General features: G+C 69.3%; 52 protein-coding genes and 1 other RNA gene (2 of these 53 cut by a window edge). 29 read left to right on the forward strand and 24 right to left on the reverse strand.

Features of this window, described 5'->3' with window-relative positions:
• From murC to AC1PZ7_RS06570, 11 genes are all read left to right on the forward strand, one after another.
• Positions 1-30, forward strand: the 3' portion of a protein-coding gene (murC, locus tag AC1PZ7_RS06520; protein WP_482358681.1) for a UDP-N-acetylmuramate--L-alanine ligase. 1,380 nt of this gene lie to the left of the window's left edge; 30 of the gene's 1,410 nt are visible here — the last part of the coding sequence; the start codon falls outside the window, past its left edge; the stop codon is at positions 28-30.
• The gene (gene murB / locus AC1PZ7_RS06525; protein WP_482358682.1) at positions 27-947 is read left to right on the forward strand and encodes a UDP-N-acetylmuramate dehydrogenase; all 921 of its coding nucleotides are present in this window, start codon (positions 27-29) and stop codon (positions 945-947) included. The genes murC and murB overlap by 4 nt, the downstream gene beginning before the upstream one ends.
• A 34-nt stretch (positions 948-981) precedes the next feature.
• Positions 982-1,902: a D-alanine--D-alanine ligase gene (locus tag AC1PZ7_RS06530; RefSeq protein ID WP_482358683.1), complete on the forward strand. Its 921-nt coding sequence runs from the start codon at positions 982-984 to the stop codon at positions 1,900-1,902.
• A complete protein-coding gene (locus tag AC1PZ7_RS06535; RefSeq protein ID WP_482358684.1) occupies positions 1,869-2,882 on the forward strand; it encodes a cell division protein FtsQ/DivIB in 1,014 nt (337 codons plus the stop codon). The genes AC1PZ7_RS06530 and AC1PZ7_RS06535 overlap by 34 nt, the downstream gene beginning before the upstream one ends.
• Positions 2,879-4,204 carry a cell division protein FtsA gene (gene ftsA, locus AC1PZ7_RS06540; RefSeq protein WP_482358685.1) on the forward strand — a complete coding sequence of 442 codons (1,326 nt, stop codon included), beginning with the start codon at positions 2,879-2,881 and terminating at the stop codon, positions 4,202-4,204. The genes AC1PZ7_RS06535 and ftsA overlap by 4 nt, the downstream gene beginning before the upstream one ends.
• An 87-nt stretch (positions 4,205-4,291) precedes the next feature.
• Entirely contained in the window at positions 4,292-5,986 is a 1,695-nt protein-coding gene (ftsZ, locus tag AC1PZ7_RS06545; protein ID WP_482358686.1) for a cell division protein FtsZ, read from the forward strand.
• Between the two features lie 312 nt (positions 5,987-6,298).
• Positions 6,299-7,237, forward strand: a complete 939-nt coding sequence (gene lpxC / locus AC1PZ7_RS06550) for a UDP-3-O-acyl-N-acetylglucosamine deacetylase (protein ID WP_482358687.1) — start codon at positions 6,299-6,301, stop codon at positions 7,235-7,237.
• A gap of 264 nt (positions 7,238-7,501) precedes the next feature.
• On the forward strand, positions 7,502-8,329 hold the full coding sequence (locus tag AC1PZ7_RS06555) for an outer membrane protein assembly factor BamD (protein ID WP_482359583.1): 828 nt from the start codon (positions 7,502-7,504) through the stop codon (positions 8,327-8,329).
• Positions 8,330-8,478: 149 nt separating this feature from the next.
• Complete coding sequence (recN, locus tag AC1PZ7_RS06560; protein ID WP_482358688.1) at positions 8,479-10,155, forward strand: DNA repair protein RecN; 1,677 nt, start codon at positions 8,479-8,481, stop codon at positions 10,153-10,155.
• Between the two features lie 5 nt (positions 10,156-10,160).
• Positions 10,161-12,338 carry an NAD-dependent DNA ligase LigA gene (gene ligA / locus AC1PZ7_RS06565; RefSeq protein ID WP_482358689.1) on the forward strand — a complete coding sequence of 726 codons (2,178 nt, stop codon included), beginning with the start codon at positions 10,161-10,163 and terminating at the stop codon, positions 12,336-12,338.
• A 59-nt stretch (positions 12,339-12,397) separates the two neighbouring features.
• Positions 12,398-12,949 carry a cysteine hydrolase family protein gene (locus AC1PZ7_RS06570; RefSeq protein WP_482358690.1) on the forward strand — a complete coding sequence of 184 codons (552 nt, stop codon included), beginning with the start codon at positions 12,398-12,400 and terminating at the stop codon, positions 12,947-12,949.
• A 63-nt stretch (positions 12,950-13,012) separates the two neighbouring features.
• On the opposite strand, the gene AC1PZ7_RS06575 is transcribed toward AC1PZ7_RS06570, so the two are convergent.
• From AC1PZ7_RS06575 to AC1PZ7_RS06585, 3 genes are all read right to left on the reverse strand, one after another.
• Positions 13,013-13,165: a DUF3309 domain-containing protein gene (locus tag AC1PZ7_RS06575; RefSeq protein WP_482358691.1), complete on the reverse strand. Its 153-nt coding sequence runs from the start codon at positions 13,163-13,165 to the stop codon at positions 13,013-13,015.
• 126 nt (positions 13,166-13,291) lie between these two features.
• Positions 13,292-15,124, reverse strand: coding sequence for an aminopeptidase P family protein (locus AC1PZ7_RS06580; protein WP_482358692.1), 1,833 nt, complete (start codon positions 15,122-15,124; stop codon positions 13,292-13,294).
• Positions 15,125-15,158: 34 nt separating this feature from the next.
• A complete protein-coding gene (locus AC1PZ7_RS06585; RefSeq protein WP_482358693.1) occupies positions 15,159-15,767 on the reverse strand; it encodes a LysE family translocator in 609 nt (202 codons plus the stop codon).
• Between the two features lie 110 nt (positions 15,768-15,877).
• Between AC1PZ7_RS06585 and AC1PZ7_RS06590 the strand changes: the two genes are divergently transcribed.
• The 3 genes from AC1PZ7_RS06590 (at position 15,878) to AC1PZ7_RS06600 (ending at position 20,271) form a co-directional block, all read left to right on the forward strand.
• Positions 15,878-16,684, forward strand: a complete 807-nt coding sequence (locus tag AC1PZ7_RS06590) for an ABC transporter substrate-binding protein (RefSeq protein ID WP_482358694.1) — start codon at positions 15,878-15,880, stop codon at positions 16,682-16,684.
• Between the two features lie 88 nt (positions 16,685-16,772).
• Positions 16,773-19,256 (forward strand): ATP-dependent helicase, encoded by a 2,484-nt coding sequence (locus tag AC1PZ7_RS06595; RefSeq protein WP_482358695.1) that lies wholly within the window; start codon positions 16,773-16,775, stop codon positions 19,254-19,256.
• Positions 19,257-19,332: 76 nt separating this feature from the next.
• Positions 19,333-20,271, forward strand: coding sequence for a 50S ribosomal protein L11 methyltransferase (locus AC1PZ7_RS06600; RefSeq protein ID WP_482358696.1), 939 nt, complete (start codon positions 19,333-19,335; stop codon positions 20,269-20,271).
• Positions 20,272-20,294: 23 nt separating this feature from the next.
• Here AC1PZ7_RS06600 and AC1PZ7_RS06605 read toward each other — a convergent pair whose 3' ends face one another.
• A complete protein-coding gene (locus AC1PZ7_RS06605) occupies positions 20,295-20,807 on the reverse strand; it encodes a thioesterase family protein (RefSeq protein WP_482358697.1) in 513 nt (170 codons plus the stop codon).
• Positions 20,808-21,048: 241 nt separating this feature from the next.
• Between AC1PZ7_RS06605 and AC1PZ7_RS06610 the strand changes: the two genes are divergently transcribed.
• Both AC1PZ7_RS06610 and AC1PZ7_RS06615 read left to right on the forward strand, forming a co-directional pair.
• Positions 21,049-22,464: an FAD-binding oxidoreductase gene (locus tag AC1PZ7_RS06610; RefSeq protein WP_482358698.1), complete on the forward strand. Its 1,416-nt coding sequence runs from the start codon at positions 21,049-21,051 to the stop codon at positions 22,462-22,464.
• Between the two features lie 173 nt (positions 22,465-22,637).
• A complete protein-coding gene (locus AC1PZ7_RS06615; protein ID WP_482358699.1) occupies positions 22,638-26,270 on the forward strand; it encodes an AsmA family protein in 3,633 nt (1,210 codons plus the stop codon).
• 6 nt (positions 26,271-26,276) lie between these two features.
• On the opposite strand, the gene serB is transcribed toward AC1PZ7_RS06615, so the two are convergent.
• Complete coding sequence (serB, locus tag AC1PZ7_RS06620) at positions 26,277-27,170, reverse strand: phosphoserine phosphatase SerB (protein ID WP_482358700.1); 894 nt, start codon at positions 27,168-27,170, stop codon at positions 26,277-26,279.
• 77 nt (positions 27,171-27,247) lie between these two features.
• On the opposite strand from serB, the gene miaA reads away from it, so the two are divergent.
• Positions 27,248-28,171, forward strand: a complete 924-nt coding sequence (miaA, locus tag AC1PZ7_RS06625) for a tRNA (adenosine(37)-N6)-dimethylallyltransferase MiaA (protein WP_482358701.1) — start codon at positions 27,248-27,250, stop codon at positions 28,169-28,171.
• 13 nt (positions 28,172-28,184) lie between these two features.
• Here the strand turns inward: miaA and AC1PZ7_RS06630 are convergent, their stop codons facing one another.
• From AC1PZ7_RS06630 to purE, 3 genes are all read right to left on the reverse strand, one after another.
• The gene (locus tag AC1PZ7_RS06630) at positions 28,185-29,144 is read right to left on the reverse strand and encodes a protein-methionine-sulfoxide reductase heme-binding subunit MsrQ (protein ID WP_482358702.1); all 960 of its coding nucleotides are present in this window, start codon (positions 29,142-29,144) and stop codon (positions 28,185-28,187) included.
• Positions 29,145-29,260: 116 nt separating this feature from the next.
• Positions 29,261-30,337 (reverse strand): 5-(carboxyamino)imidazole ribonucleotide synthase, encoded by a 1,077-nt coding sequence (locus AC1PZ7_RS06635; protein ID WP_482359584.1) that lies wholly within the window; start codon positions 30,335-30,337, stop codon positions 29,261-29,263.
• 5 nt (positions 30,338-30,342) lie between these two features.
• Complete coding sequence (gene purE / locus AC1PZ7_RS06640; RefSeq protein WP_482358703.1) at positions 30,343-30,852, reverse strand: 5-(carboxyamino)imidazole ribonucleotide mutase; 510 nt, start codon at positions 30,850-30,852, stop codon at positions 30,343-30,345.
• Positions 30,853-31,156: 304 nt separating this feature from the next.
• Between purE and AC1PZ7_RS06645 the strand changes: the two genes are divergently transcribed.
• On the forward strand, positions 31,157-33,268 hold the full coding sequence (locus AC1PZ7_RS06645) for a L,D-transpeptidase family protein (protein WP_482358704.1): 2,112 nt from the start codon (positions 31,157-31,159) through the stop codon (positions 33,266-33,268).
• A gap of 244 nt (positions 33,269-33,512) precedes the next feature.
• Entirely contained in the window at positions 33,513-35,168 is a 1,656-nt protein-coding gene (mepK, locus tag AC1PZ7_RS06650; protein ID WP_482358705.1) for a peptidoglycan L,D-endopeptidase MepK, read from the forward strand.
• A gap of 72 nt (positions 35,169-35,240) precedes the next feature.
• Here the strand turns inward: mepK and AC1PZ7_RS06655 are convergent, their stop codons facing one another.
• The 3 genes from AC1PZ7_RS06655 to AC1PZ7_RS06665 all read right to left on the reverse strand — a co-directional run bounded on the left by AC1PZ7_RS06655 (position 35,241) and on the right by AC1PZ7_RS06665 (position 36,880).
• The gene (locus tag AC1PZ7_RS06655; RefSeq protein WP_482358706.1) at positions 35,241-35,522 is read right to left on the reverse strand and encodes a DUF2312 domain-containing protein; all 282 of its coding nucleotides are present in this window, start codon (positions 35,520-35,522) and stop codon (positions 35,241-35,243) included.
• A 157-nt stretch (positions 35,523-35,679) separates the two neighbouring features.
• Positions 35,680-35,982, reverse strand: coding sequence for a DUF1244 domain-containing protein (locus tag AC1PZ7_RS06660; protein ID WP_482358707.1), 303 nt, complete (start codon positions 35,980-35,982; stop codon positions 35,680-35,682).
• Positions 35,983-36,031: 49 nt separating this feature from the next.
• Positions 36,032-36,880: an N-formylglutamate amidohydrolase gene (locus tag AC1PZ7_RS06665; RefSeq protein ID WP_482358708.1), complete on the reverse strand. Its 849-nt coding sequence runs from the start codon at positions 36,878-36,880 to the stop codon at positions 36,032-36,034.
• A 176-nt stretch (positions 36,881-37,056) separates the two neighbouring features.
• Between AC1PZ7_RS06665 and AC1PZ7_RS06670 the strand changes: the two genes are divergently transcribed.
• Together AC1PZ7_RS06670 and AC1PZ7_RS06675 are read left to right on the forward strand one after the other, a co-directional pair.
• Positions 37,057-38,349, forward strand: a complete 1,293-nt coding sequence (locus tag AC1PZ7_RS06670; protein WP_482358709.1) for a glycerate kinase type-2 family protein — start codon at positions 37,057-37,059, stop codon at positions 38,347-38,349.
• Positions 38,318-38,860: a DUF1036 domain-containing protein gene (locus AC1PZ7_RS06675; RefSeq protein ID WP_482358710.1), complete on the forward strand. Its 543-nt coding sequence runs from the start codon at positions 38,318-38,320 to the stop codon at positions 38,858-38,860. The genes AC1PZ7_RS06670 and AC1PZ7_RS06675 overlap by 32 nt, the downstream gene beginning before the upstream one ends.
• 120 nt (positions 38,861-38,980) lie before the next feature.
• Here AC1PZ7_RS06675 and AC1PZ7_RS06680 read toward each other — a convergent pair whose 3' ends face one another.
• The 6 genes from AC1PZ7_RS06680 to AC1PZ7_RS06705 form a co-directional block, all read right to left on the reverse strand.
• On the reverse strand, positions 38,981-40,516 hold the full coding sequence (locus AC1PZ7_RS06680; protein WP_482358711.1) for a Do family serine endopeptidase: 1,536 nt from the start codon (positions 40,514-40,516) through the stop codon (positions 38,981-38,983).
• 131 nt (positions 40,517-40,647) lie between these two features.
• On the reverse strand, positions 40,648-40,833 hold the full coding sequence (locus tag AC1PZ7_RS06685) for a DUF2065 domain-containing protein (RefSeq protein ID WP_482358712.1): 186 nt from the start codon (positions 40,831-40,833) through the stop codon (positions 40,648-40,650).
• Between the two features lie 12 nt (positions 40,834-40,845).
• Positions 40,846-41,751, reverse strand: a complete 906-nt coding sequence (hflC, locus tag AC1PZ7_RS06690; protein WP_482358713.1) for a protease modulator HflC — start codon at positions 41,749-41,751, stop codon at positions 40,846-40,848.
• A complete protein-coding gene (hflK, locus tag AC1PZ7_RS06695; RefSeq protein ID WP_482358714.1) occupies positions 41,748-42,902 on the reverse strand; it encodes an FtsH protease activity modulator HflK in 1,155 nt (384 codons plus the stop codon). Before hflK ends, hflC begins: the two co-directional genes overlap by 4 nt.
• A 182-nt stretch (positions 42,903-43,084) precedes the next feature.
• Positions 43,085-43,363: a ribbon-helix-helix domain-containing protein gene (locus AC1PZ7_RS06700; RefSeq protein ID WP_482358715.1), complete on the reverse strand. Its 279-nt coding sequence runs from the start codon at positions 43,361-43,363 to the stop codon at positions 43,085-43,087.
• Positions 43,360-43,548 carry a DUF4169 family protein gene (locus AC1PZ7_RS06705; RefSeq protein ID WP_482358716.1) on the reverse strand — a complete coding sequence of 63 codons (189 nt, stop codon included), beginning with the start codon at positions 43,546-43,548 and terminating at the stop codon, positions 43,360-43,362. The genes AC1PZ7_RS06700 and AC1PZ7_RS06705 overlap by 4 nt, the downstream gene beginning before the upstream one ends.
• Before the next feature lie 420 nt (positions 43,549-43,968).
• Here AC1PZ7_RS06705 and fumC point away from each other — a divergent pair, with 420 nt between their 5' ends.
• Both fumC and AC1PZ7_RS06715 read left to right on the forward strand, forming a co-directional pair.
• Positions 43,969-45,360, forward strand: a complete 1,392-nt coding sequence (gene fumC, locus AC1PZ7_RS06710) for a class II fumarate hydratase (RefSeq protein ID WP_482358717.1) — start codon at positions 43,969-43,971, stop codon at positions 45,358-45,360.
• A gap of 132 nt (positions 45,361-45,492) precedes the next feature.
• Positions 45,493-46,098, forward strand: coding sequence for a Spy/CpxP family protein refolding chaperone (locus AC1PZ7_RS06715; RefSeq protein WP_482358718.1), 606 nt, complete (start codon positions 45,493-45,495; stop codon positions 46,096-46,098).
• A gap of 58 nt (positions 46,099-46,156) precedes the next feature.
• Here the strand turns inward: AC1PZ7_RS06715 and AC1PZ7_RS06720 are convergent, their stop codons facing one another.
• Positions 46,157-46,636 carry a GNAT family N-acetyltransferase gene (locus AC1PZ7_RS06720; RefSeq protein WP_482358719.1) on the reverse strand — a complete coding sequence of 160 codons (480 nt, stop codon included), beginning with the start codon at positions 46,634-46,636 and terminating at the stop codon, positions 46,157-46,159.
• Between the two features lie 123 nt (positions 46,637-46,759).
• Complete coding sequence (locus AC1PZ7_RS06725; protein WP_482358720.1) at positions 46,760-47,554, reverse strand: thymidylate synthase; 795 nt, start codon at positions 47,552-47,554, stop codon at positions 46,760-46,762.
• Between the two features lie 188 nt (positions 47,555-47,742).
• On the opposite strand from AC1PZ7_RS06725, the gene AC1PZ7_RS06730 reads away from it, so the two are divergent.
• The 5 genes from AC1PZ7_RS06730 (at position 47,743) to AC1PZ7_RS06750 (ending at position 51,057) form a co-directional block, all read left to right on the forward strand.
• On the forward strand, positions 47,743-48,060 hold the full coding sequence (locus AC1PZ7_RS06730; protein WP_482358721.1) for a hypothetical protein: 318 nt from the start codon (positions 47,743-47,745) through the stop codon (positions 48,058-48,060).
• Between the two features lie 19 nt (positions 48,061-48,079).
• Positions 48,080-48,435, forward strand: a transfer-messenger RNA (tmRNA) gene (gene ssrA / locus AC1PZ7_RS06735).
• 52 nt (positions 48,436-48,487) lie between these two features.
• A complete protein-coding gene (locus tag AC1PZ7_RS06740; protein WP_482358722.1) occupies positions 48,488-49,240 on the forward strand; it encodes a ClpXP protease specificity-enhancing factor SspB in 753 nt (250 codons plus the stop codon).
• Between the two features lie 21 nt (positions 49,241-49,261).
• On the forward strand, positions 49,262-50,551 hold the full coding sequence (locus AC1PZ7_RS06745) for a flavin monoamine oxidase family protein (protein WP_482358723.1): 1,290 nt from the start codon (positions 49,262-49,264) through the stop codon (positions 50,549-50,551).
• A complete protein-coding gene (locus tag AC1PZ7_RS06750) occupies positions 50,548-51,057 on the forward strand; it encodes a dihydrofolate reductase (protein WP_482358724.1) in 510 nt (169 codons plus the stop codon). The genes AC1PZ7_RS06745 and AC1PZ7_RS06750 overlap by 4 nt, the downstream gene beginning before the upstream one ends.
• A 16-nt stretch (positions 51,058-51,073) precedes the next feature.
• Here AC1PZ7_RS06750 and AC1PZ7_RS06755 read toward each other — a convergent pair whose 3' ends face one another.
• From AC1PZ7_RS06755 to ispH, 5 genes are all read right to left on the reverse strand, one after another.
• A complete protein-coding gene (locus tag AC1PZ7_RS06755) occupies positions 51,074-51,715 on the reverse strand; it encodes a tetratricopeptide repeat protein (RefSeq protein ID WP_482358725.1) in 642 nt (213 codons plus the stop codon).
• Between the two features lie 89 nt (positions 51,716-51,804).
• Positions 51,805-51,930 carry a type B 50S ribosomal protein L36 gene (gene ykgO / locus AC1PZ7_RS06760; protein ID WP_013167868.1) on the reverse strand — a complete coding sequence of 42 codons (126 nt, stop codon included), beginning with the start codon at positions 51,928-51,930 and terminating at the stop codon, positions 51,805-51,807.
• A gap of 151 nt (positions 51,931-52,081) precedes the next feature.
• Entirely contained in the window at positions 52,082-52,594 is a 513-nt protein-coding gene (rnhA, locus tag AC1PZ7_RS06765; protein WP_482358726.1) for a ribonuclease HI, read from the reverse strand.
• A complete protein-coding gene (locus AC1PZ7_RS06770; protein ID WP_482358727.1) occupies positions 52,591-53,583 on the reverse strand; it encodes a homoserine kinase in 993 nt (330 codons plus the stop codon). Before AC1PZ7_RS06770 ends, rnhA begins: the two co-directional genes overlap by 4 nt.
• Before the next feature lie 15 nt (positions 53,584-53,598).
• Positions 53,599-54,570, reverse strand: a complete 972-nt coding sequence (gene ispH / locus AC1PZ7_RS06775) for a 4-hydroxy-3-methylbut-2-enyl diphosphate reductase (RefSeq protein WP_482358728.1) — start codon at positions 54,568-54,570, stop codon at positions 53,599-53,601.
• A 304-nt stretch (positions 54,571-54,874) separates the two neighbouring features.
• Here ispH and AC1PZ7_RS06780 point away from each other — a divergent pair, with 304 nt between their 5' ends.
• On the forward strand, positions 54,875-55,286 hold the 5' portion of the coding sequence (locus AC1PZ7_RS06780) for a DUF1013 domain-containing protein (protein ID WP_482358729.1). 296 nt of this gene lie beyond the right edge of the window; the window shows 412 of its 708 coding nt (coding positions 1-412); it begins with the start codon at positions 54,875-54,877; its stop codon lies off the right edge, out of view.

Consider the following 55,286-nt stretch of genomic DNA (forward strand, 5'->3'; position numbering starts at 1 on the left):
GAGCAGCTCGCCGGGGAGCCGGCGGCGTGAGCTTCCCCGACATCGCGCCCGAGCTTGCCGCCCGCATGCCGGAGCTGCGCGGCCGGCTGATCGCCAACCAGTCGCTGGCCGAGCTGACCTGGTTCCGCGTCGGCGGGCCGGCGCAGCTGCTGTTCACCCCGGCCGACGAGGACGACCTCGCCTATTTCCTCCGGCGGCTGCCGGAGGAGATGCCGGTGACGGTGATCGGCCTCGGCTCCAACCTGATCGTGCGGGACGGCGGCGTGCCGGGCGTGGTGATCCGGCTCGGGCGCGGCTTCAGCGAGATCACGGTCGAGGAGGGCAGCCGCCTGCGGGTCGGCACGGCGGTGCCGGACGTGAAGCTCGCCCGCGCCGCCGCGGATGCGGGGATCGACGGGCTCGCCTTCTATCGCGGCATTCCCGGCGGGATCGGCGGCGCGCTGCGCATGAATGCCGGGGCGCATGGCGGCGAGACCCGCGACTGCCTCGTCGAGGCGCGCGGGGTCGACCGGGCCGGCAATGTCCGCTCCTTCGCCAATGCCGATTTCGGGTTCAGCTACCGCCACTCGCAGGCGCCGGCCGACGTGATCTTCACCAGCGCGCTCTATCAGGGCCGGCCGGGCGACACGGCGTCGATCCTCGCCGAGATGGACCGAATCACCGAGGCGCGCGAGGCCTCGCAGCCGATCCGCGAGAAGACCGGCGGCTCGACCTTCAAGAACCCGCCCGGCCACAAGGCCTGGCAGCTCATCGACGCCGCCGGCTGCCGCGGCCTGCGACAGGGTGGCGCCCAGATGTCGACGATGCACTGCAACTTCATGATCAACACCGGCGGCGCCACCGCCGCCGACATCGAAGGGCTCGGCGAGGACGTCCGCCGCCGCGTGAAGGAGCATTCCGGCGTCGAGCTGGAATGGGAGATCAAGCGAATCGGCATTCCCGGCTGAGCGATGCGGCCTCCGGGCCGCAGAGGAGAACACCATGTCCAAGCATGTGGCCGTCCTGATGGGCGGCTGGTCGGCCGAGCGCGAGGTCTCGCTGCGCTCGGGCGAGGCCTGTGCGACGGCGGCGGAGAGCGTCGGCTACCGCGTCACGCGCGTGGATGTCGGGCGCGACATCGCCCATGTGCTCGAACGGCTCAAGCCCGACGTGGCGCTCAACGTTCTGCACGGCCGGCCCGGCGAGGACGGCACCATCCAGGGCATTCTGGAGATCATGCGCATCCCCTACAGCCATTCCGGCGTGCTCGCCTCGGCGCTCGCCATGGACAAGGTGCAGGCCAAGATCGTCATGGCGGCCCACGGCGTCCCGGTCCCCGAGGGCCGGGTGGTGACGCGCGCCGAGGCGGCGCGCGGGCATGTGCTGCCGCGCCCCTATGTGCTCAAGCCGATTTCGGAGGGATCGTCGGTCGGCGTGTTCATCATTCGCGAGGATCAGGAATACCCGCCGCAGGAGCTGAATCGCACCGACTGGTCGTTCGGCGAACAGCTTCTGGCGGAGCGATTCATCCCCGGACTGGAGCTGACCTGCGCCGTCATGGGCGAAAAGGCGCTCGGCGTGATCGAGATCCAGTCCGACCTAAAGTTCTATGATTACGAGGCAAAATACGCTCCGGGCGGATCCCGCCACATTCTTCCAGCGCAAATTTTACCGAATGTTTACCAAAAGGTGGGGATGTTAGCGGTTAAGGCGCATCGCGCGCTCGGCTGTCGGGGCATCACGAGGGCGGACTTCCGATACGACGATCGGACCGGGGACGAATCCGGTCTGGTCTGTCTGGAAGTTAACACCCAGCCCGGAATGACCGAGACGTCGCTTGTGCCCGAACTGGCTGCCCATGCGGGCCATTCGTTCGGTGAGCTTGTACGATGGATGGTGGAGGACGCTTCGCTCGATCGCTGACCCCGCGGCAGACGCCGGCGGGCAAGCGGACCGGCGCGGCCACAGGCGATTCGCAGCGCGGCGCGCGCGACCGGGTGACGGTGCGTCCGGCACCGGCGCGCGAGCGCACCCGTCTGCTCGACCGCACCATCATCGGCGGTCGTCGCTTCTTCGTCGGTCTTTCCGCGTCCCGCGCCATGAGCTGCGGTGTCGGCACCTGGCTGACGGCGCTGCTGTTCGCCGCCACCGGCGTCTACGGCCTCGAGCGCGGCGGCCACATGCCGGCGGCGACCGAGACCGTCCGCGACATGGGCGACGTGGCCGCCAACCTCGCCGGCTTCCGCATCGCCAACGTCAATCTTTCCGGCCAGAATCACGTGACCCCGGGCGATATCCTCGCCACGGCCGGCGTGAAGCCGACCTCCTCGCTGCTCTTCCTCGACGCCGAGGGCGCACGCACCCGGCTGGAGGAACTCGCCTGGATCAAGCGCGCCACGGTGCAGAAGCTCTATCCCGACCGGCTCGACATCCAGATCGTCGAGCGCGAGGGCTTCGCGCTCTGGCAGCGGGACGGCAAGATCAACGTCATCGCCCGCGACGGGCGGGTGATCGCTCCCTATTCCGACGATCCGCGCTACATCCGCCTGCCCATCGTCGTCGGTGACGGCGCCGAGACCAACGTGGTCGAGATCGTCGAGGCGCTGAGCCTGGTGCCGGGCGTGCGCGACCAGGTGCGCGCGGCGATCCGCGTCGCCGACCGCCGCTGGACGCTGAAGATGCGCAACGGCATCGACGTGCGCCTGCCCGAACATGGTCTTGCCGACGCGCTGCAGCAGCTCGCCGTTCTCGACAAGGAGAAATCGCTGCTGACCCGCGACATCACCATCGTCGACCTTCGCCTGCCCGACCGCGTGTCGGTCCGTCTCTCCGATGCCGCCTATGAGGCGCGCCAGGCCGAGCTGAAGGCTCGGGCCAAGGCGAAGAAGGGAGGCAATACATGAGGCCCCGCGCCCCGTTCGAGGTTGCCCCGAAAATGCGTCCGCTGTCGCCGCGCCGCGCCGGCGTGGTCGGCGTGCTGGAAGTCGGCACCTCCAAGATCGTCTGCATGATCGCCCGGCTGAAGCCGCGCGACGCCTCGTCGAGCCTGCGCAGGCGCACCCATTCGGTCGACGTGCTCGGCATCGGCCACACCAGCGCGCACGGCATCAAGGGCGGCGCGGTCATCGACATGGAGCGCGCCGAGCACGCCATCCGCCGGGCGGTCGACGCCGCCGAGCGCATGGCCGGCGCGCAGATCGCCTCCGTCGTGGTCTCCTTCGCCGGCGGCCGTCTGTCCTCCGAGCATTTCGCCGCCGAGGTCGACCTGCCGGAGCCGGCGGTAGCGGAAGGCGACATTCGCCGCGTGCTCGACGCGGCCTCGACCTTCGCCGTCGGCGAGGGGCGCACCATCCTGCACGCCCTGCCGGTCGGCTACGCGCTCGACGGGGTCGGCGGCATCGGCGAGCCGCGCGGCATGCTCGGGCGCCGGCTCGGCGTCGACCTGCACGTCGTGACCGCCGAGGCCGCGGCGGTGCGCAACCTGCTGCTGTGCATCGAGCGCTGCCATCTCGGCGTCGAGGCGATGGTCGCCGCCCCCTATGCGGCGGCGCTCTCCACGCTGGCCGACGACGAGGCCGAGCTCGGCGTGACGCTGATCGACTTCGGTTCGGGCACCACGACCGTGGCGGTGGTCGAGAACGGCCATTGCGTCCATGTCGACGGCATCGCCATCGGCGGCCAGCACGTCACCAACGACGTGGCGCGGGGGCTCTCCACCCGCCTCGTCGATGCCGAGCGGCTCAAGAGCCTGCATGGCGGTGTCATGGCGATGAACGCCGACGAGCGCGAGATGCTCACCGTGCCGGGCATTTCCGATGACCATCACGACCTGCCGCGGGCGATTCCCAAGGCGCGTCTCGTGCGCATCGTCCGCCCGCGGGTGGAGGAAATCGTCGAACTGGTGCGCGACCGCCTGCTCGCCTCCGGCCATGCCGCCGGCGCCGGCCGGCGCATCGTGCTCACCGGCGGCGCCGCGCAGCTCACCGGCCTCGCCGAGCTGGTCGGCAAGATCATGGGCCCGCAGGTGCGCATCGGCCGCCCGCTGGGCATCTCCAAGCTGCCGGAAGCCGCGCGCGGGGCGCCCTTCGCCGTCGCCACCGGCCTCCTGGTCTATCCGCAGGTCGCGGGCCTCGAACATTTCGAGGCGCGCCGTCGGCGCCACTCCCACGGAGAGGGCGACGGCTATTTTTCGCGCGTCGGAAACTGGCTGAGGGAGGCCTTCTGACGTGTTCCATCAAATCCGCGCCGGCGGAACCGGCACCAAAAATATCATGACGGGCCCTGTGCCCGCCGGCGTTAGGGGACAACAGACATGACGATCAACCTCCAGGTACCGGATATCCGCGAGCTGCGTCCCCGGATCACCGTCTTCGGCGTCGGCGGCGCTGGCGGCAACGCCGTCAACAACATGATCACGGCCGGGCTGACGGGCGTCGATTTCGTCGTCGCCAACACCGACGCACAGGCACTCACCCTCTCCAAGGCCGAGCGCATCGTGCAGATGGGCGTCGCCGTCACCGAGGGGCTCGGCGCCGGCTCGCAGCCGGAAGTCGGCCGCGCCGCCGCCGAGGAGGCACTCGACGAGATCCGCGATCACCTCGCGGGCGCCCACATGGTGTTCATCACCGCCGGCATGGGCGGCGGCACCGGCACCGGCGCCGCCCCGGTCATCGCCCGCGCGGCCCGCGAGCTCGGCATCCTCACCGTCGGCGTCGTGACCAAGCCCTTCCACTTCGAGGGCCAGCGCCGCATGCGCATCGGCGACATGGGCATCGCCGAGCTGCAGAAGGGCGTCGACACGCTCATCGTCATCCCGAACCAGAACCTGTTCCGGGTCGCGAATGAGCGCACGACCTTCGCCGATGCCTTCGCCATGGCGGACCAGGTGCTCTATTCGGGCGTCGCCTGCATCACCGACCTGATGGTGAAGGAAGGCCTGATCAACCTCGACTTCGCCGACGTCCGCGCCGTGATGCGCGAGATGGGCAAGGCGATGATGGGCACCGGCGAAGCCTCCGGCGAGCAGCGCGCCCGTCACGCGGCCGAGGCGGCGATCGCCAATCCGCTGCTCGACGAGGTGTCGATGCGCGGCGCGCGCGGCCTGCTGATCTCGATCACCGGCGGCAAGGACCTGACCCTGTTCGAGGTGGACGAGGCGGCGACCCGCATCCGCGAGGAGGTCGACCCCGACGCCAACATCATTCTCGGCGCCACCTTCGACGAGACTCTGGAAGGCCTGATCCGCGTCTCGGTCGTCGCCACCGGCATCGACCCGGCGGTGATTCCCGAGCAGATCCCGCACAGCCTCAACAACCTCTCCGACGTCAGCGGGCGCCGCGTGTCCAACGCCGGCCGCGCCGCGGTCGAGGCGCGCCGCGACGCGGCGCTGCGCTCGGTCGCTTCGGCGCTGGACGCGGACGACTTCGCCGAGCCGGCCGGCGAGCCGAGCTTCGGCGCCACGGCCACCGACGATCACATCTATGGCGGCGAGCCGAGCTATGCCCCGGCGGACATCGACAACGTGACCATCCGCCAGATGGCGCCCCGGCCCGCCCTCTATGCCGAGCCGGAGCCGGCGCCGGTCAACGAGGCGGCCTATGAGGAGCACTCCATCGAGCCGTTCATCCCGCCGCAGGCCGAGCGTGCCTCGCCGCGCATGCCGCGCGTCGACGAACTGCCGATGCCGGCACAGAACCAGATCCGCGCCGCGCGCGGCGAGATGCCCGATCATCAGCACGCCGAGAAGAAGCGCATGACGCTGCTGCAGCGCCTCGCCAATGTCGGCCTCGGCCGCCATCAGGACGAGGAAGAGGTGGATCCGCCGGCCGAGATGCGGCCGATGGTGCGCCGCGCGCCGCAGCCCGAATCGCGGCCGCTCGCCGAGCTGCGCCCCGAGACCTCCGAATACGCCAAGCGTCCCAGTGCTCGTCCGGCGGAAACCCGCGCCGCCCGTCCGGCCGAGGACGACCATCTCGACATCCCCGCCTTCCTGCGCCGGCAGGGCTGAGGCGACCGGGGCAGGGCGGCACGCGCCGCCCTGTTACACGCCCGATAACGCAATGCAGCACCCGGGCCGCGAGGCCCGGGTGTATTTCGTTGAAATTAAATGAATTTTTAGGATTGTGCGTCAGCGTATCAACGGTAACAGAAGGTAAGCAAGCGTGATTTGGCGCTGACTTGGGGCGCCGCTATCTTGCCAACCAACGACAAGCCGCCGGGCGGGATTCGGTTCCGCTCATCCTGAAAATGGCGGCTGACTTTGTTGGTTTTGGGGAATAGGGGAGAGCGGACCGCTGCGTGCGTCCGCTTCTTGGGCCGAATGAACGCTGTACGGCAGACCACCCTTCGTGACTGCGTGACGCTGTCCGGCGTCGGCGTGCATTCCGGCAAACCGGCGCGGTTGAGCATCGCTCCCGCGGAAGCCGATACCGGCATCGTCTTCCACCGCCTCGATTCGTCCCAGTCCGTGCGTGCCTGCCGCAGCGCCGTGCGCGGCAGCGATCTTGCCACCGTTCTTCGCGATTCGAGCGGCCCGGCGGTTTCGACCGTCGAGCATCTGCTGGCTTGCTTCGCCGGCATCGGCGTCGACAATGCTCATGTCGAGATCGACGGGCCGGAAGTGCCGATCCTGGACGGCAGCGCCGAGGCGTTCGTCGCCGCAGTGGACGAGGTCGGTATCGTCGAGACGGACCGTGCCCGCCGCTATCTGCGCGTGCTCAAGCCGATTCGCATCGAGACCGATTCCGGCTTCGGCGAACTCTCTCCCTACGACATGGGCTTCCGCCTGGAAGTCGAGATCGATTTCGACCACGCCGCGATCGGCCGGCAGCGCTTCGCGGCGACCATGTCGCCCGAAGTGTTCCGCAAGGAACTCGCGGCGGCCCGCACCTTCGGTTTCGTCTGCGACGTCGAGAAGCTCTGGCAGGCCGGCTATGCGCTCGGCGCCTCGCTCGACAACACGATCTGCCTTGGCGAGGACGGCATCGTGAACACGACCGGCCTGCGCTACGCCGACGAGTTCGTGCGCCACAAGGCGCTGGACGCCGTCGGCGATCTCGCCATTGGCGGCCTGCCGGTCATGGGGCGTTACCGTTCCTATCGCGGTGGCCACAAGCTGAACTTCGCCGTGGTCGACGCGCTGCTGTCCGACCGCTCGGCCTACGAGATCGTCGAGGCGCGCCTTCCCGCCCGGCGCAGCGTCAACAGCAATGCCGGGCTCGTCGCGGTCGCCGTCCCGGCCTACGCGCCGGAACTCTGACCGGCCCTCGTCGCCCCTTCGGGCGCGCTCCTGGTGCAACAGTCTGGCATTTAACGGCGTATGGACGCCGCTCTTTGCTCCTGGCATCCCAAGGCGCCATAATCCGGTCGGAAAGCGACCTTAGCGCCTGTTCACGCGGCATGGCGGCGAAGTAGCGACCAGATCGGGATCGAACTTGTGATGCGTCTTCTCAATTCCGGCCAGTCCACCTCCGGCGGTGTCACCGTTCCGGCGGTCCGCCGTCGTCATGCCTGGGCCACCGGCATGTTCGCCGCGCGGTTCGCCGGGCTGGTCCTGGTCGGCGCGTCGCTCGGCGGCTGCGCGAGCTGGTTCGACACCAACAAGGAAGAGACGGTCTTCCCGGACGTTCCCGCCGAGAAGCGGTACAATGAGGGTCTGACCCTCATGAGCAAGAACGAGTACGACGAAGCGATCACGCGCTTCGAGGACGTCGACCGGCAGCACCCCTATTCGGACTGGGCGCGCAAGGCCGTGATCATGATCGCCTATATCAACTACGCGCAGGGCAAGTACGAGGAATGCATCGGCGCGGCGCGGCGCTATCTGGCGCTGCATCCCGGCTCCGAGGACGCGGCCTATGCGCAGTACCTCATCGCCGCCTCCTATTTCGACCAGATCCCCGACATCTCGCGCGATCAGCAGCGCACGCAGCGCGCCATGGAGGCGCTCGACGAGGTGATTCGGAAGTTCCCCAACACCGAATACGCCGTCAGCGCCAAGAAGAAGCTCGAAGTCGCGCGCGACCAGCTCGCCGGCAAGGAGATGATGATCGGGCGCTACTATCTCGAGCAGCGCAACTATGCCGGCGCCATCAACCGCTTCAAGGTGGTGGTGACGCGCTATCAGACGACGCGCCATGTCGAGGAGGCGCTGTACCGCCTGACGGAAGCCTATATGGCGCTCGGCGTGGTCAACGAGGCGCAGACGTCGGCCGCGGTGCTCGGCTATAATTTCCCGGACAGCAGCTGGTACAAGGACGCCTACAAGCTCGTGCAGTCGCGCGGCGTCAATCCGCAGCTCAACGAGCAGTCCTGGATCGCCAAGGCCTTCAAGGGCTTTTCCCTCGGCTAGAGCTTTTCTCCCGGCGGTGGCGCGACACGCCTCTTCCGACCGGGGACGAGTCGTGCGAACATAACAGGAACGACGGTGCGCGCCGCCGCGCGACCTGCTAGAAAGGCGCGTCTCGCCGCTTCGCGCGGAATCGTTCTGGAGCGTCACGCATGCTGGTCGCCCTGTCGATCAGGGATATCGTTCTCATCGAGCGGCTCGACCTTTCCTTCCAGCCCGGCCTCACCGTGCTTACCGGTGAGACCGGCGCGGGCAAATCGATCCTGCTCGATGCCTTCACCCTCGCGCTCGGCGGGCGCGGCGACGGCTCGCTGGTGCGTCAGGGCGCGGCCCAGGGGCAGGTGACGGCCGAGTTCGACATCGCCGCCGACCATCCGGTGCGGGTGCTGCTGGCGGAGGCCGGCATCGACGATGACGGGGCGCTGGTGCTGCGCCGGGTCCAGCATGCCGACGGGCGCACCCGCGCCTTCGTCAACGACCAGTCGGTGAGCGCGCAGATGCTGCGCAGCCTCGGCACGCGGCTGGTCGAGATCCACGGCCAGCACGACGACCGGGCGCTGGTCGATCCGGCCTCGCACCGCACCCTGCTCGACGCCTATGGCGGGCTCGCCGATCTCGCCGACGAGGTCGCCGGGCGCTGGCGCCGCTGGCGCGCGGCCCGTACGGAAGCCGCCGAGGAAAAGGCGCGGCTCGACGAGGCCAGCCTGGAGGCCGATTTCATCCGCCATGCCCTGGAGGAACTGACCGCGCTCGCCGCCGAGCCGGGCGAGGAGGAGCGCCTCGCAAGCCGCCGCACCGAGATGATGCGCTTCGAGAAGATCGCCACCGATCTCAACGACGCGCAGGAAGCCGTGGGCGGTGCCAATTCGCCGATTCCGGGCCTTGCCGCCGCCGTGCGCCGGCTGGAGCGGCGCGCCGGAGAGGTCGAATCGCTGGTGCGGCCGGCGGTCGAGGCGATCGACGCGGCGCTGAACGCGCTGGAACTCGCCCGCGCCCATCTCGATTCGGCGCTGCGCGAGGCGGATTTCGACCCGCACGAGCTGGAGCGCATCGAGGAGCGGCTCTTCAAGCTGCGCGCGGCGGGACGCAAATTCGCCTGTACGGTGGACGCCCTGCCGGCGACCGCCGCCCGCTTCGCCGACAAGCTCGACGCCCTCGACCACGGCGCGGAGACGCTGAAGCAGCTGGAGGCGCGGGCCAGCGCGGCGGAGGCCGATTATCGCCGCGTCGCGCGCGATCTCTCGCAGAAGCGGCAGGCGGCGGCGGCGGCGCTCGACGCGGCGGTGAACGCCGAACTGCCGCCGCTGAAGCTGGAACGGGCGCGCTTCATCACCGACTGCCAGGTCGACGAGGGCGGGCAGGCCGACGGCTATGATCGCATCGAGTTCTGGGTGCAGACCAATCCGGGCACCCGCCCCGGCCCGATGATGAAGGTCGCCTCGGGCGGCGAGCTCGCGCGCTTCCTGCTGGCGCTCAAGGTGGTGCTCGCCGACAAGGGCTCGGCGCCGACCCTTGTCTTCGACGAGATCGACACCGGCGTCGGCGGCGCCGTGGCCGACGCCATCGGCGCCCGGCTCGCCCGGCTTTCCGAGCGCGTGCAGGTGGTGGCGGTCACGCACGCGCCGCAGGTGGCCGCGCGCGCCGGCAACCATTTCCGTATCGCCAAGGAGGCGATGGCCGATCTCGACCGGGTGGCCACCCGCGTCGCCCCGCTCGCCCCCGACCATCGCCGCGAGGAGATCGCCCGCATGCTCTCCGGTGCGGAAGTCACCTCGGAAGCGCGCGCGGCGGCCGAGCGGCTGCTGAAAGGCGCCGAATCCGTTAAGTGAGCCCCATGAGCGCACGCAAAGCCGATATCCCCGCCGAAAAGCTGACCGCCGACGAGGCGGCCATCGAACATGCCCGTCTCGGCGAGGAAATCGCCGCCAATGACCGGCGCTACTACCAGGACGACGCGCCGACCGTCTCCGATGCCGACTATGACGAGATGCGCCGGCGCTACGGGGCGATCGAGGCGCAGTTTCCCGAGCTGAAGGGCATCGACAGCCTGTCCGACAGGGTGGGCGCCGCGCCCGCGGCGAAATTCGCCAAGGTGCGCCATCGCGTGCCCATGCTCTCGCTCGGCAACGCCTTCGCCGACGAGGATGTGCAGGAATTCGTGGCCCGTATCCGCCGCTTTCTCGGGCTCGGCGCGGACGCCGACATCGCCTTGACCGCCGAACCGAAGATCGACGGCCTGTCCTGCTCGCTGCGCTACGAGCGCGGGCGGTTCGTGCAGGCGGCGACGCGCGGCGACGGCTTCGAGGGCGAGGACGTGACCGCCAATGTCCGCACGATCGGCGAGATTCCCGGGCGGCTGGAAGGCGGGGACGTTCCCGACGTCTTCGAGGTGCGCGGCGAGGTCTATATGGGCCATGCCGACTTCGCCGCCATCAACGCGCGGCAGGAGGCGGCCGGCAAGCCGCTCTTCGCCAATCCGCGCAACGCGGCGGCGGGCAGCCTGCGCCAGCTCGACCCGAAGATCACCGCGAGCCGCCCGCTGCGCTTCTTCGCCTATGCCTGGGGCGAGGTGAGCGAGGGCGGACTTCCCGCCGACACGCAGTTCGGCGTGATAGAGGCGTTCGCGCGCTGGGGCCTGCCGACCAATCCGCTCACCGTGCGCTGCCATTCGGCCGCGGAACTGCTGGCGCATTACCGCCGGATCGAGCAGCAGCGCGCCAGCCTCGGCTACGACATTGACGGCGTCGTCTACAAGGTCGACAGCCTCGAGCTGCAGAACCGGCTCGGCTTTGTCTCGCGCTCGCCGCGCTGGGCGATCGCGCACAAGTTTCCGGCCCAGCGGGCGATCACGCAGCTGGAGCGCATCGAGATCCAGGTCGGGCGCACCGGCGCGCTCACCCCGGTCGCCAAGCTCACGCCGGTGACGGTGGGCGGCGTGGTGGTCTCCAACGCCTCGCTGCACAATGAGGACTACATCAAGGGCATCGGCGGCGATGGCGAGCCGATCCGCGGTGTCGTCGATGGCCATCCCGTGGACATCCGCGAGGGCGACTGGGTGACGATCCAGCGCGCCGGCGACGTCATCCCGCAGGTCGTCGACGTGCTGCTGGAGCGCCGTCCGGCCGAGGCGAAGCCCTATGCCTTCCCCACCCTCTGCCCCGCCTGCGGTTCGCACGCCGTGCGCGAGGAAGGCGAGGCGGTGCGCCGCTGCACCGGCGGGCTGATCTGCCCGGCGCAGGCGGTGGAGCGCATCCGCCATTTCGTTTCGCGCAATGCCTTCGACATAGAGGGGCTGGGCGAGAAGCAGGTGCAGGCGTTCCACGATGGCGGGCTGATCACCCAGCCGGCTGACATCTTCACGCTGGAGGTACGCGATTCCGACCCCGCCTCGCTGACGCGGCTGAAGAACCGCGAGGGGTGGGGCGAGACCTCGGCGAAGAACCTGTTCGCCGCCATCGCGGCGCGCCGGCAGGTGCCGGTGAACCGGTTCCTCTACGCACTCGGCATCCGCCATGTCGGCGAGACCAACGCCAAGCGGCTGATGCGCCACTTCGCCACCATCGAGGCGCTGCGCGAGGTGGCGCTGGCCGCCGTGCCGCCCGGCGAGGAGCATCCCAAGGGCAACGAGGCGTGGCAGGAACTGGTCGGCATCGAGGGCATCGGCGGAGTCGTTGCCGAGGCGGTGGTCGACTTCTTCAACGAGCCCAACAACGAGGCCGCGCTGGCCGCGCTGCTGAGGCAGGTAACGACCGAACCCATGGAGACGCTGGCCAGCGGCGGGGCAGTGACGGGCAAGACGGTGGTGTTCACCGGCGCGCTGGAAAAGATGACCCGCGACGAGGCCAAGGCGATGGCCGAGCGGCTCGGCGCCAAGGTGGCCGGCTCGGTCTCCAAGAAGACGGATTACGTCGTCGCCGGCGCCGATGCCGGCTCAAAGCTCGCCAAGGCGCGCGAGCTCGGCGTGGCGGTGCTCACCGAGGACGAGTGGCTGGCGCTGGTGGGCGCCAGTTGACAGCGGAACAGCGCCGGGCCGACCTTGGCGCTCCCTTCCATTGCCCGCCGGAGCCTGCCATGTCCGACACCGCGCTTCTGATCATCGACCTGCAGAACGATTATTTCCCCGATGGCAGATATCCGCTTGCCGGGATCGAGGCGGCTGCGGCGCAGGCCGCTTCGCTGGTCGCGGCGGCGCGCGGGAAGGGCGTTCCCGTCATCCATGTTCGCCACGAGATGACGGGGGCGGAGGCCCCTTTCTTCGCCGCCGGCACGCCGGGCGCGCAGATCAATCCGCTGGTGGCGCCGCGCGAGGGCGAGGCGGTGATCGTGAAGGAGAATGTGAACGCTTTCCTCGGCACCGGCCTCGACGCCCTGCTGAAGGAGAAGGGCGTGAGCGGGCTCGTCGTGGCCGGGGCGATGAGCCATATGTGCGTCGACGCCGCCACCCGGGCGGCTCTCGATCTGGGCTATGCGGTGACGCTCGCCCATGACGCCACCGCCACGCGCGACCTCGCCTTTGACGGCAAGGAGGTGCCGGCGGCGCAGGTGCAGGTGGCGATGATGGCGGCGCTGGAATTCGCCGGCGCCACCCTGGCGCGCGCGGACGATGTTACCGCCAAGTGGTGAAGCGTGAAGCCGCACTTGCGGGCGGCTTCACCGGAGGCGAACGGACGGCGGTCGCGATCACCGTCAGAGGCGTCCGGTCAGCATCATGACAATGAGAATTACCAGCAGAATGGTGACGAGACCGCTCGGCCCATAGCCCCAACTGCGGCTGTAACCCCAGCTCGGCAGGGCGCCGACAAGTATCAGGATGAGAATAACGATAAGAATGGTCGTCATTGCGGCGTCTCCATCGTCCCGTTACGTCGGTCGTAGGAGAAACGCCGCTTCAGCGCGATGGTTCCATTGAACCTTTAGCACCCAACAATAAACCGAACACCGCCGAAGGGCGTGCAGCGCAGGCCGTTAGCCGCCCAATGGCGCGGTCGCCGATTCCAGCCAGCCGCGCGTCGCCTCGTCCACCAGCGGGCCGATCTCGGCGCGGACGCGGGCGTGATAGGCGTCGAGCCAGGCGATCTCGTCCGGTGTCAGCAGCGCGATCTCGATCGCCCGCCGGTCGAACGGGGCGAGGGTCAGCGTCTCGAAGCCGAGCAGCGTCTTCTCGGCGCCCTCGATCGCAGGGGCGTCGACGACGATCTCGAGATTTTCGAGCCGGATGCCGAAGCCGCCGGCCTTGTAGTAGCCGGGCTCGTTGGAGAGCACCATGCCGCGCGCCAGCGGCACGGCGCCGAGCTTGGAGATGCGCGCCGGGCCCTCATGCACCGACAGATAGGCGCCGACGCCGTGGCCGGTGCCGTGCTCGAAATCCAGGCCGGCGGCCCACAGGAACTGCCGCGCGAAACTGTCGAGCTGGGCGCCCGCCGTGCCGAGCGGGAACACCGCGCGGGCGATGGCGATGTGGCCCTTGAGCACGCGGGTGAAGCGGTCGCGCATTTCCGCGCTGGCCGTGCCGACGACGAGCGTGCGGGTGACGTCGGTCGTGCCGTCCTCGTACTGGGCGCCGGAATCGATGAGGAACAGCTCGTCCGTGCCGATGCGCCGGTTGGTCGCCTCGGTGACGCGGTAATGCACGATGGCGCCGTTGGGGCCAGCACCGGAGATGCTGGGGAAGGAGATGTCCTTCAGCGCGCCGGTCTCGCGGCGGAAGGTCTCCAGCGCGCACACCGCCTCGATTTCCGTCAGCGTTCCCTTGGGGGCCTCGGCGTCGAACCAGGCGAGGAAGCGGGCGAGCGCGGCGCCGTCGCGCAGATGCGCGCTGCGCATGCCGGCGAGCTCCGCCTCGTTCTTCGCCGCCTGCATCAGCGCCACCGGGCTGGGCCCGGCGGAGACCTTGCCGCCGGCCGTCTCGATGCGGGCGGCCAGCAGCGAGGGCGCGGTCGCCTGGTCGAGCCGGATTGTGGCGCCCCCCGATGCCGCCATCTCCACCGCGCGTTCCAGCAGCATCGGCTCGGCGATCTCGGCGAAGAGGGCGAGGGCATCGCGGGTCGCGTTGGAAAGCTTGCGGCCGTCGACGAACAGCGTCGGGCGCCCGTCCTTCGGCACGATGGCCCAGGACAGCGGCAGCGGCGTGAAGTCGACGTCGCCGCCGCGAATGTTAAAGGCCCAGGCGACCGCGTGCGGATCGGACAGCACCAGCGCGTCGAGCTTCTGCTCGGCGAGCGCCGCCTGCACGCGGGCGATCTTGTCCGGCGCGCTCTCGCCGGCGAGGCGCGCGTCGCGCAGCGTGACGGGCGCCAGCGGCGGCGCCGGGCGGTCGTGCCAGACCGCGTCGAGCGGATTGCCGTCGACCGCCACCAGCGTCGCTTCGGCGGTCGCCGCCGCGCGGCGCAGCTTCTGCTCGCCGTCCACCGTGGTCAGCCACGCGTCGTAGCCGAGATGCGCGCCGGCCGGCAGGTGCTTTTCGAGCCAGCGCTCGGCGGTCGTCTCGGCGAGCGGGACCACCTGGAAGGCGGCCGTGTCGACCTGATCGGCCGCCTGCAGCGTGTAGCGGCCATCGACCACGATGGCGGCCTCCTCGCGCAGGATGAGGGCGACGCCGGCCGAGCCGGTGAAGCCGGTCAGCCAGGCGAGCCGCTCGTCGCAGGGCGCGACATATTCGTTCTGGTGCGCGTCCGCGCGCGGGACGATGAAACCGTCGAGGCCGCGCCGTTCGAGTTCCTCGCGCAGGAGCTTGAGCCGCGCCGTGCCGAGAGAGGGCGCGGCGGCATCGGAGAAGGTCTGGAACTTGGCTTCGAACATCACGTCACTCGGATCTTGCAGGCACGCGCGGATTTCAGGAGCGCGAGGCGAGGCCGCGTCCGGCGTCGACCAGCGATTTGGCGCCGAAGGCGATGAACATCAACCCGACCAGCCGGGTGATGGCGAGCCCGTGGCGCAGGAAGAACCGCCGGATCGGCGCGAGGCCGGCGGCCCAGACCAGGAAGATGTCCGCCAGGATGAAGCCGGCCAGCGCGGCGGCGAGAAGCTGCGGCGCCGCGTCCCAGGACAGGCCGGCGGAATAATGCGCGGTGAGCGCCGTGAACATGGCGACCGAAACCGGATAGGCCTTCGGGTTGGTGAGGCCGAACAGCACGCCGGTCATCAGCGGGCGGCTGGAGCCGACCGGCGCCGCGGCGCCCTCGCGCGACATCACTGCCCGGATGCCGAGATAGCAGAGATAGAGCCCGCAGCCGATGCCGAGCAGGTCGAACAGGGTCGGGCCGAGCTGGTTGACGCCGATGATCGCGGCGAAGGCGAGGGCGGTCCAGACCACGTCGCCGATCAGATGGCCGCCGACGAAACGCGCCCCGGCGGGGCGTCCATGAGTCGCGGCGAGCGAGAAAAGGGCGAGGAAGGCGGGCCCGGGCGACAGCACGTAAAGGGCGCCCGCGAGCGCGGTCATCAAGTAAAGGCCATGTGACATGGGGAGCCCGGCTGGACGAATGAAGGCGATTGCGCCAGCATCGGCGCGAACGGGGATGGCGTCAATTGCTGCGGGAACATGGGGGCTCCATGATCGTGGTCGCGCGGGCAGTCATCTGTGCCGCGGCCCTCGTCTGCGCGGTTCTCGTCTGCTCGGTTCTCGTACCGCTCCCGGCGGCGGCACAGCCTGAACTGCGCGTCGGTACCTATCTCGACAACAAGCCCTGGCAGTTCCGCGACGGGCACGGCAACGCCGTCGGCTTCGAGGTCGATCTGATCGAGGCGATCGGCGCGCGTCTCGGCCGCAAGGTGATGCTGCGGGAGATGGTCTTCGGCGACCTGTTCACCGCGCTGGAGAATGGCAGCATCGACGTCGCCATGTCGTCCATCAGCATCACGGCGCAGCGGCTCAAGCGGTTCGATTTCACGCAGCCCTATTACAGCACGACGCAGGGGCTGGTGGTGATGCTCCGCTCGCCCATCCGCTCGCTGGCCGATCTCAGGGGCCGGACGGTCAGCGTCATCGCGCAGACCACGAGCGACCAGTGGGCGGAGGCGAACAAGGACGTCTACGGCATCGCCGCCGTGCAGAAGGTGCAGGGGCTCGACGAGGCGCTGGAGAAACTGACCGACGGCAGTGTCGACGCGCATTTCGGCGATCTGCCGGCGCTCATCTACCGCCTGCTCGGGCGTAGCGACCTTGCGGTGATCGCCCGCCTGCCGACCGAGGAGCAATATGGGCTGATGCTGGCCAAGCAGTCGCCGCTGACGGCGCAGATCGATGCGGCGATCGCGCAGCTCAAGCAGGACGGAACCCTCGCGCGCATCCATCAGAAGTGGTTCGGCAGCCTGCCCGATCCCGGCTCGCCGGTGACGAAGGTGCTGCCGCGTCCCTGAGATTTCGGCGTGCCGCCTGTGCGAATCCGGTGCCGCCCTCGCCAAACGGGCATGCCGGTGCCATTTTGTTCCACTAAGAATCATCTGCATGACTGCGAGCGGGCCCTTGGCCAATCCGAGACAACCGCCGGACGACGACGCGTTCGACATCCCCTTCGATCTTCCGGCAGAGACGCAGCGGCCTGCGCCCCGCCCCGGCGGCATCGCCGCGCGCGCGGCGGCGCTGGCCAATCCCGGCCGGCCGGCCGGCGGGCGCGGCGTCTATCTCGAGGGACTCAATCCCGAGCAGCGCGAGGCGGTCGAGGCGACCGAGGGCCCCGTGCTGGTGCTCGCCGGCGCCGGCACCGGCAAGACCCGCGTGCTCACCACGCGCATCGCCCATATCCTCTCGCTCGGCCTGGCCTATCCTTCCCAGCTTCTCGCCGTGACCTTCACCAACAAGGCGGCGCGCGAGATGAAGGAGCGCATCGGCGCGATGGTCGGCGAGGAAGTGGAGGGCATGCCGTGGCTCGGCACCTTCCATTCCATCGGCGTGCGCATGCTGCGCCGCCACGCCGAGCTGGTCGGGCTGAAGTCGGGCTTCACCATCCTCGACACGGACGACCAGATAAGGCTGCTGAAACAGCTTCTGCAGGCCGAGAACATCGACGAGAAGCGCTGGCCGGCGCGGCTGCTCGCCAACACCATCGACGGCTGGAAGAATCGCGGCCTCAGCCCGCAGCAGGTGTCGGCCGGCGAAGGCGCGGCCTTCGCCAATGGGCGCGGCCAGAAGCTCTACGCCGATTACCAGGCGCGGCTGAAGGCGCTGAACGCGGTCGATTTCGGCGACCTGCTGCTGGAGAGCATCCGGCTGCTGCGCGAGAATCCGGACGTGCTGGCCGATTATCACCGCCGCTTCCGCTACATCCTCGTCGACGAGTATCAGGACACCAACGTCGCGCAGTATCTGTGGCTGCGCCTGCTGGCGCAGGGCTCGCGCAACGTGTGCTGCGTCGGCGACGACGACCAGTCGATCTATGGCTGGCGCGGCGCCGAGGTGGACAACATCCTGCGCTTCGACAGCGACTTTCCCGGCGCCAAGGTGGTGCGGCTGGAGCGCAACTACCGCTCGACCGGCCACATCCTCGGCGCCGCGGCGCATCTCATCGCCCATAATGAGGGGCGGCTCGGCAAGACGCTGTTCTCGGAAGGCGAGAGCGGCGAGAAGGTGACGGTGACGGGCGCCTGGGACAGCCAGGAGGAAGCCCGCGCCATCGGCGAGGAGATCGAGCAGCTCCAGCGCAGCGGCCACGCGCTGGCGCAGATCGCCATCCTCGTGCGCGCCTCGTTCCAGATGCGCGAATTCGAGGACCGCTTCGTCACGCTGGGGCTCAACTACCGCGTTATCGGCGGCCCGCGTTTCTATGAGCGGGCGGAAATCCGCGACGCGCTGGCCTATCTGCGCGTCATCGCCTCGCCCTCCGACGACCTCGCCTTCGAGCGCATCGTCAACGTGCCCAAGCGCGGCCTCGGCGACGCGGCGCTGCGGCAGATCCACGACCACGCCCGCGCGGCGCAGCTGCCGCTGGTCGAGGCGGCGCGCGAACTGGTCGCCAGCGAGGAACTGAAGCCCAAGGTGCGGCTGACCCTGCGCGATCTCGTCGGCTCCTTCGACCGCTGGCGCGCGCAGATGGCGACGGTGCCGCATCACGAACTCGCCGAGATCGTGCTCGATGAGAGCGGCTATACCGAGATGTGGCAGAAGGACCGCTCGGCGGACGCCGCCGGCCGGCTCGACAATTTGAAGGAACTCGTGCGCTCGATGGAGCCGTTCGAGAACCTGATCGGCTTCCTCGAACACATCTCGCTGGTGATGGACGTCGATGGCGGCGGCAATGGCGACGCCGTCAACATCATGACGCTGCATTCCGCCAAGGGACTGGAATTCGACACCGTCTTCCTGCCCGGCTGGGAGGAGGGCGTGTTCCCCAACCAGCGCGCGCTCGACGAGCAGGGCCGCGCCGGGCTGGAGGAGGAGCGGCGTCTGGCCTATGTCGGCATCACCCGCGCGCGGCGCCGCGCCAAGGTGTTCTTCGCCTCCAACCGGCGCATTCACGGGCTCTGGCAGTCGAGCGTGCCGAGCCGCTTCCTCGACGAATTGTCGGAGAAGGACGTCGAGGTGACGGAATCGCGCGGTGGCTCCGGCTGGGGCGGCGGGCAGGGCGCAGGCCGCTATGGCTACGGGCCGAGCCGCTTCGACCAGGCGGAGACCTTCGGCTCCTCCTATTCGACGCCGGGCTGGCAGCGGGCGCATAACGCCGCCAGGTCGAGCGGCGGAAGTTCGGGCGGCGAATTTTCCGACAGCCGTCCCTCGCGCTTCGCGGCGAGCGAGAAGGCGCGCGGGCGGATCATCGAGGGCGAGCTGATCGCCAAGTCGACCGGCACGGCCGCGCGCTTCTCCATTGGCGACCGGGTGTTCCACCAGAAATTCGGCTATGGCGACGTCGCCTCGGTGGAAGGCAACAAGCTCACCGTGCAGTTCGACAAGGCCGGCGAGAAGAAGGTGGTCGACAGCTTCGTCGAGGCGGCGTGACGCGCGTGGCGCTGGCGTTCCGCCGCGTCCTCGCTTAGAGAGCCCGGCGACCCGTCCGTGCCGTGAGGAACGCCAGATGCTCGAAGGACTGCCGCCGAACGGCGCCACGCATGTGATGCGCGTGGACGCGCCCGAGCGCGAGGCGCGCGCCATCTCCGACATCATCTCCGAGAGCTTCGATCCCGCGGAGGTCGCGACCGCCGCCTTCGAGGATCAGGACCTCGCCGAGGGCGCGTCCTGGGCGGTGGAGGCCTATTTCGGCGAGGAGCCGGACGCCGACATCGTCCGCGACCTGATCCGCCTGGTGGCGCCCGATTACGCCGAGGCGGCGCAGTTCCACACGCTCGACAAGAAGGACTGGGTCGCCACCTCGCTGGCGGGGCTGGCGCCGGTGGCGATCGGCCGCTTCGTCATCCACGGCTCGCATGATCGCGGCTGGCTGGCGCCGAGCCGCATCGGCATCGAGATCGAGGCGGCGCTCGCCTTCGGCACCGGGCATCACGGCACCACCAAGGGCTGCCTCGCCGCCATCGACGCTTATGGCAAGCAGCGCCGCCCCGGCCGCACGCTCGACATCGGCACCGGCACCGGCGTTCTCGCCATGGCGGCGGCACGGCTGTTCCACGCACCGGTGGTGGCCAGCGACATCGACCGCGTCGCGGTGACGACCGCGCGGGCCAACGCGCGGGCGAACCACGCGGCGCCGCACATCCATTTCCTGCACGCGCCGGGCCTCGGCAACGGCGAATTTCCCCGCCGGGGGCCCTACGACCTGATCCTCGCCAACATCCTGCTGCCGCCGCTCAAGGCGATCGCCCGGCCGCTGAGCCGGCTGCTGGCGCCGGGCGGGGTGGTGGTGCTCTCGGGGCTGCTGCCCTCGCACGCCAATGCGGCGCTCGCCGCCTATCGCGCGCAGGGCCTGCGGCTCAAGCGCCGGCAGACCATCGAAGGCTGGACGACGCTGGAACTGACGGCCGATCGCGGGCGCAACAATACGCCCGCCCGGCGGCGGTAAGGGACGTCAGAACAGGGCGTCGCTCAGATCAGCCGGATCGGCATGTTGACCGGCCGGCCGAGCCCTTCGGGGATCGGCAGCGCGCCATGGGCGGCCTTCATCAGCGCCAGCCGCTCCAGAACCTCGTCGGGGAACGGCACCACGCGGCGGGTGCCGGCCTCGACATGCTGGGCGATCTGCTCATAGGTCGCCGCCATCCAGCCCTCGCGGGCATGGTGCAGCTCCTGGAACAGGTGCATGCGCTTGTCGTCGTAATTGATGAGGCGCAGCGTGACCCGCACCTCCTGCCCGGCGCGCAGCTCGCGCTGGAAACGTTGATGCGCCTCGGTCGTGAAGAAGGAGGCGCTGCGGTTCTCGACCATGTTCGGGCCGAGTCCCACGAGGAAGACCGCCTCGTCGACCGCGCGGTCGAACAAGAGGCTGTAGAAGGCGGAGTGCAATTGCCCGTTGTGATCGACCCAACTCGGTTCGACCGTCATCACGGACGAAACGAAGGGCGCGAAGAACACGGGTTCGAAATCGATCCCGTCCAGCATGACATCATCCCGACCACTGAGCGCGAGGGCCGCGCTGCCTTATTGACAAGCATTCTGCCGACTTTCCGTGCAACCGTCACCTGTCGTGATGGCGATTGAATGACTGAATTCTTGCGATCTGGAGGATTCGTCGTGCTTTTTGCGCGGCGGACGCCGGAGCGAGAGAGTCGCGAGACACGGCGATAAGGTATAAGCGGAGGTCGCCGTCGTGTCCGACGGCCCAGAAAAAGAGGAGCGCGGGATGGGAAATCTGGTGGAGGAACGTCTCGCGGTACCGGTGACGAGCGAGGCGGCTCGCGAGGTAATTGCTGAGCTTTCCGGCCGTTTCGGCGACAGGCTGGCCACCGGCCGCGCGATCCGCGAGCAGCACGCCAACACCATCACCTGGCTTGCCAACGAGGCGCCCGACGCGGTGGTCTTCGTGGAGAGCACGGAGGAGGTTCAAATTGTCGTGCGCGCCTGCGCGCAACGCGGCGTGCCGATCATCGCCTTCGGCACCGGCACCTCGCTCGAGGGGCAGGTCAATGCGCCCGATGGCGGCATCTCGGTCGACCTGTCGCGCATGAACCGGGTGTTGTCCGTGCATCCCGAAGACCTCGACTGCGTGGTCGAGCCGGGCGTCACCCGCAAGCAGCTCAACGAGCATCTGCGCGATGCCGGCCTGTTCTTCCCCATCGATCCGGGCGCGGACGCCTCGCTCGGCGGCATGGCCTCCACCCGCGCCTCCGGCACCAATGCGGTGCGCTACGGCACGATGAAGGACAATGTTACCGCCGTGACCGCCGTGCTGGCGAATGGCGAGGTGATCACCACGGCGCGGCGGGCGAAGAAGTCCTCGGCCGGCTATGACCTCACCCGCCTGTTCGTCGGCGCCGAGGGCACGCTCGGCATCATCACCAGCCTCACGCTGCGGCTTGCCGGCATTCCCGAGGCGGTCTCGGGCGGAGTCTGCGCCTTTCCGACCGTGCGCGCCGCCTGCGACGCGGTGATCCTCACCATCCAGTCCGGCCTGCCGGTGGCGCGCATCGAGCTGCTCGACGAGGTGCAGGTGCGCGCCTGCAACGCCTATTCGAAGCTCGACCTTGCGGAGCAGCCGACCCTGTTCGTCGAGTTCCACGGCACCGAGGCGAGCGTGCACGAGCAGGCCGGGCGTTTCGGCGAGATCGCGGCGGAATATGGCGGCGGCGAATTCCGCTGGGCGACGCGGCCCGAGGACCGGACGAAACTCTGGCAGGCGCGGCACGATGCCTACTGGGCCTGCCTGCCGCTGAAGCCCGGCGCCAAGGCGCTCGCCACCGATGTCTGCGTGCCGCTGTCGCGCCTGGCCGACTGCGTCGACGAGACCAAGCGGGACATCGAGGAGATGGGGGTGCTGGCGCCGATCGTCGGTCATGTCGGTGATGGCAACTTCCACACCGTCACGCTGGTCGACATGAGCGACCCGCAGGACGTGGCCAAGGCGAAGGACTTCATCTCGCGCATGGTGAAGCGGGCGCTCGCCATGGGCGGCACCGCGACCGGCGAGCACGGCGTCGGCCAGGGCAAGCGCAAATACATGGAAGCCGAGCATGGCGCGGCGACCATCGACGCGATGCGGGCGGTCAAGCTGGCGCTCGACCCGCAGAACATCATGAACCCCGGCAAGATCCTGCCGTGAGCGCGGTGGCGGCGACGGGCGCGTGCGCCGGTGGCGGCACGCGATTCTCCGCATTTCGCGCTTTGCGCGCAGCGTGGAGAATGCAAGAAGCTTCGGCAATCTAGCGTAGAATGGTCCGACGCCTCCGCTTGCCGGGGCGGGGTGCGTGAGGGCGGTCGGTCCGGAGGAGTCGCGTGCAGAACCTGCTGCTGACGATTGCGAGCGCGATCATCCTGGTCGTGGCGGCGGCCTTTGCCGCGCCGTTCGTCGTCGACTGGACGCAGTGGCGCTCGGTGTTCGAGGCGCAGGCGGCGCGCACCATCGGTGCGCCGGTGGTCATACGCGGCCCGATCGACGCGCAGATCCTGCCCACACCGCATTTCATTCTGCGCGACGTGTCGATCGGCGTGGATGGCGGCGGCACCGGCATGGCCGCGGCCGAGCTGTCCGGCAAGCTGGTGCTCGGCGCGCTGCTGCGCGGCCAGGTGGTTGCCGATCATGTCGACATCGTGCGCCCGCGCCTGCGTGTCGTCGTCGATGCCACCGGCAAGGTGTCGCTTCCCACCGGCGCTGTCCGACCGGCCGGCTTCAGCATCGCCAGGCTGACGGTGACCGACGGCGCGCTCGAGCTGATCGACCGCGCCAATGGGCGGGCGCTCAAGCTCGTCGACGTCGACCTGAGCGGCGAACTCGGCGGAACGCTGGGGCCGGCGCGGCTGGAAGGCGAGGTCGAGGCGGCCGGCGTGCGCCGCCGGCTGCGGCTGAACCTCTCCACCTTCGCGGCGGACGGAACGACCAAGCTGCGCCTTAGCGTGCAGAATACCGGCTCGCCGTTCAGCATCGACGCGGATGGCGTGTTCGGCCTCGCCGGCGGCAAGCCGAGCTTTCGCGGCCGCGCGTCGCTGGCCAAGGCGGCGGAGCCGGTGCCGGGCCTGCGCGGCGCGGACACGGTGGCGTCGTCGTCGGACATGGCGAAGGGCTGGAGCCTCGCGGGAACCGTCGATGCCACCGCGCGGGCGATTGCCGCCAGCGATCTCAGCCTGACGCTGGAGGCCGCCGAACGCCCGGTGGAACTGACCGGCTCGGCCCACCTCTCCGGCGGGGGCAAGGACCAGCCGGAGTCGCGGCTGGAGATGAAGCTTTCGGCGCGTCAGATCGATCTCAACGCGGTGACGGGCGGCGCCGCGCCGCTGGCCGCGATCGATGCGCTGGCCGCCACCATCGCGCCGCTGGCCGATGTCGCGACCAGCGGCGCGCTCGACCTGTCGAGCGACACCGTGCTGCTTGCTGGGGCGGCCATGCGCGAGGTGCAGGCCGGCCTCGACTGGTCGCCGGCCGGCTGGCGCGCCCGCACCATCCAGGCCCGGCTGCCTGGCGGGGCGCGGGCCGAGCTTTCCGGCAGCCTGCCGCGCGTGTCCGGCACGGCGGACCCGAACGCGGCGCTGTTCGGCGGCACGGTGGTGCTGGAGGCGCAGGACCTGCCCGCCTTCGCCGGCTGGGCCGTGCCGGAATCGCGCACGCTGGTGACCAGCCTGCCGGCCGGTGCGGCGCGGCTGGCTGCGGAACTCAATGTCAGCGAGGAGCGCATCGCGTTCGACAAGCTCGACCTCACGGCCGGCGACGGTCGTTTCGCCGGCACCGCCGCCTACACTCTGCCGCAGGACGGAAAGCGCGGGCGGGTCGATGCCGTCCTGACGACGTCGAATGTCGATCTCGACGCACTGCTGCCGCCGGCACGGCGGCTCGTCGGGCTCGGCATGGCGAAGATCGACCTCGGTCTCAGCGTCACCGGCAGCCAGGTGCGGTTCGCCGGCGCGAGCGCGAAGAACGTCGACATCATCCTCAAGGGCGATGCCGAGGGGCTTGGCATCGAGCGGCTGGCCATCGACGATTTCGCCGGCCTCGACCTGACCGGCGCCGGAAGGCTCGCCGGCGCCGGCGGCGAGAGCGACGGCCGCTTCGAGGCCGAACTCTCGGGCCGCCGCGCGGACGGGCTGCCGGCCCTGGCACGCGCCTTCGCCCTGCCCCAGCTCGAACCCTTCCTGACCTCGACGCGGGCGATGCTGGCGCCGGTCGACATCCGCTTCAAGCTCACATCGCAGGCGGGCCGGACCACGGTCGAGGCGGGCGGCAAGCTGGGCAGCCTCTCGGGTGCCGGCCGGGTCGGGTTCGGCGCGGACCGGCCGCTCGAGGGGCGGGTTCAGTTCGACGCACGCGACGGCGCGGCGGTACTGGCCGGCCTCGGCGTGCCGGGCCTGCGCTCCAATCTGGGGCCGGCGCGGCTGGTCGTCGATCTCGGCGAGCAGCTCGACGGCAGCCTCACGCTTGCCGGTGCCAGCCTGCGCGCGCAGGGTACGCTGGGCCGCGACGGCGATGGCAGCCTGCAGCCCGATCTGACGCTCACGCTCGACGGTGCCGACCTCGCCAAGCTGCTGCCCGACGTGGCCGCGAGCGGCGTGGGGCCGGTGCCGGCGAGCTTCAAGGGGGCTCTCGCCCGCGAGGGCGAGCACTGGCAGGTCAAGGGTCTGTCGGGCTCGGTCGGCGGGCAGCAGCTCGACGGCGCCATCGCCTACACGCCCGGCAAGCCGGTGCTGGCCGAGTTCGCCACGGCGAGCTGGAGCGTGCCAAAGGCGCTCGCTCTCGTCGTCGGCACGCCGGCTGGGGCCGGCGACGGCTGGTCGAAGGGGCGTTTCGGCCCCTCGGCGCTGGGCACGCTCGCCGCCGAGCTGAAGCTCACGGTTGGCCGCTTCGATCTGCCGGGCCGTCTGTCCCTCGGCGATGCGAAGGTCGAAGCGCGCTTGTCCGGCGGACGCCTCGCGGTCGATAGCGTTGCCGGTGCGCTGGCCGGCGGCCAGCTCGCGGGGCGCTTCAATCTGGCGCGGCAGGGTGATGCCGTGCAGTTCGACGGCCGGCTCGCGCTGACCAATGCCGACAGCGCGGCGCTGCTCGCGGCCGCCGAGGTCAAGCGTCCCGGTGCCAGCGGCCGGGTCTCGGCCACGCTGGACCTGACCGGGCGGGGCACTTCGCCCTTCGCGCTGGCCAGCCAGCTGCAGGGCCAGGGCAGCATCGCCATCGAGGGGCTGGAGATCGCCTATAACGACCCCAAGGCATTGCAGCATGTGATGCTCGCAACCGATCGCGGCTTGCCGCCGGACCAGCAGCGGCTGGCGCAGCTCTTCAGCGACGGGCTGTCGCGCGGGCCGCTCAAGCTGCCGCGGGTGGAAAGCGCGGTCAGCGTCGTCGACGGCGTGGCGCGCACCAGCGCCGCGCGGCTTTCGCTCGGCGACCAGCGCTTCGGCCTGAGCGGCCTGCTCGACATCCCGGCCTTTACCTTCGAGGTGACGCTCGAAATGCAGGATGTCGCCCAGGCCGGACTGCCCGCCGCGCCGGCGGCTGCCGTGCAGTGGCGGGGGCCGCTCGGCGCGCCGGAGCGGCGTTTCGATGTCACCGCGCTGACCGCCGCCATCAACATGCGGGCGCTCGACCGCGAGACCAAGCGCCTGGAAGCCGAGTATGGCCGCGTGCCGCTGACCAATGGCGGACAGGCCACCGACGCGCCGGTCGCGCAACCGCTGGCGCCGCAGGCCGCGCCCAGATCGGCCGCGCCGGCCTCGCCCTCCGCCGCGCCGGCGGCACCGCCGCGGCAGACTCCGTTGCGCCAGGCGCAGCAGCCGCCGCTTGCCGCGCCGCGCCCCGCCGGCCCGCAATCCTATTATAACGGCCAGTATTCCGCCCCGGGCAGCGCCGCGCCGCCGCTGGCGCCGCCGGTCGACATTCCGACCGATCCGCTGCGCAGCCCGATCATGGCGCCGCCGCTGGCGCCGTGAGCTCGCTCAATCGACGACGAACGCGTCGGCGGCATAGCCCTGCAGATAGAGCAGGGCGGTGAGATCGCCATGGTCGATGCGCACCTGCGCGCTCGCCGCCACCGCCGGCTTGGCGTGATAGGCGACGCCGAGGCCGGCCGCGCCGATCATCGCAAGGTCGTTGGCGCCGTCGCCGACCGCCAGCGTGTCGGCGTGGGACAGGCCGAGGGCGCCGCGCAACTCGATGAGCGCCGCCAGCTTGGCCTCGCGGCCGAGGATCGGCTCCTCGACGAGGCCGGCGAAATGCTCGCCATCGGCCAGCAGCACATTGGCGCGATGGGCATCGAAGCCGATCATCGCCGCGACGCGCGCGGTGAACAGGGTGAAGCCGCCCGACACCAGCAGCGCATGCGCTCCATTGGCGCGCATGGTACGCACCAGCTCCCGACCGCCGGGGGTGAGGCGGATGCGCTCAGTGATCACCTCGTCGACGACGGCCAGAGGCAGGCCCTTGAGCAGCGCCACGCGCTCGCGCAGCGCCGGCTCGAAGGCGATCTCGCCGCGCATCGCCCGTTCGGTGATGGCGGAGACATGCGCCTTCATGCCGGCATAGTCGGCCAGCTCGTCGATGCATTCCTGCCCGATCATGGTGGAGTCCATGTCGGCGAGGAACAGCTTCTTGCGCCGTCCCCCGGCCGGCAGCAGCGCCACGTCGACCGGTACGGTGCCGAGCGCGGCGCGCACGGCCTCGCTGTCGCCCGCGCCGGCAAAGCCGATTTCGGCCGCGATGCCGGGGTTGAGGATGCGCGTCTCGCCGGGCGCAGGAAGGGCGGCGCGGGCGGCGGCGATGGCCTGCGCATCGACCGCCGGAGCGGCCGGATTGGAGATGAGAACAGCGACGTGGGAAGCGCGATCGGGCATTGGCGGCAACAGAGACCTTGCCGCCGGGCCGGCGACGGGCAAAAAGGCGGGATGAGACCCATGAAGCGGAGGCGGGCGTGACCGGAACAGTTTCGCGCCCGCGCGCGGTGCTTATTGCAGGGCCGACCGCGAGCGGCAAGTCGGCACTGGCGCTCGACTTCGCCGAGCGCACCGGCGGCGTGGTGATCAACGCCGATTCCATGCAGGTCTATCGCGACCTGCGCGTGCTCTCGGCGCGCCCGAGCGCGGAGGAGGAGGCGCGCGCGCCGCACCGTCTCTACGGCCATGTCGACGGGGCGGACGATTATTCTGTCGCGCGTTGGCTGGCGGACGCGCGCGGGGTGCTCGCCGAGGCGGAGGCCGGGGGGCGCCTGCCGATCCTCGTCGGGGGTACCGGGCTCTATTTCAAGGCGCTGACGCAGGGGCTCTCGCCCATCCCGGCGATTCCCGCCGAGGTGCGCGAGCGGGTGCGGGGCCTGGCTCTCGATGCGCCGGCGCTGCACGCGCGGCTCGCCGCGGCCGACCCCGAGACCGCCGCGCGGCTGCGGCCCTCCGACACGCAGCGGCTGATGCGGGCGCTGGAGGTGTTCGAGGCGACGGGTCGCCCGCTGGCGCGCTGGCAGGACGAGCGCACCGACCCGCCGGCGCTGGCGCCCGAGACGGCGGCGAGGCTGTTTCTCGCCACCGACCGCGCGGACCTGCGCGCGCGCATCGCGCGGCGCTTCCACGCGATGATGGAGGAGGGCGCGCTGGAGGAGGCGCGGGCGCTGCTGGCGCGCGGCCTGCCGCCCGACCGGACGATCCTCAAGGCGCATGGCGTGCCGTGGTTCGCGCGCCATCTCGGGGGGGAGATCACGCTCGACGCCGCCATCGAGGGTGCCATCCTCGACACGCGCCGCTACGCCAAGCGGCAGGACACCTGGTTCCGCCATCAGCTCGAAGGCTGGACGGCGGCGCCCGTCGGGGCGGCGGCGGCGTGGCTGCGCACCGCCATCGGCTAGCGTCGATGAGGGCCTAGGCGCGTGCCGTGCGCCGGGCGGGCAGCGGGCGCAGGCGCAGGGCGACCTCGCTGACGACCGCAACCGCGAGGCCGGCACCGGCGACCCACCAGCTCGGGCTGATGGCGTAGGCGAAGGAGAGGTTCGCCTCCAGCACGCGCGCCGGGTCGATGCCGGTGGCGACGGCGTACCAGCCGGCTTCGATCAGCGCGGTGAGTACGCCGGAGACGGCGGCCAGCGCGACGAGGTTGAACAGGCCGGTGCCGCGCCCGTAACGCTGCATCACCCGCCAGCCCATGAGCCAGACGAAGAAGCCGGTCATCAGCACCGGCTGGGTGACGTCGAGCTTCTGCTGCATGAAGAAGTGCAGGAGGCCGAGCGCCGTCGCGGGATAGGCGAGCTGCTGCAGCCGGGCCCAGCGCTCGGGCCCCATGCGCCGCACCGCCCCGTCCCACGAGGTGGCGGCGAGGAGGGCGAAGGTGACCAGCGCTATGAACCCGATGGTGAGATAGATGCGCAGCACGATCTCGCTCGCGGCGGTGGCGAGGTTGCCGGTGTCGATGAGATAGACCGTGAAGTGCACGCCGATGAGGAAGGCGGCGCCGAGGCCGAGCGTGCGGCGGGCCAGCAGCAGCTTCGGCCAGTTGAACAGCCGCCGCGCCGGCGTGACCGCCAAAGTGAGCAGCAGCAGCCGGATCGACCAGTCGCCGATGAAGCGTATGATCTCGATCAGGGGCCGAGCGCCGAGCGCCGGGTCTCCACCCAGCGCGCCGCCGCCAAGCCCGGGTCCGCCAAGCCCGGGTCCGCCAAGCCCCGGCCCGCCGCCGAGGCCGGGCGGCGCGCCGAGCGGGTCGATCGCGACGAACTCGCCGTTCAGCGCCCGTGCCAGCAGCAGGCCGAGCGGGAGCAGGACGATGAGGAGGGCCCCGATCTTCTCGGGGCTGAGCTTGCCGGAATTCTCGCGCAGAAACGCCATGGTGCACCGTTGATGTCTCGATGCCGATCCTTACGCGGTCGACCGGGGCGGTCTTACAACTGCGCCCTGCACTTTCGCGTGAGACCGGCGATGCGGGCCGGCGCGGGCTTTCCGGACTAGTCCTCGGCAAAGATGCGGGTGACGTGGCCCATCTTGCGGCCGGGGCGTGCTTCCGCCTTGCCGTAGAGGTGCAGATGCGCGCCGGGCTCCTCCAGCACGGCCAGCCAGCTGTCAGCCTCGTCGCCGATGAGGTTGGTCATCTCGACCTGGCCGAGCCGCTCGACCGCGCCGAGCGGCCAGCCGGCGATGGCCCGCACATGCTGCTCGAACTGGCTGGTGACGGCGCCGTCCAGCGTCCAGTGGCCGGAATTGTGCACCCGTGGGGCGATCTCGTTGACGATCACGCCCTGCGCGCCGTCCTCGACGACGAGGAACATCTCCACCGCGAACACGCCGACGTAGCCGAGCGCCTCGCCGATGCGCCGGGCGATCTCGCGCGAGACGGCGTCGACCGCCGGGGTGACGTCGGCGGGGACGGTGGAGCGGTACAGGATGTGATGGCGGTGTTCGTTCTCGGTGACCTCATAGGCGGCGAAGCGGCCGTCCTCGGTGCGCGCGGCGACGACCGACACCTCGCGCTCGAAGGGCACGAAGCCTTCGAGGATCGCCGGATGCCGGCCGATGGCGGCGAAGGCTTCCGAGGCGTCGTCGCCCTCGCGGAGGATGACCTGTCCCTTGCCGTCATAGCCGAAGCGGCGGGTCTTCAGCACCGCCGGGCGGCCGATCGCGGCGAGGGCCGCCTCCAGTTCCGCCACGTCGTTCACCGGCGCGAAGGGAGCCGTCTCGATGCCGAGCCGCGCGACGAAGGTCTTCTCCTCCAGCCGGTCCTGGGTGATGCCGAGCGCGCGGGCGCCCGGATGCACCGGGACGTGCCCGGCGAGGAATTCGGCCGTATAGACCGGCACATTCTCGAATTCGTAGGTGACGACGTCCACTGCCCTGGCGAAATGCTCCAGCGCGGCGAAGTCGTCATAGGCGGCGCGGGTGTGCGTGCCCGCGACATCGAAGGCCGGACTGCCTCCCTCCGGCGCGTAGATATGCGTCTTCAGCCCGAGCGGGGCGGCGGCGAGCGCGATCATGCGGGCGAGCTGTCCGCCGCCGAGAATGCCGATGGTGTCGCCGGGCTTGAGCATGAGGGTCACTCCGGGCGCTCCGTCACGGCGGCGGTGCGGGCCGCGCGCCAGTCGGCCAGCCGCGTCGCCAGAGCCTCGTCGGTGGTGGCGAGCACGGCGGCGGCGAGCAGGCCGGCATTGGTCGCCCCGGCCTTGCCGATGGCGAGCGTGCCGACCGGGATGCCGGCGGGCATCTGCACGATGGAATAGAGGCTGTCGACGCCGGACAGGGCCTTGCTCTCGACCGGCACGCCGAACACCGGCAGGGGGGTGAGCGAGGCGACCATGCCCGGCAGATGCGCAGCGCCGCCCGCGCCGGCGATGATCACCCTGTAGCCGGCCGCCTTCGCGCCCTTGGCGAAGGTGTACATGCGGTCCGGCGTGCGATGGGCCGAGACGATGAGGCAATCGTGCCCGATGCCGAGCGCCTCCAGCGTCTCGGCGGCATGGCGCATGGTCTCCCAGTCGGACTGGCTGCCCATGATGATGGCGACAGGTCGATGATCGGCGGCCGTCCCGGCCGTCAGGTCGCTCATGCTGTGTGCTCGTACCCTTGCAGGAAAGGCGGGGATTATAGGAATCGCGGCCCCGGGGGCAAGGGAGGATGGCGCGGGAGCGTGCGTTGCGCCCGTTGTTCGTGGTCGGCCTTCGCGCGAACATGCTTAACACGGCCTTTACTCGCGCACGGCAGAGTGCCGGAAGGAATCCCTCCGGATCGGGAACCCTGCCGCTTTCGTGAGTTGAACGGGCGGGGGCACGGTGGAATGTAGTTGGCGGCCCCGCCCGGGGAGCGCCGGCTGCGGCCGGTCCGGGGCGGTGCGGAAGCAAGCGGAGAAATCGATGTCCGGTCGCGGCGAGTGGGGTGCGGGGCAGGGGTGCGGTGCGCGGCGCCTGAGGGGCGCGGCGGCGCTGCTGCTGTCGGCGGCGACCGGTCTCGGCCTCGCGGCGGCGGGCAGCCATCCTTTCGCCGCGCAGGCGCAGGAGATGAACGGCAGTGCGATCGCGCTCGACCGCGCCGGCAACGGCACGGGCGACAGCGTGGCGGCCTTCGATCCCGCGGCGTCGGGCATGGGCCATGCCGGGCAGGCCGCCTCGCCGCTGCCGCTGATCGCCGACGACAACCAGCCCTTCGACATGAACGGCCAGCGCCGCCGCCCCAGCCCCGGGCGCAGTGCCGCCCTCGCCATGCACGGCGATGTGCGTTCCGAGCCCGCGCCGTTCGCGCTGGATGCCGCGCTGCCGGACACGCCGGCCATCGGGCAGGGCGCACCGGGTACCGGTGCGGGCACGCCGGGCGCCGCGTCGGGCCATATGGCGACCCCGGCCGCGCCCGCGCCGGCCGCGGCGACGCCGGGAACGACGAACCCCCCGGGCGCCACGCCGTCGACGGCGTCGCAGACGGCGACCCCGGCCTCGCAGGTTCCCGACCGCCTCGCCGAGATTCTCGGCAGCCAGCTCGTGCGCTTCAACGCGCGTCCGACCGAGCGGCAGGCTCTCCAGGCCTTCTACGCCGCGCGCGGCAATCAGCCGGTTTTCACGGCGGGCAACCGTCTCGCCCCGCTCGGACAGATCGCGCTCGACCAGTTCGCCGCCGCCGCCGTCGAGGGGTTGAATCCGGCCGACTATGTCGTGCCGTCGCTGCCGCCCGGCGCCAGCGACGCGCAGGTGGCCGAGGTCGAGATGCGGATCGCGGCGACCGTGCTGCTCTATGCGCGCCATGTGCAGAGCGGCCGGTTCGACCCCAAGACCATCTCCAAGGATGTCGATCCGAGCCCGACCATCCCCGACCCGCTGGCGGTCCTCGCGCTGGTCTCCAGCGCGCCCAACCCGCGCGCGGCGTTCGAATCCTTCGCTCCGCAATATGACGAGTACCGGCTGCTCAGGGTGCAGCTCGCCCGGCTGATGGCCGAGGGGCAGGCGGTCGCGCACGCGCCGATTCCCGCCGGTCCGTCATTGCGGCCCGGCGCCAGCGATCCGCGCGTGCCGCTGCTGCGTGTCCGCCTCGGCATGGGCGGTGCGCTGGACGACTATGTCTACGATCCGCTGCTGGTCGAGGCGGTGCGCGATTTCCAGCGCCTCGCGGGCCAGCAGGCGGATGGCATCGTCGGGCGGGGCACGCTTGCCGCCCTCAACGATTCGGGCGGCGACCGGATTCCCGATATCGTCGCCAACATGGAGCGCTGGCGCTGGCTGCCGCACGATGTCGCACCGATCTACGTGATGGTGAACATCCCCGAATTCATGGTCCGCGTGGTGGTCAACGAGCAGACCGTGCACGAGACCCGCGTCGTGGTGGGCAAGCCGGAATCGCAGACGCCGATCATGAGCGAGTCCATGCAGTACGCGGTGTTCAACCCGTCCTGGCACGTTCCGCCCAGCATCATCCGCAACGAGATGCTGCCCAAGCTGATGGCGGACCCGTATGCGCTGGAGCGCCAGGGCATCGACGTCGTGCGCAATGGCCGGATCATCGATCCCGGCTCGGTGGACTGGCGTCGCGGCGCGCAGGGCTACTCCTTCCGCCAGGAGCCCGGCGAGCGCAACGCGCTCGGGCGCATGAAGTTCATGTTCCCGAACAAGCACTCGGTCTATCTGCACGACACGCCCAGCCGTGCGCTGTTCTCCCGCGACCGCCGCGCCTTCAGCCATGGCTGCGTGCGCGTGCACGAGCCGCTGGCCTTCGCCGAGGTGCTGTTCTCGCTCGGCCTGCCCAATGAGGGCTGGAGCCAGCAGCGCCTCTCGCGCCTGCTCGGCGGCAACGAGAAGTCGCTGCCGCTGAAGCAGAAATTCCCGGTGCACCTCGTCTACTTCACCACCTTCGTGGACGGCTCCGGCCAGTTGACGACGCGCGAGGACCTGTACGGCATCAACGCTGCGACCAAGGCGATCCTCGGCCTCGATGGCGTGCGCCGGGTCGCCGATCGCGGCAACGGCATCGCCGTGAGGCGCTGACAGGCTCCATCTCGCAGATGCGAATGACCGGCACCGGGGTACGCGCATGTGACATATACATCACGCGCGAGAGGAAAAATTGTCAGTATGCGGCTGTCTACTGCGAATTTGACCGCGCGGCACTCTTTTGCCACAGTCTCTTTTTAGCCAGAGAGGCAATAGGCGTGGGGGTGAGGTCGTAATGGCCTCTTAACCAAACCCGAGAAGACTATGTTCACCATGCACGGCCCGGGCGGTTTCGTCCGTGTCGTCTCAGGAAACGTTAAGTATCGGGTTGGGATTCGTGCGCATCAAGCTGGCTCTTCGTTCCCATAAGGCTGTGACGGCCGCCGCGCTCGCCGCGGTCGTGACGCTGTGCAGCACGAATCTGCTGCAGGACGCGGTGGCGAATGGCGACACGCGCACCCTGAGCTTCCATCACGTCCATTCCGGCGCGAACGCGACCGTCACCTTCAAGCGCAATGGCCGCTACGACCCGGCGGCGCTGAAGCAGCTCAACGTGCTGATGCAGGATTGGCGGCGCAAAGAGCCGACCAACATGGATCCGCAGCTTTTCGACATCGTGTGGGAAGTCTATCGCGAGGTCGACGCGACCCAGCCGATCCAGGTGATCGGCGGCTATCGCTCCCCCGCCACCAACGCCATGCTGCGCTCGCGCTCGCGCGGCGTCGCCCAGACCAGCCTGCACATGCAGGGCAAGGCGATGGATTTCTACATTCCCGGCGTTCCGCTCTCCAGGGTTCGCGAAGCGGGCCTGCGTCTCCAGCGCGGCGGCGTCGGCTTCTATCCGACCTCCGGCTCGCCCTTCGTGCATCTCGACACCGGCGGCGTGCGCCACTGGCCGCGCATGAGCCGGCCGGAACTGGCCCGCGTGTTCCCGGGTGGCAAGACGGTGCATATTCCCGCCGACGGCAAGCCGATGCCGGGCTATGCGCTGGCGCTGGCCGAGGTGGAATCGCGCGGTTCCGAGCCGGGCGGTGCCGGCGCCGCCTTCGCCGGACTTTCCGGCGGCAACAATCCGAAGCGCGCAAACAGCGGCGCGACCGGCGGCAAGAACATCTTCGCCGCCCTGTTCAGCAGGGATGACGACGACGAGGAGAGCGCGGCTCCGGCCGCCGCCGCGCCGAGCCCGGCACCCGCCGAGGTGGCCCAGGCGCCCGCGCCGAAGCCGGCCGCGCCGGCTCCCGTCGAGCTGGCATCGGCCGATCCGGTGCCGCTGCCGCAGCCCAATCCGCTGCCGCGCATGGCTGCCGTCGCGCCGGCGCCGGTCCCGAGCGCTCCCGCCGCGCCGCCGGTTCCGGCCAGCAGCCGCATGGAACTCGCCGCACTTGCCGCCGCCATTCCGCTGCCCGACTCGCAGCCGGCGCAGGGTCGGCCGACCGGCGCGGCGACGCTCCCCAGCGCTGGTACGTTGGTGCCGCGCCCGCCCGCCCGCCCGAGCCAGGTCGCTGGCCTGCCCGAACTGATCGTGCGTGGGACGAATGGCGAGGGCCCGGTGCTGGCCTATGCCGACGCCGCCGGCAGCCTCTTCCCGACCGAGCGGCTGCAGCCCGGCCGCGCTCCCGCGCCGCCGGCCGGCTCGGCCGAGGTGTCGCGCCAGATGCCCGCCTCGGCGGCCACGTCCGCCGCGCGCAAGCTTCGCGGCCATTCGGCCGAGATGCTGGCCGAGATCCGCCGGCTGTTCAGCAGCCCGACCGTTGCGCACAACGTGTCGATGCACACGCCGGAGCTGCGCCGCTTCGCCGCCTTCGTGGCGCCGCCGCGCCAGGTGGTCGAGGTCCATTTCGGCCATGACGGCTCGAACGGCCTGACGACCGCGCAGTTCAGCGGTGCGGCGGTCGTCGCGGTGCCGGTGCTCGCGATGGTGTCCGGCCCGGCACCGCTCAAGAATCCGCTCTGATCCGAACACGCCGCGCGAGACTGCAAGGGCGGCCTGATGCGGCCGCCCGCACCGCGCGGGCGTGTGGCGGCCTCAGTTGCTGATCATGCCGAGCGCCTGCATGTAGAGGTCGACGATCGCCTCATGCTCGGCGCGCTGGTCGGCGTCTTGCTTGCGGATCTTCAGGATCTCGCGCAGCGCCTTGGTGTCGAAGCCGGTGCCCTTGGCTTCGGCGAAGACGTCCTTGATGTCGTCGGCGATGGTCTTCTTCTCCTCCTCGAGACGCTCGATGCGCTCGATGAAGGATTTGAGCTGCTCCTTGGCGAAGCCGGCGGCGGCATCGGACAGCGGCTGGTCGTTCGGAATATCGGACATGGTTTCTCCGGGGCGACGGGCGGGGCCCGGCGTCTAGACTGGAATTCGGGCGGGGATGAGGAACCGATGGCGGGCCGGCCGTCAAGCCGCGCCGGTGGCCGGGCACGGCTTGTGGACGGGCTACACCCGCTATCCACTGCGAGGGGGGCCTTGCCGGCTAGTGCGGGCCGGGGCCGGGAAAGGCGGCCTTCTGCTCGGGCGTCGCCTCGCTCTGGTGGAGGGCCTTCCACTCCTCATAGGGCATGCCGTAGACGGCGACCCGGCTCTCGTCCTTGGTCAGCGGCAGGCCGCGTTCCCCGGCCGCGTCGAGGTACCAGTTGGACAGGCAATTGCGGCAGAAGCCGGCGAGGTTCATCAGGGCGATGTTCTGCACGTCGGTGCGGGCGCGCAGATGCGCGACGAGCCGGCGGAACGCTGCCGCCTCCAGTTCGGTGCGGGTCTTGTCGTCGAGTTCGGTCATCGAGGGGCCTCCCGGCTGGCGCGCGACGGGCGCGACTGGTGCTCTCGTCCTAGATAGGCGGCACCGGGCCGGTGCGCGAGCCGTAGGAGCGGATCTCGTGCAGGGCGGGCAGTGCCAGTATCGCCGGCAGCAGGGCTGCCAGCCGGTTCGCCCAGGCGCGCTGGCCCTCGACCTCGGCGATCAGGTCCTGCCGGATTTCCAGCAGCGTGTTGGCGAGGCCGCGCAGCGTGGCGTGGCGGAACAGGCAGTCGCCGCGCAGCGCGCCGTCATAGGGCTCGTTGTCGCCGACGATGAGGTCGCCGGGAGCCTCCAGCGCGTCGATCAGTTCGCGGGTGAGGCGCGGATCGCTGTCCCACAGCACCGCGGCGTGCCAGGGACGGGCCACGCCGCGCCAGACCGGCGTGAAGCTGTGCAGCGAGAGCAGCGCCGGCACCACGCCCTGCGCCAGCGCCGCGTCGATCTCGGCCGAAATGGCGGCGTGATAGGGGCGGTGGAAGCGGGCGAGCCGCCGCTCGATCTCGTCGGCGTCGGCATGGCGGTTGCCGGGAATCACCGCGCCGTCGGACAGGCGCATCACCAGCGTGGGGTCGTCCTCGCCGCGATTGGGATCGATCAGCAGGCGGGAGAAACGGGTGAGCAGCGCCGGGCAGCCGAGCCGGTGCGCCAGCATGCGGGTGACGCCGGCGGCGCCGATGTCGTAGCCGATATGCCGCTCGAGCTCGGCCCGGGGCAGGCCGAGCGAGCCATAGCCGGGCGGTAGCGCGTTCGAGGCGTGGTCGCAGAGCAGGATCAGCCCGCTTTCGAGGGAGCCGGGGATGCGTTCGAAGGCCGGGGCGTTCTCGCCGGATTCGTCCGCCGGATCGGTCGTGGCGAGGTCTTCCGTCGGAAGGCGGCGCATATTTTCCCGCGAGCTGAGACTAAGTGTTGAGAGGATAGTGACGTCGGGCCTCGGGTGCCATAGGAATACGCCCGTTTCGCGTCGCGTGGCCGGATTCGACCTCGGTCTGCGCGCAAGAATGCAAGGCCGGCCGATGAAACCGGCAGGAAGGCCCAACGGGTTCGGGTGGGGTTGTGATGACTGACGTTACGGCGCGCGCTTTTCTGGATCGCCTGTTCACTGCCGCGGTCGCTGCCGCTCATCCCGCTACCTGTCTGCCGCCGGCCCTGCCGCCGCCGCCCGCGACGGGGCGGCTGATCCTGCTCGCCGCCGGCAAGGCGGCCGGCTCCATGCTGGAAGTGGCCGAGAAGCACTATCTCGACGAGCTCGGCTTCGACCCGGCGCGACTGGCCGGCATCGGCGTCGCCCGTCACGGCTATGGCCGCCCGACCCGCCAGCTCGACATGGTCGAGGCCGGGCACCCGGTTCCCGATGCCGCCGGCCTTGCCGGCGCGCAGAAGGCGATCGACCTTGCCGCCTCGGCGACCGCCGACGACCTCGTGCTGGTGCTGCTCTCGGGCGGCGCCTCGGCCAACTGGATCGCCCCGGCCCTCGGCGTCGAGCTCGACGACAAGCGGGCGCTGACCCGCGCCCTGCTGCGCTCGGGTGCCAACATCACCGAGATCAACACCGTGCGGAAGCACCTCTCGCGCATCAAGGGCGGCCGCCTGGCGGTGCTGGCCCAGCCGGCGAAGGTGGTGACGCTCTCCATCTCCGACGTCCCGGGCGACGACCCGGCGGTGATCGGCTCGGGACCGACCGTGCCCGATCCGACGACGCTGGCGGAAGCGCGCGACGTGCTGGCGCGCTACCGTATCGACCCGCCGCCGTCGATCGCGGTGGCGCTGCGCGATCAGGCCAATGAATCGCCCAAGCCCGGCGATCCGGCCTTCGCCAATGCCGAATATGTCCTGATCGCCCGCCCGGCGGATTCCTTCGTCGCGGCGGACAGGCTCGCGCGCGAGGCCGGGATCGAGCCGATCCTGCTCGGCGACAATCTGGAAGGCGAGGCCCGCGAGGTCGCTGCCGCCCAGGCCGCCAAGGCGCTGGAGCTGAAGCAGGCGGGCAAGAAGGCCGTGCTGCTGTCCGGGGGCGAGCTGACCGTCACCATGCGCGGCCAGGGGCGCGGCGGGCCGAACCAGGAATACGCGCTGGCGCTCGCCGTCGCGCTCGCCGGTGCGCCGGGGATCTATGCGGTCGCCGGCGATACGGACGGCACGGATGGCGGCGGCGGCGACGCTTCCGATCCCGCCGGCGCCTATGTGCTGCCGGACACGCTGGCCCGCGCCGGGGCCGCAGGTCTCGATCCTGCCGCCTTTCTCGCCAATAACGATTCGACCAGCTTCTTCGAGCCCTTGGGAGACCTGCTCACGCCGGGTCCCACCTGCACCAACGTCAATGATTTCCGAGCCGTTCTCGTCGACGAGTGACAACGCAACCCATGGCGCGGCACGCCGGGGCCGCGCCATGATCCGCGCACTGCTTCCGGCATTGCTTGCGGTCCCGGTGCTCGTGGTGCTGGCGCCGGAGCCGGCCTCCGCCGATTTCCGCCTGTGCAACCGGTCGAGCAGCCGCGTCGGCATCGCGCTCGGCTACAAGGACGGCAACAGCTGGGCGACGGAGGGCTGGTGGAACATCGGGCCCAATAGCTGCGAGACGCTGCTGCGCGGCGACCTTGTCGCCCGCTTCTATTATGTCTACGCCATCGACTACGATCTCGGCGGCGAGTGGGCCGGCAAGGCCTTCATGTGCACCCGCGAGAAGGAGTTCACCATTCGCGGCATCGAGGATTGCCTGGCGCGCGGCTTCGACCGCACCGGCTTCTTCGAGGTGGACACGCACGAGCAGAAGAGCTGGACCGTCCAGCTCACCGAGAGCAAGACCTCGGCCCCGCCGGCCGGCACCCCATTGCCGATGCCGTTGCCGCCGAGAAAACCCTGATTTCCGGGCGTCGCGACGTTCAGTAGTGAAGATCCCGCAGAAATGAAAATCCCGCAGAAATGAAAATCCCGGAGCCGCGTCCAGCGACCCCGGGATTTTTCGCGTGAGGAGGCCGGCGCGCTACTCGATGGGCAGCGCGGTGAAGCGCACCTGGCCGTCGGGATCGGTCACCATGAGGAGGGCGGAGCGACGGCCCTCCTTCTTCAGCGCCTCGATGCGGTCCTGAACGCTCTTGGGGGTCTCGGTCGCTTCCTGGTTGACCTCGACAATGAGGTGTCCCGGAGCGATGCCGCGCTCGGCGGCCACGGAGCCGGGCTCGACCGCCATCACGACCACGCCCTTGAGCTCGTCCTTGATCTTGAAGCGGGTGCGCAGTTCCGGCGTCAGCTCGGCCATCTCGACGCCGAGCAGCTTTGTGGTGACGACCGGCGGCGCGGCCTCCGGCTTCTTCTCGGGCGTCTCGGCCGTGCTCTCCTTGGCGTCGCTCTCCTCAAGGCGGCCCACGACGAGCTTGAGCTTCTGCTCCTCGCCCTTGCGGATGACGACGACCTCGACCTCCTTGTCGACCGGCGTGTCTGCGACGATGATCGGCAGGGAGCGCATGTCCTTCACCTCCTTGCCGTCGAAGGAGATGACGACGTCGCCGGCCTTGATGCCGCCCTTGGCGGCCGGGCCGTCCTCGCTGACGCTGCCGACGAGCGCGCCGCGCGGGCTGCCGAGCGACAGGCTCTCGGCGATCTCCGGCGTCACCTGCTGGATGCGCACGCCGATCCAGCCGCGCCGGGCCTCGCCGAACTCCTTGAGCTGGGCGACGATCGGGATCGCGGTATTGGAGGGCACGGCGAAGCCGATGCCGATCGAGCCGCCCGAGGGCGAGATGATGGCGGTGTTGATGCCGATCACATTGCCGTCCATGTCGAACAGCGGGCCGCCGGAATTGCCGCGGTTGATGGCGGCATCGGTCTGCAGGAAATTGTCGTAGGGCCCGCTGTTGATGTCGCGGTTGCGCGCCGAGATCACGCCGACGGTCAGCGTCCCGCCCAGGCCGAAGGGATTGCCGATCGCCATCACCCAGTCGCCGACGCGCAGCGCGTCGGAATTGCCGAAACTCACGGCCTTGAGCGGCTTGTCGGCCTCGGGCGTCACCTTGAGCAGGGCAAGGTCGATCTTGGTATCGCGGCCGATGACTTCGGCCTTCAGCTTGGAGCCGTCGGAGAAGTTGGCGAAGATCTCGTCGGCGTCGGCGATGACGTGGTTGTTGGTGACGATGAAGCCGGCGGGGTCGATGACGAAGCCGGAGCCCAGCGAAGAGACGCGGCGCGGGGTCTGGTCCTCGCCCTGCTGCTGGCGGCGCTTGAAGAACTCCTCGAAGAACTCCTCGAAGGGCGAGCCGGGCGGCAGTTCCGGCGTCGGGACGCTGCGCGAGGGAGCGACGGTCTGCGAGGTGGAGATGTTGACCACCGCGTCCATCACCCGGGCGGCGGTGTCGGCGACCGTGTCGGGGCCCTTGGTCGCGGCGGCGAACGAAGCCTGCGGCACGGCGAAAGCGGAGGCGAGCAGGAGGCCGGCTGCGGCGAAGTTGCGCAGGCGCCCGAGGCGGAGCGTCGGGAGCCGGCCGGAAGAAACGGTGTCGGGACGCGCAAGGCGTTGATTCATATAGCCTCCTTGGCGCCGCCGCGCCGAAAAAGGCGGCGCGGCCGGGGGCCGTCCGCCATGGTGCAGTCGACGCTACCCCGGAGAAGGCGCGATGCAAGCCAAAAGCGCGCGAGGCCTGCGGCGGCGATGCCTCAGCCCCGGATCAGCCAGATGATGACCAGGCCGATGATGGCACCGCCGAGGCCGGCGATACGCAGCGGCGCATCGGGCAATTGGCTGATCGACTCGGCGGCGTGGCGGACGGCCCCAGGCAGGGCCGCCAGCATGAGACCCTCGATCACCAGAACGAGACCGAGCGCGACGATGAGATCGTACATCGTCGCGTCGCGTCAGTTCGCGGGAGCGGCGGGCGCGGCGCTGGCGCCGGCGGGAGCGGTCGGGTTGTTGAAGAACCGGAAGAAGTTCGAATCCGGCGCCAGCAGCATCCGCGTATCCGTGCCCTTGAGCGAGGCCTCATAGGCCTGCATGGAGCGGTAGAAGTCGAAGAACCCCTTATCCTGCCCATAGGCCTGCGCGAAGATATCGTTGCGTTGGGCCTCGCCCTCACCGCGCAGCTTGTCGGCGGTGGAGTTGGCTTCGGCGACGATGATCGTCGAGTCGCGGTCGGCACGGGCGCGGATGGTCTGACCCGCCTCGGCGCCCTGAGCGCGAATCTCGGATGCCTCGCGCTGGCGTTCGGTCTGCATGCGCTGGAACACCGCCTGGCTGTTGGCCTCCGGCAGGTCGGCGCGGCGGATGCGCACATCGAGCACGTCGATGCCGAAGCCGGCGGCCTCGCGGTTCACCTGATCGCGGATGCGCGCCATCAGGTCCTCGCGCTGGTCGCGCACCACCTGGATGAAGGTGGATTCACCCAGAACCCGGCGCAGGGACGAGTTCAGAATGGTCGCCAGGCGCGAATTGGCGCCCTCGATGGTGCCGATCGACTGGTAGAAGCGCAGCGGATTGGTGATCCGGTAGCGTGCGAAGGCATCCACCACGAGGCGCTTCTGGTCGGCGGCGATCACTTCCTGCGAGGGGTTCTCGAGGTCGAGGATGCGCTTGTCGATCAGGATCACGCTGTCCACCAGCGGGATCTTCACATGCAGTCCCGGCTCCTCGATCACCCGCACCGGCTCGCCGAAGCGCAGCACCAGCGCCTGCTGGGTCTGGTAGACGGTGAACAGCGAGGAGTAGAGGCCGATCAGGACGAGGGCGGCGACGATAGCGATGACGAGACCAACGCTGTTCCTCATTTCGCGGCTCCCTGGCTGGCGGCCGGGGAGGTGCCGCTTCCGCCGAGCGGCGCGAGCGGCAGATAGGGGACGACGCCGGACGCGCCGCCTGCCGCGGGATCGATGATGATCTTGTCCATACCGCCGAATACGCGTTCCATGGTTTCGAGATAGAGCCGCTGACGCGTCACTTCGGGCGCCTTCTGGTACTCGGCCAGAACGCTCAGGAAGCGCGAGGCCTGACCGCGCGCCTCGATGATGGCGCGCTCCTTGTAGCCTTCGGCGCCCTGGGTGATGCGTGCCGCATCGCCGCGCGCCTCGGGCACCACGCGGTTGGCGTAGGACTGGGCCTCGTTCTGCAGGCGCTCGGCGTCGGCACGCGCCGCCTGCACGTCGCGGAAGGCGTCGATCACCTGCGAGGGCGGATCGACCTTCTGGAGCTGCACCTGGGTGACGAGGATGCCGGACCTGTAGCTGTCGAGCGTGCGCTGCATCAGCTCCTGCACCGCCGTCTCGATGTTCTGACGGGCACCGGTGAGGATCGGCTGGATGTCGGTGCGGCCGACGACTTCGCGCATGGCGCTTTCGGCCACCGCCTTGATCGTGCCTTCCGGGTTCTGGACGTTGAACAGGAAGTTGGCGGCGCCGATGTCTTCGGTCGAGCCGGCTGCGGCGGGCTTCACCATCCAGAAGACGGCGAAGTCGACGTCGACGATGTTCTCGTCGCCGGTGAGCATCAGGCTCTCTTCCGACACGTCGCGCGCCGTGGCGCCGCGGCGCGGATCGTCGCCGGTGCGGATGCCGATGTCGATGCGGTTGACGCGCGTGACCTGCGGGGTGAGCACGGTCTCGATCGGATAGGGGAGATGGTAGTTCAGGCCGGGATTGGAAGTGGCGACGAACTTGCCGAAGCGCAGCACGACACCCTGCTCATCGGGCTCGACCCGGTAGAAGCCGGAGAGCAGCCAGGCGACGATGGCCAGAACCACCACCACCACGATGCCCTTGCCGCTGCCGAAGCCGCCCGGCATCGCTGTCCGCAACTTCTCCTGGCCGCGACGGATCAGTTCCTCGAGGTCGGGAGAGTTCGGTCCCGACGACTGCGGACCAGTGCCCCAGGGGCCGCGTGGACCACCACCCCATGGTCCGCCGCTCTGGTTCTTCCACGACATTCCGCGCCATCTCCGTTTGCGCGCCCGGCAGGGTCCAGGCTCGCATACGCAGAACCAGAAGACGCCACCGTGCAAGAAAAACCCGCGCCCCTCGGTCCGAATGACGCGACGAGGCGGTTATAGGTGACGAGGCATCCGGTTACAACGCGCCGCCGGATGCCGATATGGGAGATGGTTCGGGTTTACGCAACGGTAGAGCGTGCGGCCGCGTGGCGATCTGCCGGTTCGTGACTGTCACGCGATGCGGGCTGGCCGCGGTAATGGGCCAGGACATAAAGGCGGATCGCCGAGGACAGATTGCCCTGATTGCGCCCGGAATCGATCGAGGCGACAATTTCCGACAGGGTGCTGCGCCGGTTGGCGGCGATCTCCTTCAGCGCGTCCCAGAACTGGTCCTCCAGACTGACGCTCGTCTTGTGCCCTGCAATTACAATCGACCGCTTAACCACGGGGCTCTTCATGTGTCGTCCTCTCGTATGCGCCTATGCCCGTCGAGCGAATTTTCTCTCAGTCGCTCCGTAGTGGCCTCGAGCTCGCGCTGAGCCTTTGATCGGCCGAACTCCAAACGCCGAGTGGCGGCATTTTGTTCCGCTTCGACGCGCACCATTCGCTTGCGGTGGCGGTTGAGATTCACGACGTCGCCCATGCGCTTCTCCGGATTATCGGCGGGTGAAGGATCGTCGGACGGCCCTACTTCTGCGAGTAGTTGTTAGTGCTCTCATAATATTGGCAAAAATTGGATGTTTCCGAGAATTGGATGAAACCGGGCTGTTCGCCCGTGGATGAGTTTCGTCATCGTCGAGCCCTTGCGCGGAAAGGCGTTGCCGGTCATGCGGTAGGGGATATGGGGTATTCCGGGACCAGTTTTGCCGTCGTTCTCACACGCGATTTTGTCGTCGCTCACGTCTTTGTGATCTCGCGTGGAGGAACCTCGCCGCCGGTCACAACTCGGTCCGAGGTCGCATTTTCCCCCTACGCCGCGCGTGCTAAACCGGCCCCGCACATTCCGGTGTGTCCTGCTGTCCGCGGCGCGACCCTGACGACGCCGATCCGAAAGGCTTTGACGATGAGCAACACCCGCATCGAAACCGATACGTTCGGTCCAATCGAGGTGGAGAACGACAAGTACTGGGGCGCGCAGGCGCAGCGCTCGCTGGGCAATTTCAAGATCGGCTGGGAGAAGCAGCCGCTGCCGGTGATCCGCGCGCTGGGCGTCATCAAGCGGGCGGCGGCGGAAACCAATCAGGCGCTCGGCCATCTCGATCCGACGGTTGCCGCGGCCATCGTGGAGGCAGCGCAGGAAGTCATCGACGGCAAGCTCGACGCGCATTTCCCGCTCGCGGTCTGGCAGACCGGCTCGGGCACGCAGTCGAACATGAATGCCAATGAGGTCATTTCCAACCGCGCCATCGAGAGGCTCGGCGGCGTGCTCGGCTCGAAGAAGCCGGTACACCCCAATGACCACGTCAATATGAGCCAGTCGTCGAACGACACCTACCCGACCGCGATGCATGTCGCGGCAGCGGTCGAGATCGTCCGCCGGCTGATCCCGGCGCTCGCCAAGCTGCGCGACGCGCTGGGCGAGAAGGCCGAGCAGTGGCAGCACATCATCAAGATCGGCCGCACCCATACCCAGGACGCCACGCCGCTGACCCTCGGCCAGGAGTTCTCCGGCTACACGCAGCAGGTGACGAGCGGCATCGAGCGTATCGAACTGACGCTGCCGCGGCTGATGGAACTGGCGCAGGGCGGCACGGCGGTGGGCACCGGGCTGAACGCGCCGGTCGGTTTCGCGGAGATGGTGGCCGAGAAGATCGCCGCCATCACCGGCCTTCCCTTTACCTCGGCACCGAACAAGTTCGAGGCGCTCGCCGCCCATGACGCCATGGTGTTCTCGCATGGGGCGATCAACACGGTGGCAGTGTCGCTGTTCAAGATCGCCAACGACATCCGCTTTCTCGGCTCCGGCCCGCGCTCGGGCCTTGGCGAACTGGCGCTGCCGGAGAACGAGCCGGGCTCCTCGATCATGCCGGGCAAGGTGAACCCGACGCAGTGCGAGGCGCTCACCCAGGTCTGCGTGCAGGTGTTCGGCAACAATGCCGCGCTCAGCTTCGCCGGCAGCCAGGGCCATTTCGAGCTCAACGTCTACAACCCGGTGATGGCGTATAATTTCCTGCAGTCGGTGCGCCTGCTGGCCGATGCCGCGATCAGCTTCACCGACAATTGCGTCGTCGGCATCGTGCCGCGCGAGGACAACATCAAGGCGGCGCTGGAACGCTCGCTCATGCTGGTGACGGCGCTGGCGCCGAAGATCGGCTATGACAACGCCGCCAAGATCGCCAAGACCGCGCACAAGAACGGCACCACGCTGCGCGACGAGGCCGTCGGCGGTGGCTATGTCACCAACGAGGAGTTCGATGCGATCGTTCGCCCGGAGAAGATGATTTCTCCGGGTTAATGGATATTCATCAACCTGAATGACTGTTCATCTACGTTTCTGAAAGTCATTATCTTTCATTACCGAAGTTTCATTTGAGATTCGTCGGTATTCGCTTCAACATCGGCCTCACCTTCACAGGAGATGAGGCCGATGAAACGCACGATTATCGCGGCAGCAGCTGCCGCCCTTCTGGCCAGCGTCACGTTTGGCATCGCCGCTCCGGAGTTCCGCTCCGGCGAGCACCCCCGCCCCAGCCCGGCGCAGATGGCCGACTTCGCCGGCGCGATGAGCGATGCGCGCATCGCCGCGCTCAAGGCGGGGCTGCGCCTCACTGCCGATCAGGAGAAGCTGTGGCCGGCGCTGGAGAGCGCGCTGCAGGAATCGTCCAAGGAACGCATCGAGCGGCGGGCCGAGCGCGCCGCCGAACGGGCCGAGCGGCCCAAGGGCGAGCGTCCGGACGTGATCGTGCGGCTGCGCCAGCACGCCGACGGCATGATGCAGCGCGGCGAGGCGATGAAGAAGGTGGCGGATGCCGCCGCTCCGCTCTTCGACAGCCTCGACGAGGCCCAGCAGCGCCGCTTCGCCATCCTGTTCAAGCAGGCGCAGCATCCGCACATGGCCTTTGCCGGTCCCGACCGCGAACGCGGCCCGCACCACTTCGGTCCCGGCCCGGATGGCCCGATGCACCACCGCATGCCGCCCGGCCCGATGCCGGATGGCCCGGACGCTCCGCCGCCGGATGGCGAACCGCTCTGACCGGGGCGCCCGCCCCCGACACCGTCAGCCGCCGGCATCCCGCCGGCGGCTTTCTCGTTCAGCCGGCGGCGAGCTTGGCCAACGCTACGCCGGTGACGCGCTGCATGGTCCATTCGTCGAGCGGCACGGCGCCCACCGAGCGGTAGAAGCGGATGGCGGGCTCGTTCCAGTCGAGCACGTTCCATTCGAAGCGGCCGAGCCTCTCCTCGACGCAGCGCTTCGCCAGCTGGCGCATCAGCGCGGTGGCGATGCCGTTGCCGCGAAAGGCGGGGCGCACGAAAATGTCTTCGAGGAAGATGCCGTGCCGGCCGCGAAAGGTGGAATAGGTGTAGTACCAGAGCGCGAAGCCGGCCGGCGCGCATTCCCGTTCGGCGATGTCGCAGAAGACGCGCGGCTGCGCGCCGAACAGGTCGCGCTCGACGTCCTCGGCGGTGGCCTCGACCTCGTGCCGCAGTTTCTCGTATGCCGCGAGCTCGCAGACGAAGTCGAAGATGAGCCGGGCGTCGTCCGGCCGGGCGGGGCGGATGGAAAGGGACATGGATCGGTCTTCGCTGGCGTGGGCGTCATCCCGGACGGCCGCAGGCCGATCCGGGATCGCATGAAGGATCGGGGATGACCCCGGCTCTCGCCGCGCGCGGCCGGGGTGGGGGGCGGGGAATTCCTACACCGCCACCGGCGCCTTGATGGCGGGGTGGGGGTCGTAGCCTTCAATGGCGATGTCCTCGAAGCGGAAGGCGAAGATGTCGTCCACGGCCGGGTTGAGCTTCAGAGTCGGCAGCGCCCGCGGCGCGCGCGAAAGCTGCTCGTTCACCTGTTCGAGGTGGTTGAGATAGATGTGCGCGTCGCCGAAGGTGTGGACGAAGTCGCCGACCCTCAGCCCCGTGACCTGCGCCACCATATGGGTCAGCAGCGCATAGGACGCGATGTTGAAGGGCACGCCGAGGAGGATGTCGGCGGAGCGCTGGTAGAGCTGGCAGGACAGCCTGCCGTCCAGCACGTAGAACTGGAACAGGCAGTGGCAGGGCGGCAGCGCCATCCGCGGAACGTCGGCCGGGTTCCAGGCCGAGACGATCAGCCGGCGCGAATCCGGATTGCGGCGGATCTCGGCGACGACCTGCGCAATCTGGTCGATCACGCCGCCGCGCCCATCCGGCCAGGACCGCCACTGATGGCCATAGACCGGGCCGAGATCGCCGTTCGCGTCCGCCCATTCGTTCCAGATCGAGACGCCGTTTTCCCTGAGATAGGCGATGTTGGTGTCGCCGGCGAGGAACCACAGCAGTTCGTGGATGATCGATTTGAGGTGCAGCCGCTTGGTGGTGACGAGCGGAAAGCCCTCCGAGAGATCGAAGCGCATCTGGTGGCCGAACACGGAAAGCGTGCCCGTGCCGGTGCGGTCGTCCTTGCGCGTGCCCTCGCGCAGCACCCGTTCGAGGAACTCGTGATATTGCCGCATGCCTATCGTCCCATCGGACCTGAGTGCCACTACATATAGCGCATCGCGGCGAAAGGCGCAGGAGGCGCGGGCGCCGGCGGCGCGCCTTATCGACAATTTATGGGTGGGCTGCGACCCGGCGGTATCATGGGAACCTTCGTGTTCCGGCCGAATTGTCGTGAGGCGGAAGCCGCCAGAGGGAGGAGCCCATGACCCAGAGCACCGAAGCCCTTCACGTCGAGCATCATCGGCTGCGCATGCACCTGAACCTGCTCGAAAAGGATGCCACGCACCCGCTCGATTTCGTGGTCGAGAATGCGCACACCGTGCCGGCTCTGGTGCTGCGCGAGGGCCAGGCGCTGCGCAGCGCGCATTCTTCCGTGCGGCTCGACTACGAGCTGATGCGGCAGATCCTCATGGAATCGCTGCGGACACGGATCGCCGCGCTCGACGAGAAGCTGGTGGGAACGGTCGGCGGCACGCGGCCGATCGAACATCTCCAGTATGGCGATCAATCCGAGGCATAAGCGGGTATCCCGCCCGCAGCCCCTTCCAACCGGGCGGCAGAGGCCCTATATTCATTTTGCCGGCGCAAGCCGGCTATGGCGATAAACGGACATCGGAATAAACTCTTCGGACCCGGGGGCAGTACCCGGCGCCTCCACCCGAGCCCATCGAGAATGGTGAGTTCCGGCGGGGGCGAAACAGGATCGACGAGAGCGTAAAGGGTCTTCTTTCGCCCGGCATGGTACCGCCGTCATCGGACCAAACATATAGTTGCCAACGACAACTATGCTCCGGTTGCTCAGGCCGCGTGAGCGGTTTGATCTACGGAAAATAAGTCCAAGCGGGTAGCACCGTGAGGCGGGGTTCGCAGGCACCTGGCAACAGAAGCCTGCACTTCATTCACAAGTCCGGCTGGCGGTCGGGGCTGGAATCGGGTTCATTGTCGGCATGAGCGTCGATCTTATCCGCTACGACCTGCTTGTGCAGGATGCGCTGCGCAGCGTCGTGCGCCGCGTGCTGACCGATGTCGCGCGCGACGGGCTGCCCGGCGATCACCATCTCTATCTGTCCTTCGACACGCGGGCTGCCGGTGTGCGGATTTCGCCGCGATTGAAGGAACGCTATCCGGAAGAGATGACCATCGTGCTGCAGCACCAGTTCTGGGACCTGCAGCTCACGGACCAGTTCTTCGAGGTCGGGCTGTCCTTCAACGGCATTCCCGAGCGGCTGCACATTCCCTATGCCGCGCTCAAGGGTTTCTTCGATCCCTCCGTCAAGTTCGGGCTGCAGTTCGAGCCGGTGGCCGAGGAGGACGAGGTCGAATCCGAGGAGACGCACACTGAGCCGGCATCGCCCGCGCCGGTGACGTCGATCGGCGAGGCGCGACCGACGTCGGTGCCCTCCACGCGCGCGCCCACCCGAGGTTCCGAGGCCGAGCCGGGCGAGAAGTCGACCGCCACGAGCGCGCCGGGCAGATCCGAATCGGCCAAGCCTGCAGCGTTGAAGCCCGCCGCCTCCCCGAGGGCGGAGCCGAAGCCGGCGAGTGCCAAGGCGGGGGGCGCCTCCACCGCCAAGCCCGAAGCCAAAGCCGAAAGCAAGCCGGAGCTGGTGCGCAAGGAAGCGGCCGGTGAAGGCGAGCCGAAGGACGGCGGTTCGGGCGGCGCCCAGGTCGTGCGCCTCGACGCCTTCCGCAAGAAGTAACCTCCAGACAAGAAGTGACCCGTGGCGGCACAGCATGAGGTGATCGTCATCGGCGCCGGTGCGGCGGGTCTTGCCGCCGGCGCTCGGCTGCATCGGGCCGGCATCGACGTTCTGGTGGTCGAGGCGGCCGCGCGCACCGGCGGGCGCGCCTTCACCGACACCGCGACGTTCGGCGTCGCCTGGGATCGTGGCTGCCACTGGCTGCATTCGGCCTCGGTCAACCCGCTGCGGGCGGCGGCGGACGAGCTCGGCCTCGCCTATCTCGCGCGGGGCAATCGCCAGGCGCGCGAGACCCATCTGGGCGAGCGCTGGGCGGACGAGGCCGAGCGCCAGGCGATCTGGCGGGCGATCGATGGCGGGTTCGCCGCGATCCATCAGGCCGGCGACGAGGGCCGCGACATCGCCGCCAGCGAGGTGATCGACGCGTCGAGCCCGTGGATCCGGCTGATCCGCCATTGGGCGGCGCTGATGACCGCGACGGAAGTCGAGCGGGTATCCACCCTCGACTACGCCGCCTATTCCGACACGGCGGAAAACTACCCGGTCGAGAAGGGCTATGGCGCGCTGATCCAGGCGGCGGCCGTCCGCGTGGCACCGGACCTGCCGGTCGTCACCGGCTGCCCGGTCTCGGCCGTCGACTGGTCGGGCGAGGGCGTGGCGCTGGAGACGCCACGCGGCACCCTGAAGGCCCGGCTCGCCATCGTCGCGGTGCCGACGAGCATTATCGCGCGCGGCGGGCTGCGATTCGCGCCGCTGCTGCCGAGCGAACTGGCCGAGGCGTTCGAGGCGCTGCCACTCGGCGCGGCGGAGAAGGTGGCCTTCCTGTTCGACCGCGACGTCTTCGGCGTCGAGCCGACGACCTATGTCGACACGCTCGACCTCAACCATCCCGACCGCAAGCCGATCAATTTCGTGCTCAACCCGTTCGGCGCCCACATGGCCATCGGCCAGCTCGGCGGCGACAATGCGGCGCGGCTGGTGGCGGCCGGTCCCGCCGCGATGCGGGATTTCAGCCTCGCGGCGCTGAAGGACGCCTTCGGCGCGGAGATCGCGACGCATGTCGTCGGCGTCGCCACCACCGGCTGGGTCGCCGACCCGCTGATCGGCGGCGCCTATAGCTGCGTGCTGCCGGGCCTGGCGCATATGCGGGCGCGGCTCGCCGGGTCCAATGCCGAACCGCTCGGCGAGCGGATCCTGTTCGCCGGCGAGGCGGTGTCGGCGCACGCCTATTCCACCGCCCACGGCGCGCATGAGAGCGGCCTCGCGGCGGCCGATGCCGCGTTCGCGCTGCTGCGCGGGAGGATGGCATGAGCGTGCTGACCCTCGTTGCCGCCGTCGCCGAGAACGGCGTGATCGGGCGGGGCGACGAGTTGCCCTGGCACATCTCGGGCGACCTCAAGCGTTTCCGCGCCATCACTTGGGGCAAGCCGATCCTGATGGGGCGGCGCACCTTCGAGTCGATCGGCAGGCCCCTGCCGGGCCGCACCAGCATCGTCATCACCCGCGACACCGGCTTCGTGCCGCCGGAGGGCGTGCTGGTCGTGCCCTCGCTGGAAGCCGCGTTCGAGCGCGGCGGGCAGGAGGCCGCGCGGCTCGGCGTCGACGAGATGGCGGTGATCGGCGGCGCGCAGATCTACGCGCAGGCCTTTCCGCATGCCGCGCGGCTGCGTCTCACCGAGGTGCATGGCCGTCCCGAGGGTGACGTGCATTTCCCCGCCTTCGCCCGCGGCGACTGGCGCGAGGTCGGCCGCGAGGGGCCGATCCAGGGCGAGAAGGACGAATACGCCTTCAGCTTCGTCGATTACGAGCGGGTGTGAGGTCGACCGGAAGAGATCAGATCGGCCGGCCCTCGACGCTGATCGACAGCGTCTTCTCCATGTCCCCGACCTCGTCGAGGTGGGGATAGATGGCGAGCGCATTGCGCGTGGCTTCCAGCGCGTGCTTCTCGTCGCCGATCTCCTTGCAGATGATGGCGATGCCGGCCCAGGCGCCATAGTGGCGCGGCTCGCGCGTCACGACCTGCCGGAGGTCGGTCAGCGCGTCGGAATAGTCCTGCTTCAGGAAGAACACGGTGGCGCGCTTGTTCCAGGCCTCCAGATGGTCGGGCTCGATCTTCAGCACGCCGTCGAGCAGCGTGATCGCGAGGTCGAAATCCTTGGCCTGCGTCGCCAGCGCGGCGCGGCTCATCAGCAGGTCCGCCGTGTCGCTGTCCGAGGGGGTGAGGGCGATGTCGATGCGCTCGGCGATGCCCTTGGCCGATTCCTTGTCGGGCGCGGCCTTGAGCGCGGCGAACAGCGCATCGAGCCGCTTGGCGCGGTCGGGCTCCTGGGCGGCTCCCAGATTGCTCGCTGAAGGCGTGTCGGCGCTGCGGGGCGCGAGGGCCGGCTTCTCCGTCGCGGCGGGCGGAGGCGCGTTCTGGGCAAAGGCGCCGAAGGGCGCTGAGGCGACGATCAGGGCAACAAAAAGGGCGCGCATGGCTCCAGTCTAGGAGCGATGGCGCCCTCGTTCAATGTTGCAGGGCAGCAGGCCGCGAAATCGTGAACGCGGTCGGTCGCCCGGAACGCTCAGCCCTGGCGGGCCTTGAAGCGCTTCTGGGTCTTGTTGATGATGTAGACGCGGCCCTTGCGGCGCACCAGACGGTTGTCGCGGTGACGGCCGAGCAGCGACTTGAGCGAATTGCGGATCTTCATGACACTAAACCTTCGGATCGACGGCGCCTGCGTATGAGACGGCGCCCCATGGCCGCGTCCCGATCCGCCAGCAGAAATTGAGGCCCGGCTGATAGCGGAGCGGAGGGGCGTTTGTCAATCTCGGGACGACTTTTCCCCGCCCGGAAGGCGCTTATTCCATGCCGCGGCGGGCTTTGTAGGGCGCCATGCCGGCGCGGGCGAGTTCGTCGGCGCGCTCGTTCATCTCGTCGCCGGCATGACCCTTTACCCAGTGCCAGCGGAGGTCGTGGCGCTCGATCGCCGCTTCCAGCCGCTCCCACAGGTCGACATTCTTCACCGGCTTCTTGTCGGCGGTGCGCCAACCATTGCGCTTCCAGCCGGCAATCCATTTGGTGATGCCGTTGCGCATATATTCGCTGTCGGTGTGCAGATCGACCGTGCAGGGGCGCTTGAGCGCCTCCAGCGCGGAAATCGCCGCCATCAGCTCCATGCGGTTGTTGGTCGTGGGGGATTCGCCCCCCGACAGTTCCTTTTCCGAGCCGGCATAGCGCAGGATCGCCCCCCAGCCACCGGGGCCGGGATTGCCGGAGCAGGCGCCGTCGGTCCAGATCGCGACGATGCCCTTCGGCGCCGGTGTCGGCGCGTCGTCGGCGAAGACGCGGGCGGTGCCCGGAGCGGTCTTCACGTCGTAGACTCCTTGGCCCGGCCGGCAATGATGCCATAGTCGCGCGGGTTCTCGACCGAGCGGTGGAAGCGCAGCTTGCGCAGATATTCCAGTGGGTCGTGCGGGCGCACCAGCGCGCCGGGCGGCACGTTCAGCCAGTCGACGAGGCGGGTCAGCAGGAAACGCAGCGCCGCCCCGCGCGCGAGCAGCGGCAGGGCCGCGATCTCGTCCGCCCCGAGCGGCCGCTCGGCCTGATAGCCGGCGAGCAGGGCACGGCCCTTGGTCTGGTTGTAGGCGCCGTCCGCCTCGAAACACCACGCGTTGAGGCAGATGGCGACGTCGTAGGCCAGCTGGTCGTTGCAGGCGAAGTAGAAATCGATCAGCCCGGACAGCCGGCCATCGGTGAAGAACACATTGTCGGGGAAGAGGTCGGCGTGGATCACTCCCGCCGGCAGGCCGCTCGGCCAGCGCGCCTCCAGCACGGAGAGTTCGTCGGCGATGAGGGCGGAAAGTCCGGGCGCGACCGTGTCGGCGCGCGCCGACGCCTGGTCGTAGAGCGGGCGCCAGCCGGCGACAGAGAGCGCGTTGACGCGGCTGGAGGCGGTGAAATCGGCCCCGGCCTTGTGCAGCCCGGCCAGCGCGCCGCCGAGCGCGGCGCAATTGGCGGCGGTGGGCCGGCGCACCGACATGCCGACGAGGAAGGTGGCGATCAGCGCCGGCCGCCCGGCCAGCGTGCCGAGCGCCACGCCCTCGCGGTTCCTCACCGGCTGCGGACAGTCGATGCCGCGCCTCGCCAGATGCTCCATCAGGCCGATGAAGAAGGGCAGGTCGGCCGGGTTCACCCGCTTCTCGTAGAGCGTGAGGATGAAGCTGCCGGCCTCGGTCTGCAGCAGATAGTTCGAGTTCTCGACGCCTTCCGCGATGCCCTTGAAGGCACGCAGCCGGCCAATGTCGTAGGTGGCGAGGAAGGCTTCGAGCTCTTCCGGGGAGACGTCGGTGTAAACGGCCATGGGGTCGGTTCGGGCCTATTCCGCTGCGTCGGGGCGCAGCTGCCGGGGCAGCGGGAAGAAGACGTCCTCATGCGCGGTGTGCACGGTCTCGACCGTGACCGCATAGCGCTCGGCGAAGGCGTCGATGATCTCCTCGACGAGGATCTCGGGCGCGGAGGCGCCCGCCGTGATGGCGAGCGAGGAGATCGTGCCGAACAGGTTCCAGTCGATGTCGCTCGCCCGCTGCACGAGCTCCGCGACGGCGCAGCCCTCGCGCTCGGCGACTTCGCGCAGGCGCTGGGAGTTGGAGGAGTTCGGCGCGCCGACCACGATCATCGCGTCCACCTGCGGGGCGACGCGCTTGACCGCTTCCTGCCGGTTGGTGGTGGCGTAGCAGATGTCCTCCTTGTGCGGCGCCACCATGGCCGGGAAGCGCTCCTTCAGGATCGCCACGATCTCGGCGGTGTCGTCGATGGAGAGGGTGGTCTGCGTCGTGTAGGCGAGGTTCTCGGGATCGCGCGGGGTGAAGCGGCGTGCCTGCTCGGCGGTCTCGACCAGCGCGACGGAGCCCTCGGGAAGCTGGCCCATCGTGCCGATCACCTCGGGGTGGCCGGCATGGCCGATCAGCACCACCTCGCGTCCCTTCTTGTGATGAACGGTGGCCTCGCGGTGAACCTTCGTCACCAGCGGGCAGGTGGCGTCGATGGCGAAGAAATTGCGCCGCGCGGCGTCGTCCGGCACCGCTTTCGCGACCCCGTGGGCGGAGAAGATCACCGGCGCGGCGGTGCCTGCCGGTATCTCGTGCAGTTCTTCCACGAAGATGGCGCCCTTCGCCTTCAGTCCCTCGACGACATATTTGTTGTGCACGATCTCATGGCGCACATAGACCGGCGGGCCGTAGATCTCCAGCGCCCGCTCCACCGCGTCGATGGCGCGGACCACGCCGGCGCAGAAGCCGCGCGGAGCGCACAGAAGAACGCGCAGGGGGGGCTTTAGGGCAGGGGGCATCGCTTCGTCCGTGGGGGGCATGCCGTCGATGGCTCGTCCGAGGGCTCGTCATCGTCATGGGTGGCGCGGCCCGCGCTGTCAAGCGGCGGGCAGGAGGGCGCGCGGCGTCGCCGCTTCTCAATTGCCTTGGCGCCGTGGCGCGCTTATATTGCGAATATCCCGGTCATCGCGAGACGGTCCGAGGCTCCGCCCCCTAGGGGTGGGCGGAGCGCGTGAGGAAGCTTGCGCGGCCGAACGACCTATTCTGCGCGCCAATCTCGGTTTCAAGGCCAGCTTGGCGCATCAATGGATGGAGATGCGTCCAATGGCGAACGCCCCACTGATGCCGAAGGCCACCGCCGTGTGGCTGGTCGAGAACACCGCTTTGAGCTTCGACCAGATCGCGGACTTTTGTAAGCTCCATGTGCTTGAGGTGAAGGGCATCGCCGATGGCGAGGTCGCGCAGGGCATCAAGGGCCTCGACCCGGTCTCCACGGGCCAGCTCGCCCGCGAGGAGATCGAGCGGGCCGAGAAGAACCCGAACCATCACCTGAAGCTGCTGGAATCGAAGGTTCGCCTGCCTGAGCCCAAGCGTCGCAGGGGCCCGCGCTACACGCCGGTTTCCAAGCGTCAGGATCGTCCGAACGCGATCCTCTGGCTGCTGCGCAACCACCCCGAGCTGAAGGACAGCCAGGTCATGCGCCTGGTGGGCACGACCAAGACGACCATCGAGTCGA

It is taken from the genome of Ancylobacter sp. TW_SC_1, assembly GCF_056836805.1.

Excerpts from the sequence above, each read along its gene's own strand:
- AC1PZ7_RS06530 (WP_482358683.1), top strand. The coding sequence starts at position 982 with ATGTCCAAGCATGTGGCCGTCCTGATGGGCGGCTGGTCGGCCGAGCGC.
- AC1PZ7_RS06535 (WP_482358684.1), top strand. The coding sequence starts at position 1,869 with ATGGATGGTGGAGGACGCTTCGCTCGATCGCTGACCCCGCGGCAGACG.
- ftsA (WP_482358685.1), top strand. The coding sequence starts at position 2,879 with ATGAGGCCCCGCGCCCCGTTCGAGGTTGCCCCGAAAATGCGTCCGCTG.
- ftsZ (WP_482358686.1), top strand. The coding sequence starts at position 4,292 with ATGACGATCAACCTCCAGGTACCGGATATCCGCGAGCTGCGTCCCCGG.
- lpxC (WP_482358687.1), top strand. The coding sequence starts at position 6,299 with ATGAACGCTGTACGGCAGACCACCCTTCGTGACTGCGTGACGCTGTCC.
- AC1PZ7_RS06555 (WP_482359583.1), top strand. The coding sequence starts at position 7,502 with ATGTTCGCCGCGCGGTTCGCCGGGCTGGTCCTGGTCGGCGCGTCGCTC.
- recN (WP_482358688.1), top strand. The coding sequence starts at position 8,479 with ATGCTGGTCGCCCTGTCGATCAGGGATATCGTTCTCATCGAGCGGCTC.
- ligA (WP_482358689.1), top strand. The coding sequence starts at position 10,161 with ATGAGCGCACGCAAAGCCGATATCCCCGCCGAAAAGCTGACCGCCGAC.
- AC1PZ7_RS06570 (WP_482358690.1), top strand. The coding sequence starts at position 12,398 with ATGTCCGACACCGCGCTTCTGATCATCGACCTGCAGAACGATTATTTC.
- AC1PZ7_RS06575 (WP_482358691.1), bottom strand. The coding sequence starts at position 13,165 with ATGACGACCATTCTTATCGTTATTCTCATCCTGATACTTGTCGGCGCC.
- AC1PZ7_RS06580 (WP_482358692.1), bottom strand. The coding sequence starts at position 15,124 with ATGTTCGAAGCCAAGTTCCAGACCTTCTCCGATGCCGCCGCGCCCTCT.
- AC1PZ7_RS06585 (WP_482358693.1), bottom strand. The coding sequence starts at position 15,767 with ATGACCGCGCTCGCGGGCGCCCTTTACGTGCTGTCGCCCGGGCCCGCC.
- AC1PZ7_RS06590 (WP_482358694.1), top strand. The coding sequence starts at position 15,878 with ATGATCGTGGTCGCGCGGGCAGTCATCTGTGCCGCGGCCCTCGTCTGC.
- AC1PZ7_RS06595 (WP_482358695.1), top strand. The coding sequence starts at position 16,773 with ATGACTGCGAGCGGGCCCTTGGCCAATCCGAGACAACCGCCGGACGAC.
- AC1PZ7_RS06600 (WP_482358696.1), top strand. The coding sequence starts at position 19,333 with ATGCTCGAAGGACTGCCGCCGAACGGCGCCACGCATGTGATGCGCGTG.
- AC1PZ7_RS06605 (WP_482358697.1), bottom strand. The coding sequence starts at position 20,807 with ATGCTGGACGGGATCGATTTCGAACCCGTGTTCTTCGCGCCCTTCGTT.
- AC1PZ7_RS06610 (WP_482358698.1), top strand. The coding sequence starts at position 21,049 with ATGGGAAATCTGGTGGAGGAACGTCTCGCGGTACCGGTGACGAGCGAG.
- serB (WP_482358700.1), bottom strand. The coding sequence starts at position 27,170 with ATGCCCGATCGCGCTTCCCACGTCGCTGTTCTCATCTCCAATCCGGCC.
- AC1PZ7_RS06630 (WP_482358702.1), bottom strand. The coding sequence starts at position 29,144 with ATGGCGTTTCTGCGCGAGAATTCCGGCAAGCTCAGCCCCGAGAAGATC.
- AC1PZ7_RS06635 (WP_482359584.1), bottom strand. The coding sequence starts at position 30,337 with ATGCTCAAGCCCGGCGACACCATCGGCATTCTCGGCGGCGGACAGCTC.
- purE (WP_482358703.1), bottom strand. The coding sequence starts at position 30,852 with ATGAGCGACCTGACGGCCGGGACGGCCGCCGATCATCGACCTGTCGCC.
- AC1PZ7_RS06645 (WP_482358704.1), top strand. The coding sequence starts at position 31,157 with ATGTCCGGTCGCGGCGAGTGGGGTGCGGGGCAGGGGTGCGGTGCGCGG.
- AC1PZ7_RS06655 (WP_482358706.1), bottom strand. The coding sequence starts at position 35,522 with ATGTCCGATATTCCGAACGACCAGCCGCTGTCCGATGCCGCCGCCGGC.
- AC1PZ7_RS06660 (WP_482358707.1), bottom strand. The coding sequence starts at position 35,982 with ATGACCGAACTCGACGACAAGACCCGCACCGAACTGGAGGCGGCAGCG.
- AC1PZ7_RS06665 (WP_482358708.1), bottom strand. The coding sequence starts at position 36,880 with ATGCGCCGCCTTCCGACGGAAGACCTCGCCACGACCGATCCGGCGGAC.
- AC1PZ7_RS06670 (WP_482358709.1), top strand. The coding sequence starts at position 37,057 with ATGACTGACGTTACGGCGCGCGCTTTTCTGGATCGCCTGTTCACTGCC.
- AC1PZ7_RS06675 (WP_482358710.1), top strand. The coding sequence starts at position 38,318 with ATGATTTCCGAGCCGTTCTCGTCGACGAGTGACAACGCAACCCATGGC.
- AC1PZ7_RS06680 (WP_482358711.1), bottom strand. The coding sequence starts at position 40,516 with ATGAATCAACGCCTTGCGCGTCCCGACACCGTTTCTTCCGGCCGGCTC.
- AC1PZ7_RS06685 (WP_482358712.1), bottom strand. The coding sequence starts at position 40,833 with ATGTACGATCTCATCGTCGCGCTCGGTCTCGTTCTGGTGATCGAGGGT.
- hflC (WP_482358713.1), bottom strand. The coding sequence starts at position 41,751 with ATGAGGAACAGCGTTGGTCTCGTCATCGCTATCGTCGCCGCCCTCGTC.
- hflK (WP_482358714.1), bottom strand. The coding sequence starts at position 42,902 with ATGTCGTGGAAGAACCAGAGCGGCGGACCATGGGGTGGTGGTCCACGC.
- AC1PZ7_RS06700 (WP_482358715.1), bottom strand. The coding sequence starts at position 43,363 with ATGAAGAGCCCCGTGGTTAAGCGGTCGATTGTAATTGCAGGGCACAAG.
- AC1PZ7_RS06705 (WP_482358716.1), bottom strand. The coding sequence starts at position 43,548 with ATGGGCGACGTCGTGAATCTCAACCGCCACCGCAAGCGAATGGTGCGC.
- fumC (WP_482358717.1), top strand. The coding sequence starts at position 43,969 with ATGAGCAACACCCGCATCGAAACCGATACGTTCGGTCCAATCGAGGTG.
- AC1PZ7_RS06715 (WP_482358718.1), top strand. The coding sequence starts at position 45,493 with ATGAAACGCACGATTATCGCGGCAGCAGCTGCCGCCCTTCTGGCCAGC.
- AC1PZ7_RS06720 (WP_482358719.1), bottom strand. The coding sequence starts at position 46,636 with ATGTCCCTTTCCATCCGCCCCGCCCGGCCGGACGACGCCCGGCTCATC.
- AC1PZ7_RS06725 (WP_482358720.1), bottom strand. The coding sequence starts at position 47,554 with ATGCGGCAATATCACGAGTTCCTCGAACGGGTGCTGCGCGAGGGCACG.
- AC1PZ7_RS06730 (WP_482358721.1), top strand. The coding sequence starts at position 47,743 with ATGACCCAGAGCACCGAAGCCCTTCACGTCGAGCATCATCGGCTGCGC.
- AC1PZ7_RS06740 (WP_482358722.1), top strand. The coding sequence starts at position 48,488 with ATGAGCGTCGATCTTATCCGCTACGACCTGCTTGTGCAGGATGCGCTG.
- AC1PZ7_RS06750 (WP_482358724.1), top strand. The coding sequence starts at position 50,548 with ATGAGCGTGCTGACCCTCGTTGCCGCCGTCGCCGAGAACGGCGTGATC.
- AC1PZ7_RS06755 (WP_482358725.1), bottom strand. The coding sequence starts at position 51,715 with ATGCGCGCCCTTTTTGTTGCCCTGATCGTCGCCTCAGCGCCCTTCGGC.
- ykgO (WP_013167868.1), bottom strand. The coding sequence starts at position 51,930 with ATGAAGATCCGCAATTCGCTCAAGTCGCTGCTCGGCCGTCACCGCGAC.
- AC1PZ7_RS06770 (WP_482358727.1), bottom strand. The coding sequence starts at position 53,583 with ATGGCCGTTTACACCGACGTCTCCCCGGAAGAGCTCGAAGCCTTCCTC.
- ispH (WP_482358728.1), bottom strand. The coding sequence starts at position 54,570 with ATGCCCCCTGCCCTAAAGCCCCCCCTGCGCGTTCTTCTGTGCGCTCCG.